Source organism: Pokkaliibacter sp. CJK22405 (assembly GCF_046614695.1).
Lineage (GTDB): Bacteria > Pseudomonadota > Gammaproteobacteria > Pseudomonadales > Balneatricaceae > Pokkaliibacter.
On record NZ_JBKKHQ010000004.1, the window covers coordinates 1 to 54,116 of the forward strand.

50 protein-coding genes and 1 tRNA gene are annotated in these 54,116 nt (G+C 49.9%); 21 read left to right on the forward strand and 30 right to left on the reverse strand.

The features are described from left to right. Positions 1–88 precede the first annotated feature (88 nt). Positions 89–1,129 (forward strand): Gfo/Idh/MocA family oxidoreductase, encoded by a 1,041-nt coding sequence (locus ACKC9G_RS02520; protein WP_411403364.1) that lies wholly within the window; start codon positions 89–91, stop codon positions 1,127–1,129. Here the strand turns inward: ACKC9G_RS02520 and ACKC9G_RS02525 are convergent. Further along, positions 1,123–1,479, reverse strand: a complete 357-nt coding sequence (locus tag ACKC9G_RS02525; RefSeq protein WP_411403365.1) for an Hpt domain-containing protein — start codon at positions 1,477–1,479, stop codon at positions 1,123–1,125. The two genes, ACKC9G_RS02520 and ACKC9G_RS02525, sit on opposite strands and share 7 nt — an antisense overlap. A 386-nt stretch (positions 1,480–1,865) precedes the next feature. Between ACKC9G_RS02525 and ACKC9G_RS02530 the strand changes: the two genes are divergently transcribed. Continuing rightward, positions 1,866–2,831 (forward strand): hypothetical protein, encoded by a 966-nt coding sequence (locus tag ACKC9G_RS02530; protein WP_411403366.1) that lies wholly within the window; start codon positions 1,866–1,868, stop codon positions 2,829–2,831. A 78-nt stretch (positions 2,832–2,909) separates the two neighbouring features. Here ACKC9G_RS02530 and ACKC9G_RS02535 read toward each other — a convergent pair whose 3' ends face one another. The 4 genes from ACKC9G_RS02535 to ACKC9G_RS02550 are packed head-to-tail and all read right to left on the reverse strand — an operon-like array spanning position 2,910 to position 7,557. Further along, a complete protein-coding gene (locus ACKC9G_RS02535; protein ID WP_411403367.1) occupies positions 2,910–3,881 on the reverse strand; it encodes an ABC transporter permease in 972 nt (323 codons plus the stop codon). Positions 3,882–3,890: 9 nt separating this feature from the next. Continuing rightward, positions 3,891–4,991: an ABC transporter permease gene (locus ACKC9G_RS02540; RefSeq protein WP_411403368.1), complete on the reverse strand. Its 1,101-nt coding sequence runs from the start codon at positions 4,989–4,991 to the stop codon at positions 3,891–3,893. After that, positions 4,988–6,559 carry an ABC transporter ATP-binding protein gene (locus tag ACKC9G_RS02545; protein ID WP_411403369.1) on the reverse strand — a complete coding sequence of 524 codons (1,572 nt, stop codon included), beginning with the start codon at positions 6,557–6,559 and terminating at the stop codon, positions 4,988–4,990. The genes ACKC9G_RS02540 and ACKC9G_RS02545 overlap by 4 nt, the downstream gene beginning before the upstream one ends. Positions 6,560–6,567: 8 nt before the next feature. Beyond that, positions 6,568–7,557, reverse strand: coding sequence for a BMP family lipoprotein (locus ACKC9G_RS02550; protein WP_411403370.1), 990 nt, complete (start codon positions 7,555–7,557; stop codon positions 6,568–6,570). 371 nt (positions 7,558–7,928) lie between these two features. On the opposite strand from ACKC9G_RS02550, the gene ACKC9G_RS02555 reads away from it, so the two are divergent. The 5 genes from ACKC9G_RS02555 (at position 7,929) to ACKC9G_RS02575 (ending at position 12,674) form a co-directional block, all read left to right on the forward strand. Then, entirely contained in the window at positions 7,929–8,933 is a 1,005-nt protein-coding gene (locus ACKC9G_RS02555; protein ID WP_411403371.1) for an HD-GYP domain-containing protein, read from the forward strand. A gap of 148 nt (positions 8,934–9,081) precedes the next feature. After that, complete coding sequence (gene msrA / locus ACKC9G_RS02560; RefSeq protein ID WP_411403372.1) at positions 9,082–9,711, forward strand: peptide-methionine (S)-S-oxide reductase MsrA; 630 nt, start codon at positions 9,082–9,084, stop codon at positions 9,709–9,711. Between the two features lie 174 nt (positions 9,712–9,885). After that, positions 9,886–10,791 (forward strand): recombination-associated protein RdgC, encoded by a 906-nt coding sequence (rdgC, locus tag ACKC9G_RS02565; protein WP_411403373.1) that lies wholly within the window; start codon positions 9,886–9,888, stop codon positions 10,789–10,791. 157 nt (positions 10,792–10,948) lie between these two features. Continuing rightward, positions 10,949–12,076 (forward strand): cation diffusion facilitator family transporter, encoded by a 1,128-nt coding sequence (locus ACKC9G_RS02570; RefSeq protein ID WP_411403374.1) that lies wholly within the window; start codon positions 10,949–10,951, stop codon positions 12,074–12,076. Then, the gene (locus tag ACKC9G_RS02575; protein ID WP_411403375.1) at positions 12,069–12,674 is read left to right on the forward strand and encodes a YigZ family protein; all 606 of its coding nucleotides are present in this window, start codon (positions 12,069–12,071) and stop codon (positions 12,672–12,674) included. The genes ACKC9G_RS02570 and ACKC9G_RS02575 overlap by 8 nt, the downstream gene beginning before the upstream one ends. Before the next feature lie 36 nt (positions 12,675–12,710). Here the strand turns inward: ACKC9G_RS02575 and ACKC9G_RS02580 are convergent, their stop codons facing one another. From ACKC9G_RS02580 to ACKC9G_RS02600, 5 genes are all read right to left on the reverse strand, one after another. Beyond that, entirely contained in the window at positions 12,711–13,673 is a 963-nt protein-coding gene (locus ACKC9G_RS02580) for a 2-hydroxyacid dehydrogenase (protein ID WP_411403376.1), read from the reverse strand. A 65-nt stretch (positions 13,674–13,738) separates the two neighbouring features. After that, positions 13,739–14,611 (reverse strand): NAD-dependent protein deacetylase, encoded by an 873-nt coding sequence (locus ACKC9G_RS02585; RefSeq protein WP_411403377.1) that lies wholly within the window; start codon positions 14,609–14,611, stop codon positions 13,739–13,741. 21 nt (positions 14,612–14,632) lie between these two features. After that, entirely contained in the window at positions 14,633–15,316 is a 684-nt protein-coding gene (gene dnaQ, locus ACKC9G_RS02590) for a DNA polymerase III subunit epsilon (RefSeq protein WP_411403378.1), read from the reverse strand. 12 nt (positions 15,317–15,328) lie between these two features. Next, a complete protein-coding gene (rnhA, locus tag ACKC9G_RS02595) occupies positions 15,329–15,790 on the reverse strand; it encodes a ribonuclease HI (protein ID WP_411403379.1) in 462 nt (153 codons plus the stop codon). Next, the gene (locus tag ACKC9G_RS02600; RefSeq protein WP_411403380.1) at positions 15,787–16,536 is read right to left on the reverse strand and encodes a class I SAM-dependent methyltransferase; all 750 of its coding nucleotides are present in this window, start codon (positions 16,534–16,536) and stop codon (positions 15,787–15,789) included. The genes rnhA and ACKC9G_RS02600 overlap by 4 nt, the downstream gene beginning before the upstream one ends. A 113-nt stretch (positions 16,537–16,649) precedes the next feature. Here ACKC9G_RS02600 and gloB point away from each other — a divergent pair, with 113 nt between their 5' ends. The 7 genes from gloB to dusA all read left to right on the forward strand — a co-directional run bounded on the left by gloB (position 16,650) and on the right by dusA (position 26,034). Continuing rightward, a complete protein-coding gene (gene gloB, locus ACKC9G_RS02605; RefSeq protein ID WP_411403381.1) occupies positions 16,650–17,453 on the forward strand; it encodes a hydroxyacylglutathione hydrolase in 804 nt (267 codons plus the stop codon). Between the two features lie 212 nt (positions 17,454–17,665). Further along, on the forward strand, positions 17,666–19,267 hold the full coding sequence (locus ACKC9G_RS02610; RefSeq protein ID WP_411403382.1) for a LysM peptidoglycan-binding domain-containing protein: 1,602 nt from the start codon (positions 17,666–17,668) through the stop codon (positions 19,265–19,267). A 111-nt stretch (positions 19,268–19,378) separates the two neighbouring features. Beyond that, a complete protein-coding gene (locus ACKC9G_RS02615) occupies positions 19,379–21,241 on the forward strand; it encodes an extracellular solute-binding protein (protein WP_411403383.1) in 1,863 nt (620 codons plus the stop codon). Positions 21,242–21,243: 2 nt separating this feature from the next. Then, a complete protein-coding gene (locus ACKC9G_RS02620; protein WP_411403384.1) occupies positions 21,244–22,314 on the forward strand; it encodes a microcin C ABC transporter permease YejB in 1,071 nt (356 codons plus the stop codon). A gap of 8 nt (positions 22,315–22,322) precedes the next feature. After that, complete coding sequence (locus ACKC9G_RS02625; protein WP_411403385.1) at positions 22,323–23,360, forward strand: ABC transporter permease; 1,038 nt, start codon at positions 22,323–22,325, stop codon at positions 23,358–23,360. Next, on the forward strand, positions 23,357–24,943 hold the full coding sequence (locus ACKC9G_RS02630) for an ABC transporter ATP-binding protein (RefSeq protein WP_411403386.1): 1,587 nt from the start codon (positions 23,357–23,359) through the stop codon (positions 24,941–24,943). The genes ACKC9G_RS02625 and ACKC9G_RS02630 overlap by 4 nt, the downstream gene beginning before the upstream one ends. A gap of 77 nt (positions 24,944–25,020) precedes the next feature. Then, positions 25,021–26,034: a tRNA dihydrouridine(20/20a) synthase DusA gene (gene dusA / locus ACKC9G_RS02635; protein ID WP_411403387.1), complete on the forward strand. Its 1,014-nt coding sequence runs from the start codon at positions 25,021–25,023 to the stop codon at positions 26,032–26,034. On the opposite strand, the gene ACKC9G_RS02640 is transcribed toward dusA, so the two are convergent. The 5 genes from ACKC9G_RS02640 to ACKC9G_RS02660 all read right to left on the reverse strand — a co-directional run bounded on the left by ACKC9G_RS02640 (position 26,031) and on the right by ACKC9G_RS02660 (position 30,376). Continuing rightward, entirely contained in the window at positions 26,031–26,513 is a 483-nt protein-coding gene (locus tag ACKC9G_RS02640; protein ID WP_411403388.1) for an STAS domain-containing protein, read from the reverse strand. The two genes, dusA and ACKC9G_RS02640, sit on opposite strands and share 4 nt — an antisense overlap. 1 nt (position 26,514) lies before the next feature. Next, on the reverse strand, positions 26,515–27,687 hold the full coding sequence (locus ACKC9G_RS02645) for a SpoIIE family protein phosphatase (protein ID WP_411403389.1): 1,173 nt from the start codon (positions 27,685–27,687) through the stop codon (positions 26,515–26,517). Between the two features lie 36 nt (positions 27,688–27,723). Continuing rightward, positions 27,724–28,458 (reverse strand): VacJ family lipoprotein, encoded by a 735-nt coding sequence (locus ACKC9G_RS02650; RefSeq protein ID WP_411403390.1) that lies wholly within the window; start codon positions 28,456–28,458, stop codon positions 27,724–27,726. A 108-nt stretch (positions 28,459–28,566) separates the two neighbouring features. Then, complete coding sequence (locus ACKC9G_RS02655) at positions 28,567–29,505, reverse strand: porin (RefSeq protein WP_411403391.1); 939 nt, start codon at positions 29,503–29,505, stop codon at positions 28,567–28,569. A 385-nt stretch (positions 29,506–29,890) separates the two neighbouring features. Beyond that, complete coding sequence (locus ACKC9G_RS02660; RefSeq protein WP_411403392.1) at positions 29,891–30,376, reverse strand: hypothetical protein; 486 nt, start codon at positions 30,374–30,376, stop codon at positions 29,891–29,893. A gap of 181 nt (positions 30,377–30,557) precedes the next feature. On the opposite strand from ACKC9G_RS02660, the gene ACKC9G_RS02665 reads away from it, so the two are divergent. Then, positions 30,558–31,010 (forward strand): universal stress protein, encoded by a 453-nt coding sequence (locus tag ACKC9G_RS02665; protein WP_411403393.1) that lies wholly within the window; start codon positions 30,558–30,560, stop codon positions 31,008–31,010. 77 nt (positions 31,011–31,087) lie between these two features. Here ACKC9G_RS02665 and ACKC9G_RS02670 read toward each other — a convergent pair whose 3' ends face one another. Next, entirely contained in the window at positions 31,088–33,022 is a 1,935-nt protein-coding gene (locus tag ACKC9G_RS02670; RefSeq protein ID WP_411403394.1) for an ATP-binding cassette domain-containing protein, read from the reverse strand. A gap of 259 nt (positions 33,023–33,281) precedes the next feature. Between ACKC9G_RS02670 and ACKC9G_RS02675 the strand changes: the two genes are divergently transcribed. Then, the gene (locus ACKC9G_RS02675) at positions 33,282–35,144 is read left to right on the forward strand and encodes a transglycosylase SLT domain-containing protein (RefSeq protein ID WP_411403395.1); all 1,863 of its coding nucleotides are present in this window, start codon (positions 33,282–33,284) and stop codon (positions 35,142–35,144) included. A 77-nt stretch (positions 35,145–35,221) separates the two neighbouring features. Here ACKC9G_RS02675 and ACKC9G_RS02680 read toward each other — a convergent pair whose 3' ends face one another. Then, the gene (locus tag ACKC9G_RS02680; protein WP_411403396.1) at positions 35,222–36,160 is read right to left on the reverse strand and encodes a chemotaxis protein CheV; all 939 of its coding nucleotides are present in this window, start codon (positions 36,158–36,160) and stop codon (positions 35,222–35,224) included. Positions 36,161–36,309: 149 nt separating this feature from the next. On the opposite strand from ACKC9G_RS02680, the gene ACKC9G_RS02685 reads away from it, so the two are divergent. Next, on the forward strand, positions 36,310–37,143 hold the full coding sequence (locus ACKC9G_RS02685; RefSeq protein ID WP_411403397.1) for a TatD family hydrolase: 834 nt from the start codon (positions 36,310–36,312) through the stop codon (positions 37,141–37,143). Between the two features lie 14 nt (positions 37,144–37,157). Here the strand turns inward: ACKC9G_RS02685 and ACKC9G_RS02690 are convergent, their stop codons facing one another. From ACKC9G_RS02690 to edd, 5 genes are all read right to left on the reverse strand, one after another. Continuing rightward, positions 37,158–37,979, reverse strand: coding sequence for a D-hexose-6-phosphate mutarotase (locus ACKC9G_RS02690; protein ID WP_411403398.1), 822 nt, complete (start codon positions 37,977–37,979; stop codon positions 37,158–37,160). Positions 37,980–38,016: 37 nt separating this feature from the next. Then, positions 38,017–39,666 (reverse strand): glucose-6-phosphate isomerase, encoded by a 1,650-nt coding sequence (gene pgi, locus ACKC9G_RS02695; protein ID WP_411403399.1) that lies wholly within the window; start codon positions 39,664–39,666, stop codon positions 38,017–38,019. Positions 39,667–40,168: 502 nt separating this feature from the next. Beyond that, positions 40,169–41,188: a beta-N-acetylhexosaminidase gene (gene nagZ / locus ACKC9G_RS02700; protein ID WP_411403400.1), complete on the reverse strand. Its 1,020-nt coding sequence runs from the start codon at positions 41,186–41,188 to the stop codon at positions 40,169–40,171. 149 nt (positions 41,189–41,337) lie between these two features. Continuing rightward, positions 41,338–42,297, reverse strand: coding sequence for a glucokinase (gene glk / locus ACKC9G_RS02705; RefSeq protein ID WP_411403401.1), 960 nt, complete (start codon positions 42,295–42,297; stop codon positions 41,338–41,340). Then, entirely contained in the window at positions 42,290–44,116 is a 1,827-nt protein-coding gene (gene edd, locus ACKC9G_RS02710; protein ID WP_411403402.1) for a phosphogluconate dehydratase, read from the reverse strand. Before edd ends, glk begins: the two co-directional genes overlap by 8 nt. A 276-nt stretch (positions 44,117–44,392) precedes the next feature. Here edd and gap point away from each other — a divergent pair, with 276 nt between their 5' ends. Beyond that, positions 44,393–45,406 carry a type I glyceraldehyde-3-phosphate dehydrogenase gene (gene gap, locus ACKC9G_RS02715; RefSeq protein WP_411403403.1) on the forward strand — a complete coding sequence of 338 codons (1,014 nt, stop codon included), beginning with the start codon at positions 44,393–44,395 and terminating at the stop codon, positions 45,404–45,406. A gap of 24 nt (positions 45,407–45,430) precedes the next feature. After that, the gene (pyk, locus tag ACKC9G_RS02720) at positions 45,431–46,876 is read left to right on the forward strand and encodes a pyruvate kinase (protein WP_411403404.1); all 1,446 of its coding nucleotides are present in this window, start codon (positions 45,431–45,433) and stop codon (positions 46,874–46,876) included. Between the two features lie 58 nt (positions 46,877–46,934). Here pyk and ACKC9G_RS02725 read toward each other — a convergent pair whose 3' ends face one another. From ACKC9G_RS02725 to ACKC9G_RS02745, 5 genes are all read right to left on the reverse strand, one after another. After that, complete coding sequence (locus ACKC9G_RS02725) at positions 46,935–47,339, reverse strand: VOC family protein (protein ID WP_411403405.1); 405 nt, start codon at positions 47,337–47,339, stop codon at positions 46,935–46,937. 37 nt (positions 47,340–47,376) lie between these two features. Beyond that, positions 47,377–48,105, reverse strand: coding sequence for a helix-turn-helix transcriptional regulator (locus tag ACKC9G_RS02730; RefSeq protein ID WP_411403406.1), 729 nt, complete (start codon positions 48,103–48,105; stop codon positions 47,377–47,379). A gap of 69 nt (positions 48,106–48,174) precedes the next feature. Then, a tRNA-Ser gene (locus ACKC9G_RS02735) sits at positions 48,175–48,262 on the reverse strand. Positions 48,263–48,340: 78 nt separating this feature from the next. Continuing rightward, positions 48,341–48,802: a YiiD C-terminal domain-containing protein gene (locus ACKC9G_RS02740; protein WP_411403407.1), complete on the reverse strand. Its 462-nt coding sequence runs from the start codon at positions 48,800–48,802 to the stop codon at positions 48,341–48,343. Then, positions 48,799–49,362, reverse strand: a complete 564-nt coding sequence (locus tag ACKC9G_RS02745; protein WP_411403408.1) for a nitroreductase — start codon at positions 49,360–49,362, stop codon at positions 48,799–48,801. Before ACKC9G_RS02745 ends, ACKC9G_RS02740 begins: the two co-directional genes overlap by 4 nt. Positions 49,363–49,609: 247 nt before the next feature. Here ACKC9G_RS02745 and ACKC9G_RS02750 point away from each other — a divergent pair, with 247 nt between their 5' ends. Then, on the forward strand, positions 49,610–50,695 hold the full coding sequence (locus ACKC9G_RS02750) for a hypothetical protein (protein WP_411403409.1): 1,086 nt from the start codon (positions 49,610–49,612) through the stop codon (positions 50,693–50,695). A gap of 69 nt (positions 50,696–50,764) precedes the next feature. On the opposite strand, the gene queF is transcribed toward ACKC9G_RS02750, so the two are convergent. Genes queF through ACKC9G_RS02765 form a run of 3 tightly spaced genes read right to left on the reverse strand, consistent with a single transcriptional unit; the run spans position 50,765 to position 53,287 of the window. Then, positions 50,765–51,580 (reverse strand): NADPH-dependent 7-cyano-7-deazaguanine reductase QueF, encoded by an 816-nt coding sequence (queF, locus tag ACKC9G_RS02755; protein WP_411403410.1) that lies wholly within the window; start codon positions 51,578–51,580, stop codon positions 50,765–50,767. Positions 51,581–51,587: 7 nt separating this feature from the next. Then, positions 51,588–52,361: an ABC transporter permease gene (locus tag ACKC9G_RS02760; protein ID WP_411403411.1), complete on the reverse strand. Its 774-nt coding sequence runs from the start codon at positions 52,359–52,361 to the stop codon at positions 51,588–51,590. After that, positions 52,358–53,287 carry an ABC transporter ATP-binding protein gene (locus ACKC9G_RS02765; protein ID WP_411403412.1) on the reverse strand — a complete coding sequence of 310 codons (930 nt, stop codon included), beginning with the start codon at positions 53,285–53,287 and terminating at the stop codon, positions 52,358–52,360. Before ACKC9G_RS02765 ends, ACKC9G_RS02760 begins: the two co-directional genes overlap by 4 nt. 180 nt (positions 53,288–53,467) lie before the next feature. On the opposite strand from ACKC9G_RS02765, the gene ACKC9G_RS02770 reads away from it, so the two are divergent. Further along, a complete protein-coding gene (locus ACKC9G_RS02770; RefSeq protein WP_411403413.1) occupies positions 53,468–53,872 on the forward strand; it encodes a PA2817 family protein in 405 nt (134 codons plus the stop codon). The last annotated feature ends 244 nt before the right edge of the window (positions 53,873–54,116 follow it).

Below are 54,116 nucleotides of genomic sequence, written 5' to 3' on the forward strand. Positions count from 1 at the left end.
ATCTCACAAGATTGTTTTTCTCTTTTCCCTTTATTTAGTCTTCCCTGTTGATTAGCCTTTAAGCGAATTTCGTCTAAGGACTAACAGCATGTTAAATGTGGGAATCGTTGGCACGGGAATGTCCGCAAAGGTATTCCATATCCCCCTACTCTCTTCGAATCCTCTCTTCAGCATTCACAGCCAGTTTGGACGAAGTCTAAACCAAGCCGACTCTTCACCATGGAAGCTATATAGTGATTTTGAAGCCTTTCTGGCAGACCCGACTCTTGAGCTAGTCGTTATTACCACACCCAATACACTTCATGCGTCTATGGCTATCCAGGCACTGAATGCCGGCAAACATGTTCTGGTCGAAAAGCCTTTTTGCCTGAGTGATACCGAGGCTGATAACATTTTTGCCGCCGCAAAAAACGCTAATAAAACGGTCTGCGCCTTTCAGAACCGCCGATTCGATAACGACTTCCTGACGTTACAAAAACTCATTAAAGAAGGAAGCCTTGGTGATCTCTCGATGATTGAGAGCCGTTTTGATCGTTTTCGGCCTGAGACTCAGCAACGCTGGCGCGAGGAAGACCAACCGGGCGCGGGCTACTGGTGGGATCTGGGTCCACACCTGGCCGATCAATCCCTACAGCTTTTCGGTAAGCCAACAGCCATAACAGCAGACCTTCGGTCGATTCGCCCAGATTCTAAAGCGTGCGACTACTTTCAAGTCACCCTCCACTATCCCAACCAACTGAGCGTGCGTCTGGGTGCAACTTGCCACAACGCAGAAAGCCCCACTCTTCGTTATCGGGCTGAAGGCTCTAAAGGGAGTTTTGTTAAGTATGGTTTGGACCCACAAGAAGACAGGCTAAAAGCTGACGGAATCTTCCTGAATGGAGATACGGGCATAGAGGACTCCGCCCATTGGGGAACACTATTTACGAGCGAAGGAAAGTCGCTGGATATCCCAACCCTGGAAGGGAGTTACCAGCATTTTTATAAGAAGCTTCACGATGCCATCAAGAGCAACGCAGCTCTCCCCGTCTCTGAAACAGAAATCCGTGACGCGCTACACCTTATTCTTCTAGCAGAAAAAAGCAGCCGGGAGCGCAAAACTCTCGACTGGAACGATTCAGCTTACTGATCAGCTAACCAGTCTCTGATGGAGTCACAACTGGGCTCCACAAGTTTGGGCAGTCGCTTATACGCAATTTGAGCGGCTGCCAACTGCCCTACCCGCGCACTGTTCTCCATTTGCTTTGCCAGACGAGACAGCGCAGAGGCACCAACAGCAGCCGAGCTGCCTTTAAGATCATGGGCAATATGAACAACCTGATCCTGATTATTTTCGCTCAATGCAGAACCAAGGCGAGTTACCTTGCCCTCTAACTCAGCAAGATAGCCTTCCACATAACGCTTCATGGTATCGCCAGAAGTATCTTCAGCCAGTTCGATCAATACATTAGGCTCGAACAACACGACTTCTTCTTTCACAACCTACTCCGTTGTTAGCAAGGTCATCTATAAGACTACGCGATCACCTCATCAGAAAAAGATTGAAAACGTGAGCTTTGCTGTCGAAAACCCACCAAATCCAACCTTCTGGTTGCTTTCCTTATTAACGAAAGCAAATATCAATAGTCATTAATGACACGCCAGATCATAAAGTATTTCTTCGACTAAGGGATACCCTTAAATCTCATCGTCGGCGATCAGGTAGATTTAGCAGAAAAGGTTACCTACTGTTACTACCTAATAAGGAATCTTTTAGGTAGTCTTGAACCATCGGTCAAAATATAGCGAAAGCTTTACCAGCCGATCCGTCAGAGAAGTAAAGTGTCCCATCACAGGTTTCTGTGAACTTGATCAAGGGGATCAGTATGACAGGCAATTTATCCGGCAAGCCCAAGGCACCCATTACTGTTGTCATCGAGGACAGCGTTCAGGATGTTGAATTGCTACGCCAGCGACTGAAAACCCTTTCTGAACAATCCGTTCAACCTTCTCAGTGCTTCTTACTGGTTCCTGCAAGCTATAAGACCCTAGCACAGCAACAGGCAGAAAGTTGCCAGGTAAATGTTGGTGTTATCGAATGGCGCTCACGCTCTGGCGTTGTTGAGCGCAATGCGTTAATTCACCGCAGCACTGAGTGTTGGATAACGTTCTGGCAAGAAGGTTATAGCTGGCACTCTCATACTCTCGAAGCATTACTTCCCGCGCAAAATTCCGATGCATCCATGGTAATTAGTAATGTAGAGCTTACAGACACCCAAAGCGCTGTAACGTTGTTTGAGACCTGGCCAGGCTTCAAAAAGTTTTTTAAACACTCTCCATGGAAACCCATTCCCTTGACAGAGAGTGCATTTCAGCAACTACTCAGCGAGCCGGTAATGACAAGCTCGTCGATGCTACTGAATGTAGAAACCCTAAAACGCGTAAAAGGCTTTGATGCTTTACTGCCGCTCGAAGCTCAATTTTGGGATGCAGCCCTTAAAATTGCTCTTCAAAGTAAAGTACTTGCCACACCCTATCCTTGGGTCAAAACCACAGCGAATGCGCCCCAATCCAGCCTACATTTTATTCTGGCTTGTGAGTCAATCTTCGAGCGCTACTCAATTCAGGTAAAACACCTGCCTGGACTCGGGCGCAGGCGCCTGGTCGCACGCGTTCATCAAGCGTACAGCTTTATGAACCTACAACTAAAGAAACCGGGAGCAGCGTTCACACGGCTTATCAAAGCTACAGCCAATCTCCCAGAGGCTGCTACATGGAGCGCCTGGTCTCACTGGCTGAGTAATCTATGCTCCGTGAATAATGGTATTAGTAGCCAACAGACTCCGGCCTGATGTCTGATTGAGATAGCCGCAAATAAAAAAGCTCCCTTAGGAGCTTTTTTATTTAGAGGGCAATTTGATACTTAGTCGCTAACGCTCTTTGACATAGGGAACACCTATGGCTTTTGGCGCCACCGCTTTACCGATAAACCCGGCCAGCAGAATGACCGTCAGCAGATACGGCAAGGCTTCAATAAACTGCACTGGCACAACGCCAATGCCGGGCAACTCGACTCCTTGAAGCCGAACCGCAACCGCATCCAAAAATCCGAAGAGCAAGCAGGCCAGCATCACTGGGACAGGGCGCCATTTACCGAAAATGAGAGCGGCAAGCGCCATATAGCCCTGTCCCGCGGTCATGTCTCGAACAAACTGCGCATTCTGGGCAGACGAAATGTAGGCCCCGGCAATGCCACAAAGCATTCCATTGATCACTAGTGCCTGATAACGCAGACCCATCACAGAGATACCTGCGGTATCAACAGCCTTGGGGTTTTCCCCCACAGCACGTAGACGTAGTCCAAATCGAGTGCGATAAACCACCCACCAGACCACAGGCACCATCAAAAAGGCAAAATACACCAGAATGTTATGACCACTTAGCAGCTCATAATAAATTTCGCCCAGCACTGGAACACTCTTTAAAGCTTCAGCCCCCGGCAGCAAAATATCTTCAAACCGACCACTAGCAGGCAAATTCGGCGTCTGACCTCCCTGATGAAACCAGGCCAGCCCAAGCACAATCGACAAGCCTGCTACCAGAATATTGATTGCCACAGCGCTGACCACCTGATTACCCCTATGCGTGATACAGGCGTAACCGTGCAGTAAGGCCAATGCCGTAGAAACACCCATCGCAGCCAGACAACCCAGCCATACATTACCCGTCACATAAGAAACAGACGCTGCAATAAATGCCCCCGCTAACATTTTCCCTTCAAGGCTGATATCGACAACACCCGAACGCTCGGCGAACAGGCCCGCTAACGCTGCTAAAATCAAGGGAGTTGAAACACGTACAGTGGCATCAAGAGTCAGAATAAAAATCGTGAAGTAATCCATCCTCTCCTCCTACACCGCACTGCAAGCAAATAGACGCATCAGTACTGGTCGGTACATAAACTCCAGCGCGCCACAGAAAAGAATAATCAGCCCTTGAATCATCACGACCATATCGCGGGTGATGTTGGGCATATCGAAGGCAAGTTCAGCACCACCCTGATAAAGCGCACCAAACAGCAAACTAGCCAGCAGTATCCCGACAGGATGGTTACGCCCCATGAGTGATACGGCAATGCCGACAAAACCATATCCGGCACTGAAGTCCAGAAGCAGACGATGCTGAACACCCAAAATTTCATTCACACCGACCATGCCGGCCAAGGCTCCGGAAAGCATCATCACCCAAATAATAATGGCCGCTGGCTTGATACCTGCGTAGACCGCAGCTGTGGAGTTGCTGCCAACAGTTCGCAGTTCATACCCCCATCGAGTTCGCCAGATGAGAAACCAGACTCCAACTCCCGCCAGCAAGGCGAGGATAAAAGAAAAGTTGAGAGGAGACTCATCAAAGCTGATACCGATGGCACCCAGCATTTGATGTATGAAGGGAAGACCAACACCCTCGGCAAAATCACGACTGGATGTCGCCATCTGGCCTGGAACATTCAGCACATGCGCCAGCAGGTACACCATCAGCGACGAGGCCAGAAAATTGAACATGATGGTAGTAATAACGACATGACTGCCGCGCTTAGCCTGCAGATAACCGGGGATAAAGGCCCACGCCGCGCCAAAGAGTGCACTAGCCAGCACAGCCAGTGGCAACAAGACATAGGGTGGCAAGTAGGCATCCAGGGCAAGGCATGCCAGACCGGCTCCCAAACCGCCAATATAAGCCTGACCTTCACCACCGATATTGAACAAACCCGCATGAAAGGCTACCGCCACCGCTAACCCTGTAAAGATAAAGTTAGTGGTGTAATACAGGGTATATCCAATACCTTCCTGATAACCAAAGGCGCCATAGAGCATCAACTTTGCTGCTTCTATGGGATTCTCGCCAATCGCGAGAAAGACCAGCGCGGTTACCGCAAACGCTGACAAAATATTTAACACAGGTAATAACAGCGTATTCACCCATGCAGGCAACTGCCCCGCAGGCTGACTCATGACTTCACCTCAGACTCTGCACCCATCATTAGCCCCAGCGTTCTCTCATCAGCCTCACTTCCCGAGACTTCACCGGTCACACGGCCACCACACATCACTAAAATCCGGTCACTCAGAGACATGATTTCGTCCAACTCTACTGACACGAGCAAAATGGCTTTGCCGGCATCCCTCATCGCCACAATTCGCTGATGAATAAACTCGATAGCGCCGATATCAACACCGCGAGTCGGCTGACCAATCAGTAACACCTCAGGGTCGTGCTCCATCTCTCGCGCCAGTACGATTTTCTGCTGATTACCGCCGGAAAAGTTGGAGGATTTAAGATGCGGGTCGCGAGGCCGAATATCATAAGCCTCCGCCTTACTTTGATAGGAAGAGAGAATCGCCGCCTGATTCATCAATAACCGGCCGTTAAACTCAGGATAGTGATGATGACCCAGTATGGCTGACTCCTGAGCAGTAAAGTCGGTTACCACCCCCATCCGATGACGATCCTCTGGTACATGCGCCATTCCCAGGTCGCGTAGCTGACGGGGGTCAAGGGTGCTTTCAGCCGAATACTGCTTGCCAGCCAAGGTTACCGAACCGCCATTTAATGGTGTGATTCCTGACAACGCCTCCAGCAATTCACTCTGACCATTACCAGACACACCGGCGATACCGACAATCTCACCCGCGCGAAGAGCAAAACTTACCTGCTTGACTCTCTCGACTCCCTGACTGTCAGTCACGGTTAGCTTATCGGCTTGTAATAGCACCTTACCGGGATTAGCCGGCTGCTTCTCAACTCGAAGCAGGACTTTACGCCCCACCATCAACTCAGCGAGCTCTTCTTTCGAGGTTTCCTGCGTCTTACGATGAGCAACCAGCTCTCCCCCGCGCATCACAGCAACCTGCGTGGTGGCATCCATAATCTCACGCAGCTTGTGCGTAATCAGAATAATGGTGACGCCCTGATCGCGCAGTGCATAAAGGATACGAAAGAGCTCATCTGTTTCCTGAGGTGTAAGAACACCCGTCGGCTCATCGAGAATTAGAATTTTGGCGCCACGATATAAGGCTTTGAGAATTTCCACGCGCTGTTGATGGCCAACCGACAATTCACCAACGACGGCATCCGGATCGACCTGGAGTCGATACTCGCGGCTAAGGCGCTGAAGCTCCTGACGAACTTTGGCTTGCCCATGCTTGAGTAGCGGGCCACCTTCAGCCCCCAGCATGACGTTTTCCACCACTGTGAAGTTATCTACCAGCATGAAGTGCTGATGCACCATACCAATGCCGTGGCTGATCGCATCTTGTGAACTTCGAATATCAACACGCTTGCCATCAACCCTGATCTCGCCCTCATCCGCTTCGTAAAAGCCATAAATGATGCTCATCAGCGTCGATTTTCCAGCGCCATTCTCACCGACGATACCCTGAATGCTGCCTTGAGCTACCTGCAGCGAAATATCCTTGTTAGCCTGGACAGCACCAAAACGCTTACTGATACCAGAGAGTTCCAGCGCTAATGGAGAAACCGGCTCGTGGGAGCCGGTTGTTAAAGGTTTGGTTTCACTCATAGAGACTTTTACTGGCAGGAGTTATCAGACATGTAGTCATGCACGTTGATTTTGCCATCGACAATATCCTTCTGGATCTCATCCATTTTGGCCTTCATATCCGCAGTCACCAGATCTTTGTTGTACTGGTCATACGCCCAGGATACGCCATTATCAGCAAGACCCAGCACCTTAACGCCCGGTTTCCAGGTACCGTCCTGAACATCTTTAATAGTGTTATAGGCAGCAACGTCCACACTTTTCACCATTGAAGTCAGCATGGTACCCGGGTGCAGATAGTTTTGGTTGGAGTCTACACCGATCGCGTACTTACCCTCATCCGCAGCAGCCTGGTAAACCCCGACACCGGTACCGCCTGCTGCGGCAAACACCACATCGGCACCCCGGTCAAACTGGCTTTTCGCCAACTCACCACCTTTGCCTGGATTATTCCAGGCAGCCGGGGTTGAACCTGTCATGTTGGCAAAGACTTCGACCTTCGGGTTGATGTATTTGGCCCCCTGCTCATAACCACATTCAAATTTGCGAATCAGACCAATATCCATACCGCCGATGAAACCCACCTTGCCGGTCTGGCTTTTCATTGCGGCAAGAGCGCCCACCAGGAAGGAGCCTTCATGCTCTTTAAATACGATGGACTCAACATTCGGCTTGTCGACGACCATATCGATAATCGCGAAATGGGTTTCAGGAAACTCATCTGCCACTTTGGCCAGTGCGTTTGCCTGATTAAAGCCAACAGCAATGACCGGATTGTAACCACGCTTGGCCATTCGCTTGAGCCCCTGCTCGATCTGGGAATCGTTCGAGGGTTCAAACTCAACAACATCCTGGCCGGACTCTTTAGCGAACTTCGCCACCCCATGAGACACGCCTTCGTTAAAAGACTTATCGAATTTGCCGCCCATGTCATATACCACGGCAGGTTTAACCTCTGCAGCGGAGGCGCCAGCAGAAAAAGTCAAAGCAATAGCAGCAGCCAATAGCGTGCGTTTCATATCTCACCTTTGGGGAAATGTGGCTTGTAAGACGAAGGTTACAGCCTTAGCAACTGAACCGCGTCCACCTTTAGTCATTAAATGCCATACTAATCAAACTGTTCTGTCGAAGTCTAAAAAAACCGACACCTTGGTTAAAAAAATTACCACTTTGTGAACAATTGGAAAGCCTAGTCAGGAATCCAAATCTCCTCCACTGTAGTGAATACAGCAAAGCCTCATAAATGCTGCATCTGCGCAGACGAGGAGTATTCACAAATGCAAAAAAGTGTTAAAAATTCCCATGACCTGCCGCCACGACACGGTCGCAATCCTTTTTGCAGACCATCCACGCGCACTTATTACGGCCAAGCGATCTGGGAGATCTATTCTTGAGCGATGTTAATGATGCTCGACGCCGAGGGACACCATCTGCTGCGCAATCCAAGCCCAGAGATTTTGAAGTTGAGCTTATCAGCGCCCGGGCGATTCATAAAAAAGCCGTAAATCTTCTGCGAGCCGTGAGCCTGAATGTTCAGGGTCAGGCGCCGCTGGACTACCCTTCAGTGGTGCAATGCGCCCAACTGATTCACCGCTCCCTGGAGCGTAATCCCGATGCGCTGATCTGCGTTGGGCGACTAAGAAGCCCTGAGAACTATCTTTTTGAGCACTCCGTCAACGTTGCCTTGCTTCTCGGTAACTTTGCCCGATTCCTCGGAATGAAGTCCGGCATGGTGAGCGAGCTTATTATCGGCGGCCTACTGCATGACATCGGGATGATGCTCATCCCTGCCAATATCCGGGAGAAGACCGACCGTCTCAGTGATGAAGAGTTTCGTATCGTTCGGCAAAATCCGTTGTACGGAGAGTCTTTGCTGCGCGATTTACCGGATCTGCCACCTATGGCAGTTACTGTCGCCACCCAGAATTTTGAAAACTACGATGGCTCTGGCTATCCCTACGGCCTGCAGAAAAAAGCTATTTCCGTATACGGTCGCATGACTGCCGTGGTAAATGCTTATGATGCAATGACCGTCGACAGGCTACATCGCTCCGCCAAAGCGCCAGCCGCAGCTCTTAAAACGCTCGTTCAGCAGAAAAACACGCGCTTTGATCCTGAGGTTGTGACTCGCTTTATCTCCTGTATGGGCGTATTTCCGGTAGGTTCTCTGGTTCAGCTGCAAAGCGGCCGAATCGGCTTCGTCATGCAGCTATCACGGCGGACCCGCCAACCTGCGATTGTCCGTACCGTGTTTAACCTGAATCGCATGGAGCACCTCTCACCTGAAGATGTCTGGCTGGAGTCGCGTCTGGGCGCCCCTCCCCAAGACACTCTTAAAGGCCCCTTCATGGGAAATGAGAAAGCACCATCACTGAACTTTGAGCTCTATATTTAGTCACACTTCCTGTCTTTATTCTTATACTCCTGCCGCAGCCGGGGCTTGATTCTCCGGCTGCGAGTCTTACATTAAGCACTCCTAACCGAACAGCGTTCAAAGATCTCATTTGTGCGCTGCGACCTTACCCAGAAGAATCGAGGTAATCATGGGTCAGAAATTATTGGACATGCCTTCCGCTGAACAGGCATTGCCCGGCCGCAGTAGTGCCGTTTCAGTGCCAGCCTCTCACACGGTGCTGGGCAACCCGCTGAAAGGCCCCTTCCCCACTGGATTTCAGACAGCCCTCTTTGGTCTTGGGTGCTTCTGGGGAGCGGAGCGCAAATTCTGGCAGCAGCTTGGAGTCTTCACTACCGCTGTAGGTTATGCAGGCGGCATCACGCCCAATCCAAGCTACGAAGAAGTTTGTACGGGTATGACGGGCCATACCGAGGTGGTGTTGGTGGTTTTTGATCCACGCATCACCAGCTATGAAAAGTTACTGAAAGTGTTCTGGGAAGTTCATGATCCCACTCAAGGCATGCGCCAGGGCGGAGACATTGGCACTCAGTACCGCTCAGCCATTTACACCTACTCCGCTGGGCAGCAGGCCGCGGCTGAATTAAGTCGAGAGGCTTTTGCTGAAGAGCTTAAACAGGCAGGTTTCGGAGCCATTACCACTGAGATTCTCCCTGCACCGACTTTCTATTACGCTGAGGAATACCATCAGCAATATCTTGATAAAAATCCAGCAGGCTACTGTGGTCTGAAGGGAACAGGTATTTCCTGCATTATCTGAGCATTGCCTCAATGTTCTTGAAGCCATGGAAGGCTATCACTCTCATTCGTACCGCCAGGTGGGAGTATCTCTCCTTGAACTTCAAGTCTGGTAGTCTGCGTCTCACTGGCTACAATACCCTCTGCTTTCAACTCCCCCTGCGACCTTGCGTCCCAGCTTGCTGATGGAATTTTCATGCTGTTCAAGAACCTTGTGATTTACACCTTTTCCCAGCCTTTCAGCCTGGATGAAGAAAAACTGCAAGCCGCACTGGAAAGCCACCGCTTTCAACCTTGCTCAAGCCAGGAAAAAGAACGCCTGGGCTGGGTCAGCCCGCTAACGCAAAATCAGGAACAGCTCTTTTTAAATAGTCAGGGCTACTTTCTTCTGAAATCCAAACGACAGGAAAAATTGCTCCCCAGTCAGGTCGTTAATGAGCTGGTACAGGAGCGTCTGGAAAAACTGGAAGAAGAGCAAAGCCGTCGCCCAACGAAGAAAGAACGTCAGGACGTCAAAGATCAGGTCACACTGGAGCTTCTTCCACGTGCCTTTAGTCGTCATCAATTCAGCTTTTTATGTATCGCTCCTGAGCAAGGCTGGATTGCTGTCGACACCTCCAGCTATAACAAAGCCGAGCCCTTATTGAATCTGCTCCGTGAAGGCTTGGGCTCGTTCCCGGTTATTCCACCGCGCGTTAAACAAAGCCCTGCCGTCGTCATGACCAGCTGGCTCAATGATGCCACCAGCGTTCCGGAAGAGGTGGTGATTGCCGATGAATGCGAACTGCGTGATCCAGCCGATGATGGCGGCATCATCAAGATTCGTCGCCAAGCCCTCGATAGTGATGAAATCCAGACTCATCTGGAAGCAGGCAAGCAGGCCACCAAGCTAAGAATGAGCTGGCAGGACTCGCTGGAGTTCATGCTCTGTGACGACCTGACCTTCAAACGTGTTCAAGCCAGTGAACGCCTGCAGGATGAACTTGAACATACCGAGACCGATAACCGCGATCAGGAACTGGACGCTCTCTTTACCATGAGCGCCCTTGAGCTTAACCGCTTGCTGCCACAATGGCTGGAATGGTTTGGCGGTAAAGAATAAAGTCCATGAGATAGCCTCATCAGTCGGATGAGAAAAAGTTACCCACAGAAAATGTGGATAACATTGTGCGCATATCAGCACAGCCAAGTTACTATGGGGCTTCTCTTAAATTGGCGCTAAATTATCCAACTGCAAACCCTTAGTATTCAGGAATTCGATGACCACTTCGTCCGTCAATAAAACTGCCATTTTGCAACGCGTCACCCTGGTTGGCGCCTTACTGAATCTGCTAATGGGACTGGCGAAAGTCGTGCTTGGTCTGGTCTTCATGTCCCATGCGCTGCTGGCTGACGGCCTTCACTCGCTGTCGGATTTACTCTCCGATGTTGTCGTTATCTTTCTCGGCAGAATTGCCCACTCCGGACCAGATACCAATCATCCCTATGGTCATGAGCGCTTTGAAACCCTCGGCACCGTCATCCTTGGCATGGTGCTGGGTGGTGTTGCTGGCGCCCTGGCCTTCGATAGCATTGAGCGCCTCTTTACCCCGCAGCAGCTCGCGCAAACCAGTTGGATGACACTTGGCATTACGCTCTTCTCAATTGTTGGAAAAGAGTGGCTGTATCACTACACCTTGGCTGCGGGCAAAAAGATCAAATCTGATCTGATGATCGCCAATGCTTGGCACCATCGTTCCGACTCACTGTCCTCTGTGGTAGTTCTGGTTGCCCTGATTGCCAACTATTTTGGCATCAGCTGGCTGGATCCTATCGCCGCGCTCGCGGTCGCCATCATGATCGCCAAGATCGGCTGGGAGCTTACCTGGAATAACCTGCAGGAACTGACTGACCGCGCCCTTCCTGAGGAAGATACTCATCAGCTTATTGCTGCAATGAGTGCCGAGCCCGGCATTAAGAACGTGCATGATTTACGTAGCCGCCGCATGGGTAGCCAGTATCTGGTCGATGTTCACTTTGTGGTCGGTGATGAACTCTCTGCCGCTGAAGCTCACCATGTGGGGGTTCGAGCGACTCAGCGAGGCCGCAAAGCCTGTTCGGAGATCCGTGACATCGTTTTTCACATTGATGTCAGCGCTGATGAAGCCGGCCAACAGCATCTCCCCGGCCGATATGAAATCATGCAGTGGCTGACCCCGATGCTGAAAGAACAGCAGCTTCATCTGCTGCACCTCAAACTGTATTACTTCGGCCAGCAGATTCGTCTGGATCTCTATTTCCCGCAAGAACAGGCAGAAGTGAGTGATGCACTTCGTGCTCGCCTGCTGGCTGAGGCTCCCGAGTGGCTAAAGGATGTTCGCCTCTGGCTGAGCAACAGCCATGGCTGATTGCTACCAGGTGCCCGCTGAAGCCATCGAGGTGGAAACGGAGATCAAGAAAAGCCTGTTTATTACCCGACTTGCCAGAATCAACAGCAGAGAAGACTTTGCTCAGATGCTGCAACAAGCCAGAACCGATCACCCCAAGGCCAACCATCACTGTTCCGCTTTTTTGCTCGGCCCTCCCGAGGATGATACACAACAAGGCAGTAGCGATGATGGCGAGCCTTCTGGCAGCGCCGGACGTCCCATGCTGACGGTATTACAGCACAGCGGGGTGGGAGAAGTTGCCGCTATCGTGATCCGCTATTTCGGCGGAATCAAATTGGGCGTCGGTGGATTGGTGCGGGCTTATAGTCAGGGCGTACAGGAAGCGCTGGCTGTGCTTCCAACTCAAGAGCAGTGGCAAACCTCAGAAGTCAGACTTCAGTGCGATTACAGCACCCATGCTCGCCTGCAAAGCCTGCTTAACAACAGCATCACACGCATTATCGATGAGCAATTTAGCGCGGATGTCATCGTGACACTGGCGATTCCTCGCTCTGAGGTAGAGAACACCAAGGCCGAGCTCAATCAGCAACTCGGCCCTGTGATGACATGGTTATAAAGCGATGCCTGGTCACTCACAGCTCCGCAGCAACCGTTAAATCACTCGATATTTGAGCTCTTTACCACCCTTCCACGCTGTCAGATTGTGGGCAAGCTGGTCAATCATTCGTTGGCGAGACTGCACACTGGCCCATGCATTGTGTGGGGTGACAATCAGATTATCCAATGGTTGATCCAGCAGAATATTGCCTTCGCGTGGCGGCTCTGTGGTCAACACGTCGGTGGCGGCACCGGCGATAATGCCGTGGCTCAGGGCAAAGTGCAGCGCCTCTTCATTCACGACGCCACCGCGGGCGGTATTCACCAGTAAAGCGCGGGTTTTCATCAATCCAAGACGACGCTTATCGATCAGGTCACGTGTATCATCATTGAGCGGACAATGAAGGCTTAGAATATCCACCTTTGGAAGCAGTTCATCCAACGCCAAACGCCCCTCTCGCACCGTTTGCCCCGGCCGCCCAGCTATCAGAACTTTCATGCCGAAAGCTTCAGCCAGTTTGGCGACCGCCTGCCCCAGCTCACCATAACCGACAATACCGAGGGTTTTGCCGGTAAGTTCTTCGATGGGATAATCCGCAAGGCAGAACATGCTGCTCTTTTGCCACTGGCCCTCTGCGATATCCGCCTGATACCAGGTAAATCGTGTTGCCAATACCAGCATCAGCATTAGTGTATGCTGAGCAACGCTCGGCGTGCCGTAACCCTGACAGTTGCAGACCTGAATCCCCAGCTCTTTCGCCGCCAGCAAATCGACATTGTTGGTTCCGGTTGCTGAAATCAGGATGACTTTTAGCTCAGGTAACGCCCTCAATGTCTCAGCCGTCAAAACATGCTTGTTAACAATGGCGACCTGTACGCCCTCAAGCCGTTCAAGCGTTTTTTCACCTGGCGTGGAAGGCCAGCCACGATAATCCACGCCACTCCCGCTAAGCTTGAGCATGTCGAGATCACCGAAATTCAGTGAGGCTTCATCCAGATATACTGCCTTGAGAGTCACAGGCTTTCTCCATGAAAAGTGATAAGGCTCGTCACCTGAAATGGATCAGGTGACCGCTAACAGGCTTATTGGGAATACGGCTGTAAGGAGTACAAGGACTGGGTTAATTGAGCCAACCCTTCGCTGGCACCGACGGTCCAGCGGCTGTGTAGCAGATCATCTGCGCGGGTTTTACCCAGATTAATGGCAAATTGCGGAATCTCCAGTTCGGCTGCGCGTTTACAGAAGCGAAAACTGGAGAACACCATCAGGGATGTGCCAATGGCAAGCACAGCACTGGAGCGCTCCAACGCCTCCATTGCCCGGCGCACGCGTTCTGTGGGCACGACATCACCATAGAAAACAACATCGGGCTTGAGAATACCCTGACACTGCGGGCATGACATGCACTTAAAATCAGAGAAATCGGCCAGTTCAAGATCGGCATCCCCATCAGGCGCGACTTCGGCATCCAGCTGCGCAAAGAAAGGATTCCATTCACGCAGCACCTGATGATGCTCATCACGCTCAATGCGAAAATCGCAGTTCATACAGCGAATCCACTGCGAGCGACCGTGAAGGTCGATCACTTCCGCACTTCCGGCCTTTTGATGCAAGCCGTCCACATTTTGCGTGACCAGTTCACTGATCCAGCCCCGCAGCTCCCAGTCAGCAAGCAGTCGATGCGCCTGATTGGGCTGCGCTTTAGACATCACCGGCCAGCCGATCAGGCTGCGCGCCCAGAAACGCTGACGCACCGCCAACTGCTCCATAAACTCCCGATGCTGAACCGGCATACTCCGCTTCCATTGGCCCTCATGATCGCGGTAATCGGGAATGCCGGAATCCGTGCTAATACCTGCTCCGGTAATCACAAAGACACCTTTGCCTTGCACCTGGCCCTTTTCAAGCGTGGTGATTAATGCCTCAGGAAGCCGATCAGTAATCTGCAAGGTCATAGGCATTGTCCCAAAGATGAATTACCAGGCATCAGCACTCTGGCCAATTTTCTCGATATAAGCGCGATGAACTTCGAGTTCTTCCGGCTTGGCGGCAAAAACAGGGATTGATCCTTTGCGTGTTACACTACGAACGCTGAGATCATTCTCTTCATCCTCACTGTCACCGCCGAGCTTTAGACTCGTCTGACCACCGGTCATCAGTAGATAAACTTCGGCGAGGATCTCCGAGTCAAGCAAAGCGCCGTGATAGGTTCGGCCCGAGTTATCGACACCCAAGCGGCGGCAGAGGGCATCCAGGTTATTCTTCTGTCCCGGATACATGTGCCGGGCCATCGCCAACGAGTCAGTGATCAGGCAACGGTCTTCGATACGTCCCAACCCCGGATCAAGCCGATTCATCTCGTGGTTAAGAAAGCCCACGTCGAACGGAGCGTTATGGATGATCAGTTCTGCGCCATCAACAAACTCGAGAAAGTCTTTAACAACCGCTGCGAACAGAGGCTTGTCTTTCAGAAAGTCATCAGTAATACCGTGAACAGCAACGGCTTCCGGATCGACCTCACGCTCCGGGTTGATATAGACGTGAAAGGTACGCTTGGTGAACTTGCGATCCACCATTTCAACACAACCGATTTCAACCAGTCGGTGCCCCTGCTGAGGATCGATACCGGTCGTTTCGGTATCAAGAATAATCTGCCTCATGTCACTGTCTCCTTAGGCACCTTGCCGCGCCTGAGCTTCTTCAAGCCCCTGATTCGCCAGCTGATCAGCCAATTCATTTCCTTCGTGCCCTGCATGACCTTTTACCCAACACCAGTTCACGGCATGGCGCTGGTTCTGCTCATCCAGAAGCATCCATAAATCTTTATTTTTCACCGGTGCCTTCGAGGCGGTTCTCCAGCCCTTGGCTTTCCAGCCTTTAAGCCAGCTATCAATGCCTTGCTGTACATAGCGAGAGTCGGTGTACAAATCCACAGCGCAGGGTCGCTTTAGCGCTTTAAGGCCTTCGATCGCTGCCATTAACTCCATACGGTTATTCGTCGTTTCTGGCTCACCACCACACAGACGCTTTTCCGCGCCTTTATAGCGCATTAACACCCCCCAACCACCTGGGCCAGGATTTCCACGACACGCGCCGTCGGTATAAAGGACGACTCGCTGATCATTGTCTGTCACGACGGATCCTTGTGCTGGTTTTGCTGAGTTTTCAATTTTCGTTTTTCGCTCGACGCAGGAACACGCATGCTCGGCCGGGCGACAGAAACAGGTAGAAGTGGGCGCATTTTCCAACTGGGCTTTAGCGGTGTCATGCTACTGACCTCTTTACAGGCAACAGTCACTGTAAAAACGCCCAGCCATTCGGCCAAAGACTGCTTAAGGTTTCCCCAACCTGTTGCGCTGGCCGGCGTCACAAAGTGACTCTCGGTATGCTCAACCCGACAGGATAAGAGCGCCAGCCAGTCATGCAGGCGACGCGATGACATAAAGGGCCAGCGTTTTCCCTGCTGCCAGTTCGCTGGATGATAGGTCACTATCACAATATGCCCCGAGGGCAAGAGTGTACGAATACACTCCCGCAGAATCTGATGAGGCTGCTTGCCGAAATCCAGAACATGGTGAAGCACAATCACATCCAGCGCTCCTTCGGCGAAGGGTAGCGCATCAGCAGACATCACAAAGCTTTGATCCTGTCCGGCCAGAGGCTGTATTAATTCAGCACTGAAACGATGTTTGATGGTGCTTTCTCTGGAGAGCGCCAACCTGCCCGTCGGACTCATTGTCAGGAGGTGGTAGCCAAAAAGTCCGGGCATCAGGCGATCAAGGGCCGATTGCTCAGCATCGATAAGCTGTTTGCCTGCAGCAGATTCCAGCCAACTCAGCCATTTTTCAGTGACTGGTCTGAACGCTTGATACTCCGACAAACCCTGCTCTCCTGTATTCAAACCGGGCAAAGACCAGAACGGATATAAGGGCCTGACTTGCACACGCCCCCGGAACCGGGGCTATCATAGCAAAAAACCCAAGGGAGAGACTCATGCAACCCATCGTGCCTGTTTCAGCTTTTAACGATAACTACATCTGGGTGTGGAATGAAGGCTCATCCAATCAGGCCGTGGTTGTCGATCCGGGCGATGCGGCCCCGGTGATTGCTTATCTCGAAAAGCAGGGCCTGACTTTACATGCCATTCTCATTACTCATCATCATAATGACCATACCGGCGGTATTGATGATCTCTTGGCTCTGGCAACAAAGCACGGCTGGCAGGTACCGGTATTCGGTCCGAAGAACTCACGTATCACTCAAATCACCGATGCCTTAAGTGAAGGGGAAAGCATTCAGATTTTTGATCAGCGTGTGGAAGTCATCAATCTGCCGGGCCACACCCTAGATCACATCGGCTTTTATTGTGCCGATCAGGAAGCACTCTTTTGTGGCGATACTCTTTTCCGCGCTGGCTGCGGACGCCTTTTTGAAGGTTCGCCTGAACAAATGTTCCAGTCCCTTGCCCGTTTGATGGAGCTCCCCGCCGATACCAAGGTATTTGCCGCTCATGAATACACCCTTAGCAACCTTGCTTTTGCTCAAGCTGCCGAACCGGAGAACCTCGCAGTAAAAGCCGCGGTGGAACACGATAAAGCCAAACGCGAAAACAACATGCCTACTCTTCCCAGCACGCTGTCGCAGGAGCGCGAAATCAATCCTTTTTTACGCACAACAAGTCCGTCACTAATCACCACAGTGCAACAAGAGGCGGAACGCCTCGGCAATATGGACCACCTACCTTCAACGGCGGTTGAGGTTTTTGCGTTTCTTCGTGAATGGAAGAATCGCTTCTGAACACTTTTTAACCAATTAAACTTGACCGCGGATTCACACATTCTTACAATCCGCCGGCTATTGCATACCGCGCTCACTCAAAGTGAGCGTTGCTTCATCTGGTGCTAAGTCATGGAAGTGTGCCGGAAACACGTTTTACCCAGGAGGTTCACTTGCTGCGCTATACACCTACGTCGTTATCTGATGCATCCTGTAAACAGAAAAGGACCTTGATGCGACGGGTCTGTACAGCCTTTGGCACTACCAGCCTGACTCTTCTTCTTACTGCTTGTCAGCAGCACGTTCCTCAGAAAGCCCAAGCCAGTGAACTGGTCGGCGCAGATAAACCCTACGTTTCAAAGAAATCGTCTCTTAATTACGGTATCGGCAATGCAAATCAGGCGACAGGTTCTATTGACCAACAGTCTGAAGATATCAGTGCAAACGATGAAGAAGACAGCAACCTCTGGGGTATCACGCGTGAAAACCTTGAGCTGAAGCGTTTTTATAACAACCCTCGAGTGCTGGAGCAGCGCGAGTGGTATCAGCATTACACTGCCTATATTGAGAAAACCAGCGAGCAGGCAGCTCCTTTCTATTATCACGTGCTGAGCCAGGTGCTGGCTCGCGGCATGCCTAGCGAGATTGCACTGCTGCCCTTTATCGAGAGTGCCTACAATCCTCTCGCGGTTTCCCCAAGCAATGCCACCGGTCCCTGGCAGTTTGTCTCTGGGACAGCCGAGCATCTGGGAATGAAGCGCAACTCCTGGTATGACGCTCGTCGCGATATTCTGGACTCCACTCAAGCTGCACTAAACTATCTTCAGGTACTGTCTGACCGCTACAACGGTGACTGGCTGCTGGCACTGGCGGCTTATAATGCCGGTGAGGGTACTATCGATAACGCCATTGCCAGCAATAGCAGCAAAGGTGAAGGCACGGATTACTGGTCATTGCACTTACGCCAGGAAACCGAGCAGTATGTCCCTCGATTACTGGCCCTGGCGAGCCTGATCAACCATCCGCAAAAATATGATATTGCGTTGCCAGAACTCAGTAACACGCCCTACTTCGCGATCGTCAAAACTTCTGGCCAGATTGACCTCAAAACAGCTGCCAACCTGGCCGGCATCCCTTGGTCAGAGATCAAGGCGCTGAATCCTGGCTACACCTCTAACGTTACTGCTCCGAAAGGTGAAGGCCCTGGCCGCCTTATTGTTCCGGTGGATGCTGCTGAGCCATTGCGTATTGGCCTAAGCACCCTGCCGCGCGACCAGCGCCTCAACTGGTCTCATTACATTGTGCGTCGTGGCGATAACCTGGGCGCGATTGCCTCAAACTACAACACGTCCGTTAAGGCATTAAGGGACGTCAATAACCTGAGCTCCAACTTACTGCATGTCGGCGATCAGCTGATGATTCCAGGCACTAGCGGCAACTCTGCAGGCTTGATTGCCAGCGCTGCCACCAGCAGCTCATCAGTGACGAAATATCGTGTCAAAGCGGGCGATAATCTCTCAACTATTGCTGATAAGCACGGCACCAGCGTTGCGGATCTGGCCAAGCTTAATAAGCTCAATCCTAAAGCACCGCTGAAGATAGGACAGACGCTCAATCTGAAAGCTCTGCGCAGTGATACCGCTTTGGCCAAAGTGAATTATCGAGTGAAATCCGGCGACTCATTATCAGTGATTGCTGAACAGTACAAAGTCAGTATTCAGGCACTCAAAAGCTGGAATGGTCTCAAATCCCAGAGTATCCGTGTTGGCCAGAGCCTGACTATTTACCCAAGTGAAACAGCCAGCAATACTGGCGCTGACGGTAACGACAGCTAATTTTCCTTCATTTTTACTGCGCCCGACCCGTTTCAGGCTGAAACGTGATCTGACTGGTCGGGCCTTTAAAAACTCGTTAAGGTATTCCCGAATCAGGATGATGGGTGCCTTATGGCGTTGGCGACGAAAGTAACTCGACTTTGCGCATTCAGCAGCGGCTGGATCGCTTCCTCTCTGGGCATCATTGCCACTTCTTTTTTTGCCACCTCATCAGTACAGGCTGCTCCCGCTGTTGATGTTTCATCGTATGCAGCCTGGGCAATGTACGGTGATCCAAAATATCCGCCGGGTTTCACCCACTTTGACTACACCAACCCTAATGCGCCTGTCGGCGGGACCCTCAAACAGTCCTCTATGGGTACGTTTGACAGCCTCAATCCCTATATTTCAAAAGGCACCGTCGCGGAAGGTTCAGGGCTACTCTATGACACTCTGGCTGTTCACTCTCAGGATGAAACCTCAACCATTTACGGCCTGATAGCCAACCGTATCAACGTCGCCCCTGATCGAACCTGGGTAGAGTTTGGCATTAACCCTAAGGCCCGTTTTCAGGATGGCACGCCCATCACGGCAGAAGATGTGAAGTTTTCCTTCGAAACCCTCACCAAGCAAGGCGCTCCGCTTTACGCGCTGTATTACGCGGATGTTACCAAAGTGAGCCTGCCAGACAGCATGACCATTCGCTTTGAGTTCAAGAATGGTAATAATCGTGAACTACCAATGATCCTCGCGGGCCTGCCAGTCTTTCCCGAGCACTATTGGAAGAAGCATGACTTCACCAAAGCGGATCTGACACCTCCTGTCGGCTCAGGCCCCTACAAGATAGAAAAAATCGTCCCGGGCAGAAGTATTCAATATGTTCGTGATGATAATTATTGGGCATGGGATCTTCCCGTCATGCAAGGTCGACACAACTTCGAGCACATGGACTATGAGTATTACCGTGATGGCGATGTCGCTCTTGAGGCTTTTAAAGCCGGCGAGTTTGACCTGAGGATTGAACGCTCCGCTTCACGCTGGGTGACGCGTTATGACATCCCTGCCGTCAAAGATGGCCGCATTCTCAAGCTCTCGATCCCCGACCATACGCCTTCCGGCATGCAAGGCTTCATCTACAACCTGAGGAAACCACTTTTCCAAAACCCTGAAGTCCGCGAAGCGCTGGCCTATGCCTATGACTTTGAGTGGGCTAACAAGAATCTTTCCTACGGCGAGCTAACTCGCACACGCAGCTACTTCCAGAACTCGCCCATGGCGAGCCACGGCACTCCCGATCCGATTGAGCTTTCACTACTGGATCCGTTAAAGAGTGAACTTCCACAGCGTGTATTTACTGAAGAGTACAATCCGCCCGCCACTGATGGCTCAGGCAATATTCGCCCTCAACTACGCCAAGCACTCCGGATACTCAAAAAAGGAGGCTGGGAAATTCACGGTAACGTACTGCGTAATGTCAAAAACGGCGAGCCCATGCGCTTTGAATTGCTGATTTACTCTGACCCTGGCATGGAAAGAACCGTACTCCCCTTTGTTAGAAACCTTCGCCGTATTGGCATTGATATCAGTATTCGTCGCGTTGATATCACTCAATACATCAATCGTGTCCGCCAGTTTGATTACGACATGATTGTCGGCGTGATCCCCATGTCCAACTCCCCTGGTAACGAACTGCGCGATTACTTCAACTCTGCCAATGCCAATACGCCAGATTCCTCTAATCTGGCGGGAATTCAAAACCCGGCAGTAGACTCGCTGGTGGAGTCGATTATTAACGCCCCTGACAAACCACACTTTGTCGCTGCCTGCCAGGCACTGGACCGCACCTTGTTATGGAATTTCTATCTCATTCCACAGTTCACTATTGCCGACCATCATGTGGCCATCTGGAACAAGTTTGGCCGCCCAACACCTCCGCCCTACTCTATCGGCGTTGATACCTGGTGGTCTAAAGCCGCCGAAAAAGGGGAGCAATAGTCATGGCCGCTTATATCTTTCGACGCCTGCTCCTGATGATCCCTACATTGTTCGGGATTCTGCTACTGAACTTCATCATTATTCAGGCAGCCCCCGGCGGCCCGGTTGAGCGCGCTATCGCCCAGCTACAAGGGATTAATGCCAATGGCAATCGATTAGCCTCTGATGGCAGCAGCGTGATGAATACACATCAGGAAGGAAGAAGCGCACGGGGGCTGGACCCGGAGCTGATTAAGCGGATAGAGGCGCAGTACGGCTTTGATAAGCCGCCAGTGGAGCGTTTTTGGCTGATGATCAAACAGTATGCCCGGCTCGACTTTGGCACCAGTTTTTACTCAGACAAAACAGTGTGGCAGCTAATTAAGGAAAAGCTTCCCGTCTCTATATCTATCGGGCTTTGGACTACGCTGATCACTTATCTGGTATCAATCCCACTTGGTATACGCAAGGCGGTACATCACGGCAGTCGCTTTGATGTCTGGTCGAGTACAGCAATTACCCTCGGTTACGCGATTCCTAATTTCCTGTTTGCCATACTGCTGATCGTGCTTTTCGCTGGTGGAACCTACTTTGACTGGTTTCCACTTCGAGGCCTCACCTCAACAGACTTCGATCAGCTAAGTGCCTGGGGAAAGGTCAAGGACTATCTCTGGCATATCACCCTACCAGTACTGGCATCCGTCATTTCCAGCTTTGCCACTATGACAATGCTGACCAAGAACAGTTTTCTGGATGAAATCCATAAACAATATGTCATGACAGCCCGAGCCAAAGGCGCTTCAGAAAAACGAGTGCTTTATGGGCACGTATTCCGTAATGCCATGCTTCTCGTCATCGCAGGCCTGCCAGCGGCACTAATCGGTATTTTCTTTACCGGCTCCATGCTGGTTGAAGTCATCTTCTCTCTGGACGGTTTGGGTTTACTCGGCTTTGAATCCGTTATGAACCGGGACTATCCCGTAGTATTTGGAACCCTGTTTATTTTCACGCTCATTGGTTTGGTGCTGAAATTACTCAGCGACATCACCTACGTGCTGATTGATCCGCGCATCGACTTTGAGAGCCGCAACTAATGAGATTCATGCCCTCGATCAAAAAGCTCTCGCCCATTAATCAGCGTAGGTTACAGATTTTCTGCAGTCATCGCCGTGGTTTCTGGTCCTTCTGGCTACTGCTAGTCCTTTTTATTCTTAGCCTCGGGGCAGAGTTGATTGCGAACGACAAACCGCTGATTGCGCGATATCAAGACGAGTTCTACTTCCCGCTTTGGCACAACTATTCAGAGCTAACCTTTGATGGTGAGTTCGATATGTACGCCGACTACAAAGATCCGTTTATCGCCAAAAAGATTAACGATAACGGCTGGATGGTGTGGCCACCAATACGCTTTAGCTACGATACGATCAATTATGATTTGCCTACACCAGCGCCTTCCCCACCCTCGGCAACAGACTGGCTTGGAACCGATGATCAAGGGCGCGACGTACTCGCTCGCGTGATTTATGGCTTCAGAATCTCGATGCTCTTTGCTCTGATTCTGACCATAGCCTCTTCTGTCATTGGCGTGATTGCTGGTGCATTACAGGGTTTTTATGGCGGGAAGACTGACCTGATTATGCAACGCTTTATCGAGATCTGGTCCGGTCTCCCTGTACTTTTCCTACTCATTATTCTCAGCAATATGGTTCAGCCTAACTTTTGGTGGCTACTAGGGATCATGCTGCTGTTCTCCTGGATGAGTTTAGTTGATGTTGTCCGCGCCGAATTTTTACGTAGCAGAAATCTCGAATATGTACGCGCAGCCAAAGCATTAGGGATGAGCAATAAACGCATTATGTTCAAACACATGCTGCCTAACGCCATGGTCGCGACACTGACCTTCATGCCCTTTATCTTTAACGGCAGCCTGGTCACTCTCACCTCGCTGGACTTTCTCGGTTTTGGTCTGCCCGTCGGCTCACCTTCTCTGGGTGAATTACTGGAACAGGGCAAAAATAACCTACAAGCCCCATGGCTTGGCATATCAGCCTTTGTCGTACTTTCACTCATGCTCACGTTACTGATCTTCATTGGAGAAGCGGTTCGTGATGCCTTCGATCCCAGGAGCACCTTTCGATGAGCATGAATGAACCACTGATCACCATCAGGGATCTCAGCATCCGTGTTAAAAATGAGACCCTGGTCGACAATCTGAGTCTGAGCATCCAATCCGGTGAGATTCTGGCACTTGTGGGAGAGTCTGGCTCAGGCAAATCGCTTACAGCGCAAGCCTTGATGGGCTTACTGCCACAGCATACGTTTTCTCTTCAAGCAGCAGAGATATCACTTCACAGTGAATCACTTCTTAACTTGAACGAGCGGCGCTGGCGCCAAGTTCGCGGACAGGAAATGGCGATGATATTTCAGGAGCCCATGACTTCGCTAAACCCGCTACATACGGTTGAGAAGCAGATCAGTGAGATCCTAAGCCTTCATCGTGGTCTGCCCAAGGCAGAACAAAAGAGTCGGATTATCGAACTGCTGAACTGGGTCAAACTTCCTGAGCCCGAGATGCTAATGAAGCGCTTCCCTCATGAACTCTCGGGCGGACAGCGCCAAAGGGTCATGATTGCCATGGCTTTGGCGAATGAGCCCAAACTCTTGATTGCGGATGAGCCAACAACCGCTCTTGATGTCACTGTCCAGAAGCAGATTCTGGATCTGCTGCTAGAACTCAGAGAGCGCTTGGGCATGGCAATCTTGCTGATCACACATGATCTGGGTGTGGTAAAGCATTATTCCGATCGCGTATGCGTTCTGTTTCAGGGAAAACATCAGGAAACAGCGAACACGGAATTTCTCTTTAGTTATCCGGAAACGGAATACACCAAGAGACTATTATCTGCCCAACCAGAAGGAAAACCCTTCCGGATCAAAGATGATGCAGCAGTATTGCTGGAGGGTGACAATATTCAGGTTGAATTTGTTAGGCAGCGAAAACTATTTGGCAGGAGCACTAAGTTTGCAGCGTTAAAAGGTATAGACCTTTCCCTGCGAAAAGGCGAAACCCTGGGTATTGTAGGAGAATCCGGATCAGGCAAGACAACCCTGGGCCTAGCCATTATGCGCTTAATCAAAGCCCGTGGAGAGCTGACACTTCAAGGCAAAAATATTCTTGCTCTGAGCCAGAAGCAGTTCTTACCTTATCGCTCACAACTACAAATGGTATTTCAGGATCCCTACGGCAGTCTTAGCCCTCGCTTAAGTGTTGGCGAGATCATTGCTGAGGGGCTGGATATTCATAACCCGCTTCACCCAACTGCACGTGCTCAAGCCATTCAGTCAGCATTGCATGATGTTGGCTTACCTTCGAACACTGAGCATCGCTACCCTCACGAACTTTCAGGCGGCCAGCGTCAGCGTGTCAGCATCGCTCGCGCTTTGGTACTCAAGCCAGAAATTCTGGTTCTAGATGAGCCGACCTCAGCTCTCGACAGAACAGTCCAACAGCAAATTATTGAGTTATTAAGATCACTACAGCAGAAGTATCGGCTGAGTTATCTGTTCATCAGCCATGACCTAGCAGTGGTAAAAGCACTTAGCCACAGAATACTTGTCATGCACCAAGGGGCAGTTATCGAAGCCGGGGACTGCGAGAACATCTTTATCCGGCCCCAAAAGGAATATACTCGGGAGCTTCTGGCAGCGGCCTTTCACTCGTAAGTGGACATGGCTGAGATCATTTCCAGGTGCCTGTGGTAACATGTGCAGTTTACAGCCGCCTGATTTATTGATGTCGTATGTCGATACCTGCACCTTTTTTTCCAGACCAGCCTAATCGCCGTTTTTCTATCGCCCCCATGATGGATTGGACGGATAAACACTACCGCACCTTTGCCCGTCACTTAACCAGACATACTCTGCTCTACACTGAGATGGTGACAACAGGTGCAATACTTCATGGCGATGCAGAACGCCATCTGTCATTCAACGCTCCCTTTGAACATCCGATTGCAGTTCAGCTTGGCGGGAGTAATCCTAATGAGCTCGCTAAAGCGGCGAAGCTTTGCGAAGCCTATGGCTACGATGAAATCAATCTTAATGTTGGCTGCCCAAGCGATCGTGTCCAAAACAATATGATCGGCGCTTGCCTGATGGCTCATCCTGAGCTGGTAGCGGAGTGCGTAGCCGCAATGAAATCAGCGACCTCTCTTCCGGTTACCGTAAAGCACCGTATAGGAATTGACGACCAGGATAGCTATGACTTTCTTGTTCGCTTTGTCGATATCGTTAAAAGTGCCGGATGCAGCACTTTTATTGCACATGCTCGCAAGGCCATACTTTCGGGCCTTAGCCCAAAAGAAAACAGGGAAATTCCACCACTGGACTACTCTCGTGTCTATCAGCTTAAGAAGGACTTCTCAGACCTTGAGATCATCATTAATGGTGGAATTAAGACGCTTGATGAAGCTGAAGCACACCTTGAGTATGTCGATGGCGTAATGGTGGGGCGAGAAGCATATGGCAATCCCACGATGTTAATGGATGTGGATCGTAGGCTATTTAACGGCCAGAACCCTTCATCCGAAATGTGGGCGGTATTGGAAGAATATACAGCTTATGTAGAACGGCATTTAGAGAATGGCGGCAAGCTTAACCATATTACTCGCCATCTATTAGGCGCATTTAATGGCATCCCAGGAGGAAGAAAATTCCGCCGTCATCTGAGTGAAAATGCCACCCGGGCAGGCGCATCTCTAATAACACTTCGCGACGCAATTGCCTTAGTCGAACGCAATCAAGATCAAGCCTAGCAACCTTCAAGACTACTGACCAAATCCTTAAAGGCATCACGGTTCTTATCATTGAGGCTCATCAGTGTACGGTGAGCTTCGATTATAGTATTTCGCACCGTGTCCTCAGAGCCATCAACCATCGGCATCTCCTTCAAGCCTGCCTGTAAACTCTCGCAATCCTTTATGAGCATGAAAACTTTATCAAAACCCATGCTCAGCAAGATTCGCGTGATATCTTCATTGATAGATAAAATTGTGGGCAGTAAATGGTACTGCTGCTGCATCTTGAGAGAAATTTTCGCCAGCAGTCCCAACGAAGTGCTATCGATACCATCAGTCTCAGTCAGATCAATCAATACTGACTTAAAGCCCGGATCTGCAAACATGGCATCAAGAAAATGGTCCAGTGATGCGCATAGCGTCAAACGCACATCTCCCTGAAACTTAAGGACATAAGCCCCATGATGCTCTGCAACAAGAATCTTTCCAGAATGCATACTAATTCTTTCTAACACTGAGGATGGCAATGTCATCAGGCAGCTCTACTGCTGTCAGATCCAGCGCATCAGAAATTGCTTGGGGGTCATGATTCGTATCTCGAACCAGATCCATCAGTTGTTGCTCTTTTTCTTGGAGCCGACCTTCCAACACTTCAAGAATCCCGTCACTAAAAACCGTGACAGAAAACGGCTCATCAGGGTTCAGTGCCAGCTCATGCTCTTCAAAGTGCGGGTCTGGAAAAAGCCCCACAGGCATTCCACCACCACTAAGAAACTGAATGCTATCACCCTGCGACACTAAAGGCAGTGGGTAATGACCACCGATCGAATAACGCAGTACCTGACTCTGGGTATCCAGCACACCAATAAAAATCGTCATGTGTTTACCCAGTGGGGTATCAAGCAGCTCTTGGTTAATTCTCTTTAACATAAGTAGCGGAGATACCGGTCCTTCGACACCATACTTTTTATAATTCTTGATAAAGCGAGCGGACAGATTTTTTAGAAGCACCGTGACAAACGCTGAGGAGGCACCATGACCAGAGATATCAGCCAGATAAAAAATAGTGAGCTGAAGATTAAGAGGAATATAGTCGATGAAGTCTCCGCTTAGATAGAGCGAAGGTATTAGCTGATGAGAGAAGTGAAAGCCATTACTGTCCAGATCAGCTGCTGGAAACATTCTCTGCTGAACATGACGACCTGCTTTCTGATCATTCTCAAGTTCTTTAAGACTGAGCTGAAGCTGGATATTGTTCTCTTCCAAAGCAGCTTTATATGCTTCGTTATCGACCAAAGCCCGATACTTACGGACGTTTTTCTTAATAGAGCGAAATAACGAGGGAAGATCGTACTGCGGCTGAATAAAAAAATCACAGGCACCTGAACGAAGTGCATTCAACACATCCTGCAGAATGGCTGACTGTGCCATCATGATTACAGGCAGGCTAGGAAAAGTTTCGACAAGATAACGTAGTACATCAAGACCCACGCCCTGCTTTAGATTCAAGCTACAAAGAACAACCTTGAAGCTTTGAGCAGACATAATCTCACGCACTTCACCGGGCTTATCTGCCCAGATGACTCGGAGATTTTGCTTTTCCAGATATTCTGCAATCTGCTCAGTAGCAAGATAACGCCCTGCTACAAGCAATACATCGGCATCGCTCATACGATGAAGCTCTCTGGCAGCAGGGTCATAGTCTGATTAAAAGTCAGTATTAAAACTGTCTTGGACATCACCATCATGAACTTCATATTCACGATGCTGAAGATAGGCATTACGTATGTAAAGGTAATCATCACCTTCAATGAGACGCTCTTTACCTAGCAAAGACGCTCTTTTACTTACTACTTTTAGGGCTGACAACCCTAAACGGGTACCGTCATCATTGATCTGCGTTGTAGGACTAACTTGATAGTCAAACACAAGCCCCGCTGAATCACGCAGAGAACTTGGACCAAATAAAGGCAACATCAGATAAGGACCTGACCCGACTCCCCAGTAGCCTAATGTTTGACCGAAATCTTCATCATGCTCAGGGATACCCATAGGCGTAGCCACATCGATTAAGCCAGCCAAACCAAAAGTCGAGTTAAACACAAACCGACTGAAACTTTGCAAACTGTTGTCAATTTTGCACTGCAAAAGATTATTGGCGATATTGGATATTTCTCCAAGATTGTTAAAGAAGTTCCCAATTCCCTTCTCAACAATATCTGGGGTAACAGCATGATACCCTTGAGCAACAGGCTTCAGAAGGTAGGTATCAAGATTTCTGTTAAAGCTGAAGATTACTCGATTGAGTCCTTCCAGCGGATCCTGACTAGACAAGGACTGTGTATAGACCTGGTCTTGCGCTACTCCACTCGGATCAGCTACTGCAGTAGTTGCAGCAATTGAAAGAGTAATAGCTGTAGCTAGTGCTATCTTGGAGGCCACAGGCTTTTCCTTACACGATGAAAAAAGAGGTTACAACCTTAGCCAGTATTAGACCAGATAACAAAAAACCCCGCAACAGCGGGGTTTTTCTATTTCTAAGAAAAATTCTTAGAACTTGATACGGTAACCAACAACTACGTTGTCGTCGTCGTTAGTGCCGTTGTCATCATCATAGATGCCGTATTCAGCATAGATGTCTGCACCGCCGCCCAGGTCGTGGTAAACACCAACCATTGCACGCTGCTCGTCGTTGCTGTCTTTATCAGACTCGCCGTACAGGAAGCCCAGCTTGGTTTTGTCCATAGTGTACTGAACAGCCAGATCCCAGTTGTCTACGTCTTCAGAAGCGTCGTTTTCTGAATGCTCGTAGTAACCAGCGAACAGCAGGTTGTTAACAGTGTAGGACAGACCCAGACCGTAATCGTCCTCAGTGTCGCCGCTTGCATCAGTGCTGTTGTAAGACTGGTAAGCTGCAACTGCAGTCAGACCGTTCGCAGAGTAGTGAACCTGCGCCAGGTAAGAGTCAGCATCGTTGTAGGTATCGCTATCGCCTTCGCCAGTAGCAGACAGACCAACAGCCGCACCGAAACCGTTCATATCAGGAGTTGCGTAAGTGATCGCATTACCCAGACGGAAGGTGCTTGCTTCGTAGATACCGGAGTTGTATTCGAAGATGTCAGCGGTGTAGATGTCAGAGTAAGGGTTGTTCAGACGACCAACGGTAACGGTACCGAAGTCACCTTTAACACCAGCGAACGCCAGACGAACGTGCAGGTCAGCAGCAGGAGCGCCGCTAGCAGCCTGAGACGCAGTGTCGTCCATGCTCTGGTATTCAGTTTCCAATTGGTAGAAAGCGGTCAGGCCGCTGTCCATTTCGGACTCGCCTTTAACGCCCAGACGGTGTCCAGCATTCTGGATTGCTGCATCGTTGCTTTCTTGGAAAACAACACGCTCGTGGATACGACCGTACAGAGTAGCGTCTGCCATGGAGATAGCAGGAGCAGCCAGAGCACCAGCAACAGCCAGAGCAATGATTGACTTCTTCATTCAAATTTCCCCTTCAGTATTAACGTGCTTTGTTAATTTAGTAGTTGCGTTACACACACCCTCGCACAAGATAGTGGATAACGCCTTCCAAATCAAACCATTTACAACAGTATGAGTCAATCCTTCAGCGCTTCAAAATTGACTGAAAGAGACCTACTTTATCGCTGTATCCGGCACACACAAGGAAAGTCAGTAAACTGTCTCTCCGTTGATCCTTTAAAACTGCAATCTGTAACCTCAAGACATTGCAAAAGGAAACAGAATTGCTCGAAGAATAATATGTCAATTGGCATGGCGCAAGCTCTCACACTGCACCCAAATAAAAAAAAAACACCAAAAAAGCGAAAAAACGATCAAAAAACAACCAAAAATAAGTTTTTCTGAATTAGAGTTTTGCCAATATTGATTCAGCTAATCGATTTATTTCACTTAGCAATTCAGGGTTTTTCTCATTCCAATGCAGTGATACTCCCATAGAACTGACTAAAACAAGATCGACGGATGCGGGAACTTGAGACAAAATTTCTCGTAGATGCGTCTCATCTTTTTCTGCCAGCTCTGCTGGCTTGTCTTTCCAGAACCAACCATTAACTCCTGTCACGGGGTCAAAACCCTCCCGTCTTTCAAGTTGCCATGTCATACGCTGGCAGGTTTGTTGTCTGAGCTTGCTATATAGAAGAAGACTTTGAGGTAACACTTCTGACTCACCAGGCTCACGAATTCTAGTGATTCTCTGTACTGAGGGCCTTAACCCCATGCTCAGGGCATTTTGTCGCAGGTTCATGACTCTTTTCTGAGCAGCTGATGGCATCACCCAGAAGATAGATCCCATCAGCAAGACAATCACCAGCACACTTATTGCCAGTCCCATTGAGAATTTCCTTGTTATTACTGATTTGATTCAGATCAATTATTGATATCTTGAACTGGCTAACCATGAAGATGATGCAGTCAAGCCACATATATAGAAGCAGTAAGCGATATAGTAGAAACATTCCATGCGGTGAGCCAGCGCTACACCGTCGATTTGAGACTTTTGAGGGAGCTAAGTCATGAACGACTACATTCGCAGTTACGAACACATTCTTCTTGCGGTTGATCTCACAGAGGAAGCCGATCTTGTTGGACAAAAAGCAGCTACCATCGCCTCCAATAGTGGCGCCTCACTCTCTGTCATTCACGTTATCGAACCCCTGAGCTTTGCTTACGGCGGTGACGTCCCCATGGATTTAAGCAATATCCAAAGCCAGCTTGAAGAGCATGCACAAACTCGTCTTGAAAGCTTTGCTTCTCATATGAAGGTTAAGCCTAGCGAGCTTATCGTCGCGACAGGCCATACAGAAACTGAGATTCATCGACACGCAGAAAAACTAGGATGTGACCTGATTGTTGTCGGCAGTCATGGAAGGCACGGCTTCGCACTCCTGCTAGGCTCAACATCTAATAGTGTATTGCATGGTGCCAAGTGTGATGTGCTCGCTGTTCACGTTGGTAGTGATAGCTAAAAGCCTCTCTACCAGAAAAAGCCGCTCCCTGAGCGGCTTTTTTACTAGGCACCTTAACGTGAAATGAACCTGTTTACTCAGCTTTCTTGCATCGCTTCAAGCTCAACCCAACGCTCCATCGCATGATTAAGCTCCTCTTCTTTTTCAGACAAGGCAGCCAAACGAGCTGTCACAAAAGCATTCTCCTGCTGATAGAAATCAGGGGAAGAAACCTCAGCAGACAAAGACTCTAATTCAGCTTCCAGTTTTTCCAGAGTGGCAGGAAGCGCATCCAGTTCTCGCTGCAACTTATAGCTAAGCTTTACGCTCGCCTTTTTTATTGTTGCTTCTTCATTTTTAACTGAAGAGTTGCTTTCTGGATCAGGCAAAGACGGCTGCTCAGAAGCTGACATCCCCTGCTCAAATTGATCACGCCCTTTCAGCAGCCCGATGTCGCCTCCCTGAAATAACCAGTCATCAAAGCCGCCGACAAACTCATCGACCTTGCCTGACCCATCCAGCACAAAGGTGCTAGTGACGACTTTATCCAGAAACTCCCTATCGTGACTGACAAGAAGCAAAGTCCCATCAAACTCGGTCAACACTTCTTCAAGCAGCTCAAGCGTTTCAATATCCAGATCATTGGTAGGTTCGTCCATGACCAAGAGGTTGGCGGGTTTACTAAAGAGTTTTGCCAATAGCAATCGGTTGCGCTCACCACCTGACAAGGCTCTGACTGGAGTACGGGCTCTTTCAGGTGAGAACAGGAATTCACCGAGATAGCCCATAATATGCTTACGCTGACCGCCAATCTCGATAAACTCACGACCTTCACTGAGGTTTTCAATAGGAGTCTGAGATAAGTCCAGTTGATCCCGCAACTGGTCGAAGTAAGCAATTTCCAGTTTAGTACCTGAGCGCACAGTGCCTGACGTAGGCTTAAGCCTGCCAAGAAGCAGTTTTAACAGCGTACTTTTACCAGCACCGTTAGCACCAATGATACCGATACGGTCGCCTCGCTGAATACGCGTCGTCATCGGCGAAATAATTTCACGCCCGCCCATTGAGACTGACGCTTTCTCCAGCTCACAGACCAGCTTGCCGGAGGTATCAGCCTCCTCAAGACTCATCTTGGCTTTTCCTAAACGATTACGCCGGTCAGCATATTCATTACGTAGTTTTTTAAGTGCACGAACTCGTCCTTCGTTACGGGTGCGGCGCGCTTTGATACCCTGACGAATCCAGGCCTCTTCCTGCGCAAGCTTTTTATCAAAAAGTGCGTTATTGCGCTCTTCTTCTTCCAGACGCTTTTCGCGGTAAGCAAGAAAGTCATGATAAGTGCCATTGAACGGGTAGATATTACCCCGGTCGAGTTCCCATATCTTATTCGCAACGTTCTGTAGAAAAGCCCGGTCGTGGGTAATGAAGAGGACAGCGCCTTTGAAATCGTTCAGAACAGATTCAAGCCAGCTGATGGCGAGTAGATCCAAATGGTTTGTAGGTTCATCCAGTAGCAGAAGATCGGGCTCATTAATCAAAGCACGAGCCAGCATGACCCGACGTCGCCACCCACCCGATAGTTCAGAGAGTGTTTTTTGCCCAGGCAGATCCAGTCTTTCCAAAAGCGTCTTCGTTTTCTGCTCCAGCTCCCAGCCGCCAACCGCTTCCAACTGATGTTGAAGACGCTCAAGTCTGTCCATATTGATGTCAGCAGACTGCGCTTCCTCATGATAGGCAGTCAGCAGACGATAGGCTTCGGAAGCCCCCTGCATGACGATCTGCTCAACAGTTTCCTGATCTCCTTCCGGAAGCTCCTGCTCTAACATTCCTACCCGGGCGCCAGGACGCACCCAGACCTCTCCACTATCAAGACGTTGCTGCCCGGTAATAACACGCAGCATAGTCGACTTGCCGGCGCCGTTTCTTCCGAGAATACAGATGCGCTCACCAGCATCCATCTGTAAGTTCAGATTATCCAGCGCTGCTTCAGTCCCGAAAGACAGTGAAGCTGCATCAAGTCGTAACAAGCTCATTCAGTCAGCCCTTTGCGGTAGGAATATCGGCCAGTTATTCTACTCGCATGGAAGAGTTTGCCCAAATGTGGGTTCAAACCAGTATGCAATCGCGCAAACAACAAAGATTCACGCCATGAGAACCATGGTAGAAAGGATGCTTATCATGCCTAAAACCCGACTGGCTTCTGCCTGCAGGTTAGGATTACTCGCGTTATCTTCACTCCCCGTTTTATCTTTTGGGGCAGCTTCTTCACAGCCTGCGCCTGATCTCAATACCATGAGACAGCAATACGTTCAGGCACAACAACTCTTCGACTCAGGCAAATTAGGCGAGGCAAGAGCATTAACTCGCCAACTCGAAAGCTATCCGCTTTACCCTTACCTGGCATACCGAGAGTTGATGTCTGGTCTGGGCGGACTAAAAAAACCTTCTCTGGAGAATTTTCAGAAACGCTACCCGGACTTCCCGCTACAAAAGGACTTATATAGCAGCTGGCTGAATTATCTGGTTGGAGCAAAACGCTGGAAAGATTTCGCCTATGCCAGCGACGATCAAAAACTGAGTGCCAATCTGAGCTGCTGGCGTGCCTTTGCACTCTATCAGCTGAAAAGAAATAGTGATGCGGATGCACTGACCAAGGACTTGTGGCTGTCGGGTAAAAGCCAGCCCGATACCTGTGATGCTCCTTTTAATACTTTTAAGTCTCGCAAGAAGCTGACACAGAATCTGATCGAAGAGCGGATGATTCTAGCGCTGTCTGAAGATGAGTCTGGTCTGGCGAAGTATCTGGCCAAGCAGCTCAGCGGTTCAACCAAAGCACACGCCGAAGCGATGATTGCCCTTTCGGAGCACCCGGAAACAGTCAGCAAATACATCGAAGCGCTGAAAAAACGGCCTGGCAAAATTGTGACTGACTACTATGTAGACACACTTAAGCAGTATGGGCGTGCCGAACCCGAAGCCGCGCTGGCTATCGCTACTCATCATGGCCAGAAACTTTTCGCCAGCGATAAAGAGAAAAATGAGACGGTTGATTACTTACTTGGCCGACTGGCGATCAAAGCACCGGATCGCTATCTGGCTGCAACTAAGCAATATCAACGACCAGCAGAGGACGATGATGCCCAGCGAGTGCTTCGTTACTGGCTAGGCTCATCAAACTGGCCAATGGTAAAAGCAACGATTGCAACCTTGCCCAAGGACTTGCAGGCTGAAGAACGCTGGAAGTACTGGGAAGCCCGAAGCCTTGGTGAAACAGGCAATGACTTACAAGCTCGAACCTTGTTCACTGAACTGGCGAAAGAACGAAGCTTCTATGGCTACGCCTCCGCCCAACGACTGGGCTTACCCTATCAGCTCAACCACCAGCCACTTCCTGTCAGCAGTGAACGACAGCGCGAAGTGATGGGAATTCCCGCTATCGCCCGTGCTGTTGAGCTGAGAATTCTGGATCAGGAATGGCAGTCCCGTCGCGAGTGGTATCGTGCTCTGGATAACATGCCACGTGAGCAGAAAGTCGCTGCTGCACGACTTGCCGATCAATGGGGCTGGTATTTCGTATCGATATTTACGATGGCCAAGGCCGCTTACTGGGATGATGTACAGGTACGTTTCCCGATGGCATACAGTCAGGACTTCGTCGCAGCAGCTCAAAATGTTGCTCTTGATCCGGACTGGGTAATCGCTATCTCTCGCCAAGAAAGTGCATTCCGTTACGATGCAAACTCGCCTGTCGGCGCCCGCGGGTTGATGCAGCTTATGCCGGCAACAGCAAAGCATACGATTCGCAAGTTCAATCTTCCTGATGCCTCATTGCAGGATCTCTATAATCCGGACATCAATATCAAGATAGGTTCACACTACCTTTCAGAGGTAAACAGCACCTTCTCCAACAACCGTATTTTGGCAACCGCAGCCTATAATGCAGGCCCGAGCCGTGTGAGCCGCTGGCTCAATGAGCGGGGTCAACTTCCGGCAGACATCTGGATTGAGACAATCCCATTCAATGAAACCCGTAAATATGTTCAGAACGTACTGACCTACGCAGTGATCTATCAGAAGAAGCTGGGACGAGCGCCTGAGCTGATCAAGCCTAGTGAAATGCAACTCACCAGAAATGTGGCAAGCAACTCACCCTAATACGTGACCTTGCCAACAGAGCAAATAAAAAACCCGCATCACGCGGGTTTTTTATTTCTGGGTAAAAGATCGCAAGGTCAGTCCCTCGCCAATAGATCCCTGACACGATCCTGGACAATAGCAGCCATCACATCAGGCTGAAACTTGGAGATAAACTTATCGCAGCCGACTTTCTGCACCATGCTTTCATTAAAACTACCGCTGAGAGAGGTGTTAAGCACGATGTAAAGATCCTTGAGCCTCGGATCCTCACGAATCTCACGAGTCAAACGATAACCATCCATCTCTGGCATTTCTGCATCAGTGATTACCATCAACAACTCATCAGGCACTTTGTGCCCTTTATCTGCCCAGGTTTTCAGCATCTGAATTGCTCGAGCACCGTCCGTTGCTTCGATCACTTCGATACCAAGTGCAGTGAGGATGCCTTCTGTTTGCGCGCGCGCAGTTGTTGAGTCATCGACGACCAGCACTTTCATACCCGAAGTCATGGCGACAATATCTTTATCCAGCACTTCCGCTGAAATTTCGGAGTTATAGCTAACAATTTCCGCCAGCACTTTCTCTACGTCGATAATTTCAACCAGCTGATTATCTTCGAGCCGGGTAACGGCAGTCAGATAGTGACCACGTCCTGCTGTCGCAGGTGGAGGCATGATCAAATTCCAACTGAGATTAATAATTCGGTCAACGCTCCCTACTAAAAAGCCCTGCACTGAGCGGTTGTACTCGGTCACGATCAAATTACAGGGTTTAGTAGTATCGATAGGCTTCATACCTATCGCAGCACTGAGGTCAATGACGGTCACTGCTTGTCCACGCAAGCTTGCCACACCACAAACCACTGGATGGCTTTGCGGCATTTTTGTCAGTTTAGGAAGCTGCATCACTTCCTGAACCTTGAAGACGTTTAATGCAAACAATTGCCTCGATTGCATTTTAAACATCAGCAATTCGAGTCGGTTTTCACCCACCAGCTGCGTGCGCTGATCAACTGTATCCAGAATACCGGCCATGCCTACTGGTCCTCTGCCAAGCCTGCTATCATCCCATCCCGCATCATTACAGCGTTTTAACAACGCAGAGTACGGGTAAAGCACACGTAATTTAACAGTTCGAGTATAGCTTACACGACCGTAAAGACTAACGCAGATCAGAGCAAGCCATGAAACTGTTCGATATTGGCGCCAACCTGACGAATAGTGATTTCGATCAGGATTTAGAAGACGTTCTTCAACGCGCAACAGACCAAAATGTCGCTGGAATGCTGATTACCGGAACGACGTTAAAGGATAGCGAAACCGCCATCCATTACTGTCAGCAGTATCCCGAGGCAAACCTTTGGAGTACAGCCGGAGTTCACCCCCATTACAGTAAAGACTTCTCCGCTAATCAGCTCGAGCAATTAAGCGCGCTAGCAAAGGATCCATATGTTTTAGCAATCGGAGAGACAGGGTTGGATTTCAACCGCGACTTTTCGCCACGCGATGCCCAAGAGGAAAGCTTTCTTCTGCATCTTGAGGTGGGCTCCGCGACAGATAAACCGCTTTTTCTGCATGAAAGGGAAGCCTTCGAGCGCCAGCACGATATCCTTCGTCATCATCGCAACGATTTCACCTGCGGTGTTGTGCACTGTTTTACCGGCGACAAGAAAGCACTTTATGCCTATCTCGACCTGGATCTCTATATCGGTATCACGGGATGGGTTTGCGATGAGAGAAGAGGGCTTGAGTTGCAGCGCTTAGTAAAGGATATACCCGCTGATCGCTTGCTTTTGGAGACTGATGCACCCTACCTGCTACCACGGGATATCAAACCGAGACCCAAAAGCCGCAGGAATGAGCCTCTTTATATGAAACATATCGCTCAGGTAGTTGCGAGATTGCGAGATATTGAAGTAAACGAGCTGACTGATCAGGTATGGGAAAACACTAAACGTTTATTTGGGCAGAAAATCGATCATTCGTACAAGAGTGAGTTAGAGAAACAGGTTACATGAAAAGCTGCCTATCATTAGAGGCAGCTTATTTTCATATACATTTGACTCGATTCACCCGTTTTAAGCATGACCGGGTCAAGATGTGTATTGGCAACTTCTATGCAGATAAATTGTTCAGCGGTGTCCTGACTCACATCTGCCATTCCTGCAGCAGCCTCACCAGGCTGCCATACTACCGTGCTCTTGCTGCCCGTCTTGACTATTGAAACCTGGCGCCCTGTAACAGAATCAGTAAAGGAGACCTCGCCCGCACTGCCATAGATTCGATCCAATGCGCGACAAGGCTTAAGAACACCCATCTGCTGATAGCGAGCACCTTGCTCAAGCTTTTCTTCAAAAACTGCACCTTGAAGGCCATCGATCGCCACCTGACGATAATCAGAAACAGCAAAGTAAGAATGAAAGGCCTGAGTTAAGCGAAAAGACTCTTTACTGCGATTGAGTGTAGAGAGAGTCATTATTAACTGCTCTGAAATTTCCAGAGTCAGCGTTGCCTCAAGATTGGTTTGAACCTTTGGAGAAAACGAAAGAGTGGCTAACTGATCATTCAGAGAATAGCTATCAAGTTGCCATTCTGAAATTCGGGCAGTTCCATGGAAAGGTTCCGCGCCTTCTGCAAAACCCGGCCAGCATAGCGGAATACCACCACGAATCGCTTTTCCTTTTTTGAAAATAGCAGAGGAGGAAAGCCAGAGCAGTTCTGACTTTCCTTGAGGGGTATAGCTTAGAACATGAGCTCCGTAGAGGCTGATTTTAAGCTCAGCGTGAGGTGCAGAAACAACCAACACCTCATGTTCGCCCCACGGCTCTACTTTCAGCCACTGCGGATAACTCATTACACCTTAACCCTCATAGCTCAGAGTCTGACGACTCTTATTGGTTCTGAGTGTTCGCACGGAACAACTGCATCAGACCTTTTGTGGAACCATCATAGTGAGAACTGGTATCCCCACTCTGAAGCTCTTCAAACATTTTCTTGGAAAGCTGTTTACCAAGCTCAACACCCCATTGGTCGAAAGGGTTAATTTCCCAGATCATGCTCTGTGCAAACACCTTATGTTCATAAAGCGCGATAAGCATACCCAGATTACGCGGAGTCAGCTGATCCAGAACAATGGTCGAGCTTGGACGATTACCAGGATACATACGATGAGGCAGCAACGACTCAATATGCTCATTATCCAGACCTTCCTGTTTGAGCTGCATACGCACTTCATCTTCAGACTTACCGGTCATCAGCGCCTGAGATTGAGCAATACAGTTGGCAACAGACAATAAATGCTGATCAAAGTTTTCAGGACGTGGCGGCTTACAAACCAGAATAAAGTCCGCAGGCACCATTTGGTTGCCCTGATGCAAAGACTGATAGAAAGCATGCTGACCGTTAGGGCCGAACTCACCCCAGATAACCGCAGAGGTACCAACATCCAGCCACTCACCACGGACGTTAACGCTCTTACCGCAGGATTCCATTTCCAGCTGCTGGAGGTAATCAGGCAGATGCTTCAAGCAGTTGGTATAAGGCAGAACAACGCGCGAGCCACAACCGCAGAAGTTCAGATACCACACATGCAGCAGCGCCATAATAACGGGAATGTTCTGCTCCATTGGCGCAGTACGGAAATGCTGGTCAGCGATATACGCACCGTGCAGCATGTCTTCAAACACATGCATACCCAGATAAATAGCAACTGACAGCCCAACGGAAGACCACAGGGAGTAACGACCACCCACCCACTGCCAGAATTCAAACTGCTGGGACGCAGGAATGCCGTATGCAGTCATCGCCTGTTTGTTAGTAGAAATACCCACCAACTGACGACCAATCGCAACTTCGTCACTACAAGCAGCTTTCAGCCAGGCTTTAGCGCGGTCAGCGTTGGCCATCGTATCGATTGTGGTGAAAGTTTTGGACGTAATAATGAAAGCAGTGGTTTCAGGCTCCAGCTGGTTCAGGAAGTCAACAATCTGTACACCATCCATACCGGAGACAAAGTGCATATTTACAGGACCAGGCTTACCTGACTCGAGGGCCTGGCACGCCAGATTTGGACCAAGATCAGAGCCACCAACACCAATATGAACAAAGTCACGAATCGCTTCACCAGTGAAACCTTTAAACTGACCTGAACGCGCCTTGTCGACAAACGGACGCATCTGGTCAAGAACGCGTTGAACTTCGTGGCTGACAGCCTGACCATCATCATCAAGAGAATAAATTGAGCGATCACGTAATGCGGTGTGAAGTGCCGGACGGTCCTCAGTGATATTGAGCTTTTTACCGCCAAACAGGTCTGCAATACGATCAGTCAACCCCTGCTGCTCAGCCAAAGCGATCAACTTGCGCAGCGTTTCTTCAGTCACCAGCTGCTTGGAGAAATCAAACTTCAACCCCTGAAGAGAACGTGAAAAGCGCTCGAAGCGATCTGGGCTTTGAGCGAAAAGGGTATTCAGGTTGAGATCTTTAGTGGCATTACGATGAGCTTGCAGCGCTTGCCAGGCAGGCGTCATGTTCAACTTCATGTGAGGTTTTCCTCTTAAAAACATCCAGGTCGTATGGTTCGCTAGCAGCATGGACGTCTACACAGACGTTCAACAAGGCTTGAGGCGACTTTTTTGTAGTTTTATTAACAAACTTTCAATGGAGTAGGCACACTATAAAGAGTGTCTCGCTTGGTTAACACACTAAAACTACCATTTTTTTTTACTAAACTTACAAAAAACACTTGTCAGTTCGGCAAATGAAAAGGTAATGTACAGCCCCAGTGAGGAGGTTGCCGGACTGAGGGCTTTCGGGTGCTCTTAAACTTATCGGCAGGCCGGTGACCTTACTCACGATCTCTTCAATCTACCCTTCCCTTTCCAAGCCTTATTAAATATAAGACACATGGCTTTTATATTCTGATCGCACCTTTATCAAGCACCAGATCTATTCTGTATTTTTCCGCACTATTTCTCTCGCCACTGAGCACAGAAGACCTCTTGCCTTAAGCGCTCAGAGGAACCATTGAGATTCTGACAATTCTTAGCCAAGTAACTCCTGACGCTCGGCAAACATCACCTCTCGTTCAGCCGCAGAAAGCCTCACCTTCCCAAGCAGCGTTAACGAGTGAGTGACACGCTGCAAAGCCTTGCCTTCCAAAGCACAAACCTCTTGAGCAACCGCTTCCATCTCGTTTACAGAACCATGAGAGTTCAGAATGAGATCTACTCCAGCATCCAGACTGGCTTTCGCGCGCTCTGCATGAGTACCTTTAAGTGCATTCATATGAATACAATCAGTGATCAGCACTCCCTGAAAACCAATTTTCTCGCGGATCCAATGAGAAATAATGTGTGCGGACTGCGTACAGGGGAACTCGGGATCCAGAGACGGATACATAATGTGAGCCGTCATCGCCCAAGGCATAGAACTCAGCTCCCTAAACGGCAACATATCCTCACCCCAAAGCACTTCAGCGGAGCGATCAATAAAAGGCAGCTCAATATGACTGTCTGCCTGAGCATAGCCATGACCTGGCATGTGCTTGATGACCGGGATAATGCCGGAGGCAAGAAAACCATCACAACTGGCACGCCCCAGCTCGGCAACAATCTCTGGAACCATTGAAAACGCTCGCGAGCCAATAACTTCATTCGCGCCATTTACCAATAAATCAAGCACAGGGGCCGCATCGACATTAACCCCAACTTCAGCAAGCTCATCACCGATCAGCCGCGCGTTAAGCCATGCTAAACGCTTGCCGCTTTCAAGATCTTTATCAGCGATAAGACCAATATCGCGAGAAGAAGGATGTTGAGGCCATATCGGGGGCTGCATTCGCTGGATTCGCCCTCCCTCTTGATCAATAAGTATCGGCGCATCTTGACGCCCCACCGCCTCACGAAAACTATCGGTCAGACGCTTGACCTGCTCAGGACTCTCGCAATTACGCTTAAATAGAATCAGTCCAAGTGGGTTGGCTTCACGAAAAAAGGCGGCTTCTGCTTGCGAAAGCTCCAAACCCTCGCAACCAAATATCCCAGCCAAAGGAGTCACTGACATTATTCTCTCCTGATAATCCTGTCGCGCTTGGCATCATAGTGCACTGAACTACAAAGCTCTACGACAAGCCCTGTTTCTTACAGGCAAAAAAAAGCCGAGATTACTCTCGGCACAAGGCACTTGGGGATCCTTCCCCACCAGTCAAAAACTTAGACCGCGTCGTTGAACAGGCCTGCAGCAGACCCCATCAAACCGGGATACTCCGCCCTCACCAACCACACGGGAATATCTTTCATATAACTACTCAGACGACCTTTAGCTTCAAATTGCGCACGAAAGCCACTCTGCACGAACAACTCAGGGAAACGCGGAACAATCCCGCCGCAGATATAGACACCGCCCAAAGCTCCCAAAGTCAGCGCAGCATCACCACTGACGCCGCCCAGAATACGGCAGAAATGACTCAGAACTTCCAGACAGAGCTCGTCCCGCTCTTTAATAGCCCGATCCGTGACATCCGCAGGCTTCTCGCACCGCTCCGGCAGACCACGCAAAGCACAATACCCCTGATACAGCAAAAGGAGCCCTGCACCACTAAGCAACCGCTCTGCAGAGATACGTTCATGCTTCTCCCGTAACCATTGCCAGAGCGACATTTCCCACTCATCTACAGGGGCCCAGTTAACATGACCGCCTTCAGTGGATAATGGCAGCCATTGACCGCTGTGCCACACCAGCGCAGAAACCCCTAAGCCTGTGCCAGGACCAATCACCAGTCTTGGCTTATCAGGAGCCGCCTTAGCGTTGCCACCATTCAGCATTAAGTCATTACCTGCCAGCAAAGGCATTCCTAACGCCATGGCAGTAAAATCATTAAGGCATTTAAATGTTTTCAGGCCTAATCTCTGCTGCATGGTCTCCTTATCAAAAGACCAATGATTATTGGTCATCTTGATCTCTGCACCATGCACAGGACAGGCGAAAGCAATACAGGCTTCAGACACCTCAACATTTTGCTTGGATAAATAAGCTGCAACAGCCCCATCGAGATTGTCGAAGTCCTTACAGGCCAGCACCTCGATATACTGCAGGGCCACTTCACTGTCTCTTACCAGAGCAAATCGGGCATTCGTTCCGCCGACATCTCCCACCAGCGACCATTTAGTCACGGTAAGCCTCCAGCTGCCCAAATACCGTAGCGCCCTGCTCTGCAGCATTCACAGACTGACGCATCCAGGCAAACAGCTCACGTCCCATGCCCTGAGTGATTGATGGAGGCATCGTCACCGTCTCACGAGCTTCAAACTCGGCACTATCGACCAGCACAGCAAGCTCACCCGTTGTTGCATTGAGGCGCACCATGTCACCATCTTTGACGCGAGCAAGCGCACCACCATTGACAGCTTCCGGACAGACATGGATTGCCGCAGGCACTTTACCTGACGCTCCAGACATACGACCGTCTGTCACCAAGGCAACTTTAAAGCCCTTGTCCTGCAACACGCCCAGATAGGGCGTCATTTTATGGAGTTCAGGCATGCCGCATGCCGCAGGCCCCTGAAAGCGCACGACCGCAATAAAGTCACACTCAAGCTCACCACGCTTGAAGGCGGCGGCCAGATCCAGCTGGTCATGGAAAACGCGGGCTGGAGCCTCAACAATCTGGTGTTCTTCGTCTACAGCGGAGACCTTAATGACTCCACGACCCAGATTGCCGGTCAGAAGACGCAAACCACCTTCCCTATGGAAAGCACGAGAAACAGGACGAAGGACAGATTCATCAAGGGAGTTCTCAGGCGCCTCACGCCATGCAAGCTTACCCCCTTCAACGAAAGGCTCTTTCGTGTAATCACGCAGCGAGTCTCCGACGACAGTCTTCACATCTTCATGTAGCAAGCCAGCATCAAGAAGCTCACGAACGAGGAAACCCACACCACCCGCCGCCTGGAAGTGATTCACATCTGCCTGGCCATTGGGATAGATACGACATAGAAGCGGAGTAACTGAGGAGATATCTGCAAAGTCCTGCCAATCGATACGAACACCTGCAGCTGCAGCCATCGCGATTAAGTGAAGCGTATGGTTAGTTGAACCACCCGTTGCCATCAGAGCAACAATCGCATTCACCACACTCTTCTCGTCGACAATTTCATAAAGAGGACGATACTTGCCTCCCACATGGCTATTACGAATCGACTGACGAGCAGCTTCTGCGGTTAAGGCATCACGCATTGGCGTATTCGGATTGAAGAAAGCTGCGCCCGGCAGGTGAAGACCCATAATTTCCATGAGCATCTGGTTCGAATTCGCCGTGCCATAGAACGTACAGGTGCCTGGACTATGGTAAGACTGTGACTCAGCCTCAAGCAGCTCATCTCGTCCGACTTTACCTTCAGCAAAAAGCTGACGAATACGTGCTTTTTCCTTGTTCGGCAAGCCTGAAACCATTGGACCAGCTGGCACAAAAACACCAGGCAGATGACCAAAACGCAGTGCACCTATCACCAGACCGGGAATAATTTTGTCACACACGCCTAAAAACAGTGCACTATCAAACATGTTGTGCGACAGCGCGACCGCTGTGGACATAGCAATCACGTCGCGAGAGAAGAGGGACAACTCCATACCGGGTTCGCCCTGTGTAACACCGTCACACATGGCCGGCACACCGCCCGCAAACTGAGCCACGGATCCCATCTCGTGGGCGGCTTCTTTGATAATTGCGGGGAAATGCTCAAACGGTTGATGCGCAGAAAGCATGTCGTTATAGGAAGAAACAATGGCTACGTTAGCCTGATTCATCAGCTTGAGGGTCTCTTTATCCTGTTGACCACAAGCTGCAAATCCATGAGCCAGATTACCGCACCCAAGAGTACCTCGGTATGGCCCCTTCTCTTGTGCGGCCTTCATGGATTCTACATAAGCTGATCGGCTGGACTGGCTACGCTTAATGATGCGTTCAGTCACTTCCGCCAAGATCGGATTCATATCATTTCCTCAATGCCAATGCCCGAGCGCACCCGAGTCTTTTTGGTAATATTACTAAAATATTTGACTTGAGTCTGCCTCGATTGTAGAAAAAACCGCCCTATTGATGTAATGTTCTTACCAAATAATAAAGAGGCCTCTGAACACTTCTGACTGCGCTTCACAAAGATATTTTTCAAGCCTGACATCCCCTCCGGGTGCCCCGCCTGAGCTCTAGAGCCAGCCTGAAGCGAGACCTCTTAAAGCACACTGCTCTAATGAAGCGAGGATCTTGTTGTGACAATTCGTGTAGCTATTAACGGTTATGGCCGCATCGGCCGCAATGTTCTGCGTGCTCTGTACGAGAATGGTTACCGCGATCGCATCCAGGTGGTTGCAATTAATGATCTGGGCGACGCCAAGATCAATGCCCACCTCACTCAGTTTGATACTGTACATGGCCGTTTTAATGGCGAAGTAAAAGCTGAAGGCGATAAGCTCTATGTAAACGGTGATGAGATTGCAATCTCTTCAGAGCGTGACCCCGCAAAACTTAACTGGGGCGCACTGAACGTTGATGTCGTCTATGAGTGCACCGGCCTCTTCACTTCCCGTGAGAAAGCAGCACTGCACATTGAAGCTGGTGCAAAAAAAGTCATTATTTCCGCACCAGGCACCAATGTAGACGCAACAGTAGTTTATGGCGTCAACGATGACGTTCTGACTGCCGACCACACCATTATTTCCAATGCCTCCTGCACAACAAACTGCCTGGCACCATTGGCTAAAGCACTGAACGACACTGTCGGCATTGATAACGGCTTGATGACCACTATTCACGCCTACACCAACGACCAAAACCTGAGCGACGTTTATCACTCTGATATTTATCGTGCCCGCTCTGCTACCCAGTCAATGATTCCAACCAAAACCGGTGCTGCTGCAGCTGTAGGCTTGGTGCTGCCAGAATTAGCAGGTCGTCTTGATGGCTTCGCTGTTCGCGTACCTACCATCAACGTTTCTGTTGTTGACCTGACTTTCGTCGCCAAACGCGAAACCAGCAAAGAAGAAATCAACAGCATAATGAAAGCTGCCGCCGAAGGCTCCATGGGCGAAAAAGGCGTGCTGGCTTATAACGAGCTGCCACTGGTATCTGTGGACTTTAACCACTGCCCACGCTCCTCCTCTTTTGACTCGACCCAGACCCGCGTCAATGGCAATCTGGTGAAAGTATTGGCCTGGTATGACAACGAGTGGGGTTTCTCCAACCGCATGCTGGATAACACCATCGCCCTGGTCTCCGCCAAGTAATTCATCCAGATAACGAGTGAGCTTATGCGTCGCACGAAAATAGTCGCCACCCTGGGACCTGCCAGTGAGCAACCAGAAGTTCTTCGCGAACTGATTTGCGCAGGTGTTAACGTTGTTCGGTTGAACTTCTCCCACGGCAGCGCTGAAGAGCACCGCATGCGAGCCGAGCGCGTTCGCAGCATTGCCGAAGAACTCAACTCTTACGTTGCCATTCTTGGTGATCTTCAGGGGCCAAAAATCCGTATTTCACGGTTTAAGGATGGCCCAATCACCCTGAGCATCGGTCAGGATTTTATCCTCGACACCGCGCTTGGACGTGATGAAGGCGACGCCACTCGCGTCGGCGTTGACTACAAAGAACTTGCCGAAGACTGCAACCCTGGCGATCGCCTGCTATTGGATGATGGCCGTGTCGTATTGGTCGTTGATCATATCGAAGGCACGCAGATGCACTGCAAGGTTGAAGTTGCAGGCAAACTCTCCAACAACAAAGGTATCAATCGTGAAGGTGGCGGTCTTTCAGCCCCCGCGCTGACCGATAAGGATAAGGAAGACATCAAAACTGCCGCCGCTATTGGCGTCGATTATGTTGCCGTTTCCTTCCCTCGCTGTGCCGGAGATATTGAAGAGGCTCGTCGTTTACTGCAGGCAGCAGGCAGCAATGCTGGCATCGTGGCCAAAATTGAGCGCGCCGATGCTGTTAACGATTATGCAGTGCTTGATCAGATCATTATTGCCTCTGATGCCGTGATGGTTGCTCGCGGAGATTTGGGCGTTGAGATTGGCGATGCCCGTCTCGTAGGCGTTCAGAAGCATCTGATTGCACGATCTCGCACACTCGACCGTCTGGTTATTACTGCCACACAAATGATGGAATCCATGATCCAGAGCCCCATGCCAACACGCGCAGAGGTAATGGACGTAGCCAACGCAGTATTGGATGGCACTGATGCAGTCATGCTATCAGCAGAAACTGCCGCTGGTGCATTCCCAATTGAAACAGTAAAAGCCATGTCGCGCGCCTGCTTGGGCGCAGAGCAACATCCAAGCGCTTACAAATCCCGCCATCGTATGGATGGCACCTTTAAGCGCAAGGACGAAGCCATTGCGATGGCGGCGATGTACACCGCCAATCACCTGCAAGGTGTAAAAGCAATTGTAGCCATCACCGAAACTGGCTCGACCCCTCATTGGATGTCACGAATCAGCTCAGGCCTGCCGATCTTTGCCCTGTCTCACAACACCAAGCCACTGAACAAAATGGCTCTTTACCGAGGTGTTCAGCCACTTTACTACGATGCAACAGAACTGTCCGAGGAAGAAATTTCCCGCGGCGTCTGTGAAATGCTGGTAAGTAAAGGCCTTATTGGAATGGATGATCTGATCATCCTGACCAAAGGCAGTGTCATGTGGCAACAAGGCGGCACAAACACGATGAAGATCCTGTCGCCGAGAGAAGCCATGGGCTGATCTCTACAGCAAAATAAAAAACCGGCCTTGCGCCGGTTTTTTTGCCATTGAGGATTAACTAGCTCTTTTCGACCGTATCCCAATAACACTTATCACCCATGTAACCCCAAAGCGATCTTTCAACATGCCATAGAGCGGGCTGCAGCACCTCAGCCCCCACAGAAAGATCATACCAATGACGCTGGGCCTGGTTTTGATCAGCACTCTCAAGCACTAAATAAAATGCATTATCACCCTGACTCCATGGCATATCTTTACGCACATCAAAGGCCATCACTCGAAAGCCATTATCACTTATCAGCTGTCCCCAGATAATCGCTTCCGAATCCACCCCCTGCTCTGCAAGACCAGCCTCACGGTAGGTCACCAGACTTAGCGAACCATGAAAAACCGCATGATAAAACTCCAGCGCTTGTCGGGCATTACCATCAAAATTCAGATGAGACGTGAGCGTTGAATGCATATTTACTCCTTAAGACGCGATTGATAATCCGCTCATCTTAAGTGGAGATACTGTCAATTTCTGGCAGTAGACTTCGCCCGGGCACATATTCAGAATCACGCCACTGAGCGAGCAATTTCTGACGGCTGGAAGGGTAATGCTCGTCAGCCATCAACGCTTCCTGAATTCGGTCTGCACGAAAACTCCTGAACGCATCACGCTGCTCACACCAACACATCAGAACTCGGCTTTGATCAAAATAGACCAGCGCAAATGGCCAGACAGTTCTCTCTGAGAACTCTCCAGCCACATCCAAGTACCGGATCTTGACCTTTTTTTCCTGCCGAATCGACGACCTCAAAAGCTCGATATCAACGCCATGACCCGCATGAGGCATAGACCGTCCGGCACCTAATAGCAACGAACAATCATGCAACTCCTTGCTGACATGAGAAGGAAGCACAGCACTGATTTTCTCAAGCATCCGCAAGGCGCTTTGCGCCAATGCAGGATCACCCTGCTCTGCGACCAACCTTACCCCCAGCACTAAAGCCTCAATTTCACTCAGATCAAACATGAGAGGCGGCAACATAAAGCCAGGCTTCATCACATATCCAAGCCCAGGCTCGCCCTCAATCTGCGCCCCTTGAGACTGCAAACTGGCTATGTCCCTATACAGAGTTCGGATACTGACATTCAGTTTTTGCGCAAGCACATGCGCGCTCACAGGTCGCCGATAGTGGCGCAATAGCTGCAGAAGCTCCAAAAGACGCTCAGTTCTAACCATGGGCAAGATATCCACGCGACAAAAACGAAAAAGCCCTGCAGCTTTCACTGCAGGGCTTTTTCTTGAATTTGGCGGTGAGGGAGGGATTCGAACCCTCGATGCCTTTCGACATACACACTTTCCAGGCGTGCTCCTTCGGCCACTCGGACACCTCACCGAAAGCGTTCATCGCTGAACGCGGTGCGTAATGTAACTATTAGGTTTTTGAAACGCAAGCACTTTTTAAAAATTTTCCTTACTGAGAACGGTATGCCACAAAGCGTCCAGTCAGTAGCATCGCGATGCCATCATCAGCAATAAGATGCACCATAAGATTTAAAGCCGCCTTTCCTCGCTCTTTAAGCTTTTGTTCAAATGAGTCCAGCTCTGACTCTTCTGGCAGTCCAACCTTTGCGGTAAAGCTGGAGCGGACGGGCTTCTGATATTCCAGATTACTTTTATGAACGACCACTTCAAAAGCTCCCGGCTCGACCCGCTCGGCCAATACAGAAACCAGCGCCCACCCCGCCAGAGTCGCAACAGAAGCGAGCGCACCACCAAATCCTGTGCCTTTATCATTAACGTTTGGCTCAATGGGGGCACACAGGCTTAGGTCACGCTCTGAAAGCACCAATGGCTCCAGCTGCATCGCTGCTGTCAACGGAATGGAATCCAGTCGCTGCTGCACTTGGCGCAACGCTTTCTCCAACCCCATCATTCCCCTTTCCATTGCGACACGTGGTCAGCGGCATTCAAAACAGGTGCAGACGGCACAGCCTGTGCAGGCTGACCCACATAAAGCATACCGATATTCTGCTCATTTTCTTTAAGGCCCAAAGCGCGCGAAATACTGGCATCTTCCGCTACCCAGCCCGTGCGCCAGATAGCCCCTAGACCCTGCGCGAAAGCAGAGAGAAGAATATTCTGCGCCGCAGCTCCTGCTGACAACATTTGCTCAAAGCGAGGCACTTTAGGATTCTCAGAGTAACAGGCCACGACAACTATCAGCAGAGGCGCTCTCAGCGGCATATTCAAACACTTTTCGAGAAACTCCGGCGCAGCATCAGGGTCATTCTCCATAGCCACCTGAGCGAAAACCTCGCCGAGACGCATCCTGGCCTCACCCTCAACCTCTATAAAACGCCAGGGATGTATTCCCCCGTGATCAGGAGCTCGCATCGCAGCCTTCCAGAATAGTGCCCGCTGCTCAGGAGTGGGCGCTTCACCACCTAACTTGCTGAAAGAAACCCGATTCTCAAGTAATGACAATGCATCCATATAATTAAACTCTATACTTTCCAGCTGAGGCTATTTGAAACCTGCCAACCCGAGGGAACGAAACGCCACTCAGGACGACATAGTAATAACCTGAAATTCAAGGAGTTGCGTTTAAGGAATTGCCTGATGCCCCTATTAATACACTAATGGGAGCATGACCGGCTGGTTACGCTACTGCGTTAGATAATAATGAGTTTTATTAACGATTAAAGCTTGATATTCAAAATCATCGTCACAGGATAGTTGCATGAGTTCACAGGACCCAATGACTCTGTTCGCCATCGAGGCCGTCGTGGTTTTGTTAGTGCTACTGGTGTTTCTTGGCATTTTCACCCGCTACCAGAACCAGCGTATCAAGCGGCTACGCGAGAAACTCAACAAGCAGCCTGACCACCTACCCGATCTTGATCTTGAGGGCTTCAGTGATGAGCCCGAATCTCCTACTTATCGACATCATCTCAATCAGGCACTCCAACACACTATTCTTCATTATAAATCGCTACGCCCCGATAATAGCGGCTTTGAACTTCACCCTGACCAACCTGCAGAGGTTCAGACAACCGCAATGCGACTTATGTTTCTCCATGCAGAGAAACAAGCACTGCAAAGCACCGACGAGGAAAGTTTTTGGCAAAGCATTCACTCTTCGTTGACCCGAGTAGCCTCTTCCTACGCCCCGGAACTTCAACTGAGTAATGATGCAGGCGTGAGCGAAGAAGGGATTTTACAAGCAACCGGCAACCCTAAAGACGAGCTCGCCGCATTGGCAAAAATGATTGGAGCGCTGAATAAGACACTGCGCCAGGCTACTGAAGACAGTAAACATCTTGCGACTCTTAACTCTGAGCTCAACAAGACACTACAGAACCTGCCAACACTGAAAGACAGTATGAAACAGGTTTTCACCGCTTTTGGCCCCAACTATACCAGCGAGAGCGAAAACGCGGGAAACACCTTAACGCAGTGGAAAGATACTCTTGGCGAGCTAAAACTTGCACAACAAAGCTGCTCCGAGGCTTTGACTGCGGGCGAGGATTTGCCTGCAGAAGCTTTGGAGAACTTGCGCGGAAAGATTGGCGACTTACTCTGGTACAGCACTGCTCAACTACCTGAGTACCAGGAACAGATTGCCGTACTTCAAGCCACAACCAGTGAACTTGAAACAGGGCTTGCCGGCATTAGACCCAAAACCCAGCATCACGCTTTCATTGAAGAAATGCTTAAGGAATCTCGCGATCTGCATCACATCGTGAAAAAAGATATTGCACAACTGGAAGAGAAACTGGGGCTGGCTCAGCAAGCCAGCGAGAGCTTTTCATTACTTCAGGAGTAGCTGCAGGCTTTTTGAGCGCAGAATAATAAAAAGGGAAGCCATGATGCTTCCCTTTTGTATCTATCAAACTTACTGACGTGACAGCCTGATATCATCAGGCTCGCCGGGCTCAGTTGACCGCCAGGGGTTAATATCCAACCCACCTCTTCGCACATAGCGCGCATAGACCGTCAACCTCTCCGGACGGCACTGCTCCATGATGTCAGTAAAGATCTGCTCAACGCATTGCTCATGAAAATCACCATGATCCCGATACGAAACGATGTAGGCCAAGAGCCCCTCATGATGAATTGGCGTACCGCGGTAATCAATGACGACCGAACCCCAGTCCGGCTGACTGGTAACCGGACAGTTGGATTTAAGCAAGTCGCTGTAGAGACGCTCTTCAACCACCTCCTGGCCACTAGCCGTGGAAAGCAATGAAGCCTCAGGCGCGTAATGCAATATCTCAACATCCAAATCATCTATACATGCTCCGGGTAAGCCCAATACGGCAGGAGCATCAGCTACCTTTAGCAAACGGACTTGCACAGGCGCCCCTGCGGCTGCACTTAGATCCTTGGTCATCAGATCAACAACCTCCGATTCCGTCTCAAATCGGGAGCCATTAAAAGAGTTCAAATACAGCTTGAACGACTTACTCTCGATAATAGACGGCGAGCAACCCGGCACACGAAAAAGACCGACGCGAACCAAGGGTTTCCCTTTAGGGTTAAGCCAGCTGATCTCATAGCCCGTCCAGTCATCCCACCGGTAGCACTCGCCAGAATAGATCTGGTGACGTGGAATAGGACAAAGCTGCGATGAATCATATCGATCAACGTAGTTAGACTTTTCACCCAGCGGTGCATGCGCCTGTTTTAGCAACGACTCGGTATTATGCATAGCAACCTCAGTGACGAATGCCCTTGCCGGATTTCAGCAAGCTCAGGCAGAACCAGAACAGCAGGATGCTACAGATCAGAATGATGACTATAGCCAGACCTACATTAATATCTGAAACGCCAAGAATGCCGTACCGAAAGGCATTAATCATATAAAGGATTGGGTTGATCTGAGACACTCCCTGCCAGAACACAGGCAGCAAAGTGATCGAATAGAACACACCACCCAGATAGGTGAGAGGCGTCAGCACAAAAGTCGGCACGATGGAAATATCATCGAAGCTTTTGGCATACACCGCATTCACAAACCCACCCAGTGAGAAAAGGAAAGCGGTCAGGAAAACCACCAACACCGTAATCCCGATGTGATGAATGTTCAGATGGGTAAAGAACAGCGACAACAAGGTCACAATAAAGCCCACGGCAAGGCCGCGCGCCACACCTCCCAACACGTATCCCAGCAAGATCACCCAGTTAGGCACAGGTGATACCAGCAACTCTTCAATATGGCCCTGGAATTTGGTGCCATAGAACGAGGAGACAACGTTACCGTAAGAACTGGTGATGACTGACATCATAATCAGACCCGGCACAATGAACTGGATGTAAGTAAAGCCACCCATCTCACCAATCCGGCTTCCGATCAGATTACCGAAAATCACAAAATACAGCGTCATGGTGATCGCAGGCGGAAGAATCGTCTGCACCCAGATTCTTGAGAAACGGCGAATCTCTTTGACCAGAATGGTCCAGAAGGCAATAAAGAGTTCTCTAGAATTCATTTAGCGCTCTCCGTTACGAGGGACACAAACAACTCCTCCAGTCGGTTGGCTTTATTTCGCATACTGTTAACCTCTATACCTGCCGCCTGCAGCCCAGCGAACAAAGCGTTAATGCCCTGAGATTTCTCAACATCCACCTGCAATGTCGTCTCGCCCACCAGGCTGATAGGATAGCCCTCAACCTGAGGCACATCGCTTGCTTGAATAGGCTTGGCAATATCCAGAAGGAAGGTTTCGACATTCAATTTTGAGAGTAACTGGCGCATGGACGTATTCTCGATAATCTCGCCTTTATTAATGATGGCGATATTACGGCAGAGATTTTCAGCCTCTTCGAGATAGTGCGTAGTCAGAATGATGGTTGTACCTTCCTCTGCATTAATCTTGCGAAGAAAGTCCCACAGAGAGCGCCGAAGCTCGATATCTACGCCTGCGGTCGGCTCATCCAGAATAAGCAGACGCGGATTGTGCACCAGCGCACGAGCAATCATCAGGCGACGCTTCATACCACCCGACAGCATACGCGATACGTTGTTGCGCTTATCCCAAAGATCCAGTTGCTTAAGCAGTTTCTCTGCCCGTGGCGCCGCAATCTCAGCAGGAATACCGTAGTAGCCAGCCTGAGTGATGACGATATTCCACACCTTCTCAAACTGATTAAAGTTAAACTCCTGCGGCACAACCCCCAGCATCGTTTTTGCCTTGGACATTTCAGAGTCCAGGTCATAGCCGAATACAGAAACCTCTCCGCCGGACTTACGCACCAGTGAAGAAACAATTCCAAGAGTGGTGGACTTCCCAGCGCCATTTGGCCCCAGCAATGCGAAAAAATCCCCCTGCTCAACGGTCATATCGATGCCTTTAAGAGCCTCGAAACCGTTCCCATATACTTTTCGCAAACCTCGCAGGGTCAATGCGTTGGTCATAAACTTTCCCCAGTCAGACAGTGGCCGTAGATTCTTGGGTGAAGTCGACGACTTTTCAACCAATCTTCAATGAACCAATGCGTTGCGAGTGATGAATTAATACAATATGAGCCGACCCGAAGGCCGATTGACTCTATGACGCCCTCGACACCACGCTCTAGTGCAATAACGGATGTCTTAATGAACGATCAACAATGGTTTGAGTATCACCTTGATACGCTTCTTGAAAGCTTGACGGCGCTGGAAAAACTGCCGGACTTCAGTGATGAACAAATCACCGAGACCGATGAGATTTTTCTGGATAATTTCCGCCATCTTGCCGAGTCCATGGCAGAGCACAGCAGCGACTGGCACACCGAAGGGCAGGACGTCATCACGCAAGTGGTGAGACTCTACCCACAACACACCCATTTAGTGAGCCGTGACCTGTTTTGGTTCTTCGGTGGCGACTGCCTGCACTATCTCGATGATGAAGAGATCGAATTCTACCAGAATATTGAGGAACTTCGCTTTGAAGCAGAGCGTGAAGGGCTTGATTTTGATTACGAAGCACTAAAAGAGCGCTTTGGCAAAGCAGTGCACTAACAAAGACAGACCTACGGGCTGATTAATGCCAATGCATTATTCGGCCTGATCCAACCCCAGGGTTAATCCAGAGATACACGCGAAGATGCACCTCAGCAGATCGCTGAAGTCTTTTGAATAAGCAGGAGATGATTTTTAGAAGTAGGCGTGTCGGTTGGATCGCCATAATTGGAGCGGGAAACGAGACTCGAACTCGCGACCCCGACCTTGGCAAGGTCGTGCTCTACCAACTGAGCTATTCCCG

Excerpts from the sequence above, each read along its gene's own strand:
- ACKC9G_RS02520 (WP_411403364.1), top strand. The coding sequence starts at position 89 with ATGTTAAATGTGGGAATCGTTGGCACGGGAATGTCCGCAAAGGTATTC.
- ACKC9G_RS02530 (WP_411403366.1), top strand. The coding sequence starts at position 1,866 with ATGACAGGCAATTTATCCGGCAAGCCCAAGGCACCCATTACTGTTGTC.
- ACKC9G_RS02535 (WP_411403367.1), bottom strand. The coding sequence starts at position 3,881 with ATGGATTACTTCACGATTTTTATTCTGACTCTTGATGCCACTGTACGT.
- ACKC9G_RS02540 (WP_411403368.1), bottom strand. The coding sequence starts at position 4,991 with ATGAGTCAGCCTGCGGGGCAGTTGCCTGCATGGGTGAATACGCTGTTA.
- ACKC9G_RS02545 (WP_411403369.1), bottom strand. The coding sequence starts at position 6,559 with ATGAGTGAAACCAAACCTTTAACAACCGGCTCCCACGAGCCGGTTTCT.
- ACKC9G_RS02550 (WP_411403370.1), bottom strand. The coding sequence starts at position 7,557 with ATGAAACGCACGCTATTGGCTGCTGCTATTGCTTTGACTTTTTCTGCT.
- msrA (WP_411403372.1), top strand. The coding sequence starts at position 9,082 with ATGGGTCAGAAATTATTGGACATGCCTTCCGCTGAACAGGCATTGCCC.
- rdgC (WP_411403373.1), top strand. The coding sequence starts at position 9,886 with ATGCTGTTCAAGAACCTTGTGATTTACACCTTTTCCCAGCCTTTCAGC.
- ACKC9G_RS02570 (WP_411403374.1), top strand. The coding sequence starts at position 10,949 with ATGACCACTTCGTCCGTCAATAAAACTGCCATTTTGCAACGCGTCACC.
- ACKC9G_RS02575 (WP_411403375.1), top strand. The coding sequence starts at position 12,069 with ATGGCTGATTGCTACCAGGTGCCCGCTGAAGCCATCGAGGTGGAAACG.
- ACKC9G_RS02585 (WP_411403377.1), bottom strand. The coding sequence starts at position 14,611 with ATGACCTTGCAGATTACTGATCGGCTTCCTGAGGCATTAATCACCACG.
- dnaQ (WP_411403378.1), bottom strand. The coding sequence starts at position 15,316 with ATGAGGCAGATTATTCTTGATACCGAAACGACCGGTATCGATCCTCAG.
- gloB (WP_411403381.1), top strand. The coding sequence starts at position 16,650 with ATGCAACCCATCGTGCCTGTTTCAGCTTTTAACGATAACTACATCTGG.
- ACKC9G_RS02610 (WP_411403382.1), top strand. The coding sequence starts at position 17,666 with ATGCGACGGGTCTGTACAGCCTTTGGCACTACCAGCCTGACTCTTCTT.
- ACKC9G_RS02615 (WP_411403383.1), top strand. The coding sequence starts at position 19,379 with ATGGCGTTGGCGACGAAAGTAACTCGACTTTGCGCATTCAGCAGCGGC.
- ACKC9G_RS02620 (WP_411403384.1), top strand. The coding sequence starts at position 21,244 with ATGGCCGCTTATATCTTTCGACGCCTGCTCCTGATGATCCCTACATTG.
- ACKC9G_RS02625 (WP_411403385.1), top strand. The coding sequence starts at position 22,323 with ATGCCCTCGATCAAAAAGCTCTCGCCCATTAATCAGCGTAGGTTACAG.
- ACKC9G_RS02630 (WP_411403386.1), top strand. The coding sequence starts at position 23,357 with ATGAGCATGAATGAACCACTGATCACCATCAGGGATCTCAGCATCCGT.
- dusA (WP_411403387.1), top strand. The coding sequence starts at position 25,021 with ATGTCGATACCTGCACCTTTTTTTCCAGACCAGCCTAATCGCCGTTTT.
- ACKC9G_RS02640 (WP_411403388.1), bottom strand. The coding sequence starts at position 26,513 with ATGCATTCTGGAAAGATTCTTGTTGCAGAGCATCATGGGGCTTATGTC.
- ACKC9G_RS02645 (WP_411403389.1), bottom strand. The coding sequence starts at position 27,687 with ATGAGCGATGCCGATGTATTGCTTGTAGCAGGGCGTTATCTTGCTACT.
- ACKC9G_RS02655 (WP_411403391.1), bottom strand. The coding sequence starts at position 29,505 with ATGAAGAAGTCAATCATTGCTCTGGCTGTTGCTGGTGCTCTGGCTGCT.
- ACKC9G_RS02660 (WP_411403392.1), bottom strand. The coding sequence starts at position 30,376 with ATGGGACTGGCAATAAGTGTGCTGGTGATTGTCTTGCTGATGGGATCT.
- ACKC9G_RS02665 (WP_411403393.1), top strand. The coding sequence starts at position 30,558 with ATGAACGACTACATTCGCAGTTACGAACACATTCTTCTTGCGGTTGAT.
- ACKC9G_RS02670 (WP_411403394.1), bottom strand. The coding sequence starts at position 33,022 with ATGAGCTTGTTACGACTTGATGCAGCTTCACTGTCTTTCGGGACTGAA.
- ACKC9G_RS02675 (WP_411403395.1), top strand. The coding sequence starts at position 33,282 with ATGAGACAGCAATACGTTCAGGCACAACAACTCTTCGACTCAGGCAAA.
- ACKC9G_RS02680 (WP_411403396.1), bottom strand. The coding sequence starts at position 36,160 with ATGGCCGGTATTCTGGATACAGTTGATCAGCGCACGCAGCTGGTGGGT.
- ACKC9G_RS02685 (WP_411403397.1), top strand. The coding sequence starts at position 36,310 with ATGAAACTGTTCGATATTGGCGCCAACCTGACGAATAGTGATTTCGAT.
- ACKC9G_RS02690 (WP_411403398.1), bottom strand. The coding sequence starts at position 37,979 with ATGAGTTATCCGCAGTGGCTGAAAGTAGAGCCGTGGGGCGAACATGAG.
- pgi (WP_411403399.1), bottom strand. The coding sequence starts at position 39,666 with ATGAAGTTGAACATGACGCCTGCCTGGCAAGCGCTGCAAGCTCATCGT.
- nagZ (WP_411403400.1), bottom strand. The coding sequence starts at position 41,188 with ATGTCAGTGACTCCTTTGGCTGGGATATTTGGTTGCGAGGGTTTGGAG.
- edd (WP_411403402.1), bottom strand. The coding sequence starts at position 44,116 with ATGAATCCGATCTTGGCGGAAGTGACTGAACGCATCATTAAGCGTAGC.
- pyk (WP_411403404.1), top strand. The coding sequence starts at position 45,431 with ATGCGTCGCACGAAAATAGTCGCCACCCTGGGACCTGCCAGTGAGCAA.
- ACKC9G_RS02725 (WP_411403405.1), bottom strand. The coding sequence starts at position 47,339 with ATGCATTCAACGCTCACGTCTCATCTGAATTTTGATGGTAATGCCCGA.
- ACKC9G_RS02730 (WP_411403406.1), bottom strand. The coding sequence starts at position 48,105 with ATGGTTAGAACTGAGCGTCTTTTGGAGCTTCTGCAGCTATTGCGCCAC.
- ACKC9G_RS02740 (WP_411403407.1), bottom strand. The coding sequence starts at position 48,802 with ATGATGGGGTTGGAGAAAGCGTTGCGCCAAGTGCAGCAGCGACTGGAT.
- ACKC9G_RS02745 (WP_411403408.1), bottom strand. The coding sequence starts at position 49,362 with ATGGATGCATTGTCATTACTTGAGAATCGGGTTTCTTTCAGCAAGTTA.
- ACKC9G_RS02750 (WP_411403409.1), top strand. The coding sequence starts at position 49,610 with ATGAGTTCACAGGACCCAATGACTCTGTTCGCCATCGAGGCCGTCGTG.
- queF (WP_411403410.1), bottom strand. The coding sequence starts at position 51,580 with ATGCATAATACCGAGTCGTTGCTAAAACAGGCGCATGCACCGCTGGGT.
- ACKC9G_RS02760 (WP_411403411.1), bottom strand. The coding sequence starts at position 52,361 with ATGAATTCTAGAGAACTCTTTATTGCCTTCTGGACCATTCTGGTCAAA.
- ACKC9G_RS02765 (WP_411403412.1), bottom strand. The coding sequence starts at position 53,287 with ATGACCAACGCATTGACCCTGCGAGGTTTGCGAAAAGTATATGGGAAC.
- ACKC9G_RS02770 (WP_411403413.1), top strand. The coding sequence starts at position 53,468 with ATGAACGATCAACAATGGTTTGAGTATCACCTTGATACGCTTCTTGAA.